Here is a 57,671-nt window from a genome sequence, read left to right as displayed (position 1 = left end):
GATGATTTAAAGTTGGCTTTTGATTTGGCATCAATCATAGATGCTCAAGTTGGATGTAGTAGGCCTATTGCTGCAGATCTTAAATGGTTGCCTGAGGATGTGTGGATTGGAATTTCTAGTAAGAAGATACGACCGAAACTTTATGTAGCAATAGGGATATCTGGTGCTCCCCAACATATCTCTGCAGTAGATGCGAAGGTAATAGTTTCTATAAATAAGGATAAAAATGCTCCAATATTTAAATATTCGGATTACAGTGTTATCGCTGATTTATACCAATTTCTCCCAGTATTTATTAAAAAGCTTAAAGAAAAAACAATCAAGTGAAAAAAAATGTACATGTTTTTTGTTCAAAATATTCTATATGTATTTGAAGGTATTAAACATTTTAACCTTGTTGAGGATCTAGAATCTCTTGTGTACATATATACTATAATTGTAGCTATAATATTACTTTACGGTGTTTACAGAAGTTTTAAATTATGGAGTTATGGAGGACAAAGGATAAGTTTTGATCATTTTGGAAAACGATTATCACGACTTATCAAATATGGCATACTCCAAGCAAAGGTTATAAGACAGAAACAAGGAGGCACAGTGCATGTGTTTATTTATATTGGTATGATCGGTCTTTTTATAGGTACGATACTTCGTGGAATAGAGTATGATGTATATTTACGATTTTTCGGTTCAAGATTTCTTGTTGACTCAGCGTATTTAATGTTTAAGCTTATGGTTAACATTTCAGGTGTTTTGGCTATTATAGGCATAGTATTAGCATTGATTAGACGAGTGTTTAAAACGTACAGAGATTTGCCTACGTCTCGAGAAGATTATCTAATTTTAATCGACTTATTAATAATAATAGTAACAGGTTTCATACTGGATGCTATCAATACTTTAAATTACAGATTACAATGGATTGACGATTGGGACGTAATAGGTTATCCTCTTGCTTTTTCTATTAGAAGTCTCTTTGGTAATAATTATATTGAGTTTTATAGAATACTTTGGGTGTTTCATTTAACACTAGCACTTGCTAGTATTGCCCTCATACCTTTTACAAAGTTCTATCATATGTTCGTTAGTGGTATTCTAAATACGTTCTTTTCTAGACTAGAAGAACCAGTTGTTGCAGCTAACAAACCAATAACTAACATGGACAAGCTGGTAGAGGAAGGTAAGCCTATAGGGGCTGTAATGCTTTCAGATTTGTCTTGGAAGCAACGAATGGATTTTGATGCGTGCACTCAATGTGCGAGATGCCATAATGCATGTCCAGCAAATCTCACTGGGAAGCCATTAAGTCCGATGATGGTAATGCTTGATACTAAAAAGGAAATGCATAAAAGGAATTTTAATAAAAAGTTAGTGCCAGATTCTATAAACCCAGATGTTATATGGTCTTGTGTAACATGCGGTGCATGTGTTGAAGTATGTCCCGTCTTAATAAATCAGGTTGAGACTATAATAGATCTTAGACGTGGAATATATTCCTCTGGAGAAAACACACCATCTGAATTACAGCAAGTCTCGTATAACATAATGAGAACTGGTAATCCTTATGGTTATAATCCTGCGGATAGAGAGGCATGGTTAAAATCTGTGACGTCAGAACTTAATGTTGAGATAGCTCGTGAAGAAATAGAGTATGATTATATATACTGGTTAGGTTGTAATGCAAGTTACGATCCAAACATTAGGAGTGTAGCCTATAATTTGATGAAGATTCTTAAAAAAGCTGATATAAATTTTGCAGTTTTGCTAGAAGAAGTTTGTTGTGGTGAGCCAGCAAGAAGAATAGGGGATGAGTACTTATTTAGGGACATCGTGCAAAAGAATTCAAACATACTTAAAAAATATAAATTCAAGAAATTATTAGTTAATTGTCCGCATGGTTATAATAATTTCAAGCATGAATATGTTCAGTATGGAGTAAAAATAGAGGTTGAACACCATACTATATTACTACAAAGGCTCATAAAAGAAGGTAAATTAAGCATTAATAAAACAAAAGAAAGTGTTACCTATCATGATCCATGCTACTTAGCAAGATGGAATAACATTTACAATGAACCAAGAGACATCATAAAAAATGTTGCTGAAATTAAAGAGATGAATAGAATCAAACGAAATACATTTTGCTGTGGCGGCGGAGGAGGACATGCATTTTTCGATATAAAGAAAGGTGAGAGAATAAGCAAAGTTAGAATGAGAGAAGCTTCATCAACTAATGTAAATAAGGTGGTAGTCGCGTGCCCGTTTTGTAATGTAATGTTGCGCAGCGAAGCCTCAGAATTCAATATGGAAGTAATGGATGTAGCAGAACTTTTAGGTAATTCGTTACAAGAAACAAAAAAGGAAACAAAATAATCTTCTAATTTTACATTAAGTATTTTATAGAGCTTATTGCAATCATAACCTCTAATAATTTATTAAATAATCCAGTTTGCGTTACTCTGCCTATGATTTTACCTTTTTCAACAACATATAAACGTCTAATATTTTTTTCTGTCATTAGTTTCCAAGCTTCAGCTAATGTTGCATCAGAACTAATTGTTATTAAAGGAGATGTCATTATTTCCTTTAATAATATTCTATTAATGTCAAAACCTTTAGCAATAACTCTTCTTAACAAATCACGCTCAGTCACCACGCCAGATGGCACATCATTAATAGAAATGACCACTGACCATACTTGATTTTCAAGCATGGCTTTTAAAGCTTCAATAGCAGGTAAATTGCCATCAAGTACTACAACTCCTCCTTCCATGATATCACGAACTTTTAATGCGACCGGCATATTATCATCAATAGATCTTCTTTTTTTAAAAATATAAAGATAGCTATTGTGAGCCACTCCACAGCTAAAGCAAGGACTTCCAGCGTTTAGGATGGACTTCACACTCATTTCTTTATTTGCTGGTTTGCAGTGCTCACAGCTCCGCTATCTCATAGATCTCGTTAACCTATGGGCTATGTTTTCACTCCAATTCAGATGTTATTCCATTGCATCTGGAACATCTAGAATTTAGTGAGCTAGCTTCGTGTCTAAACTTTTGCTCATTCATCCCAGCAAAGCTTTAAGCTTTCTTGACACCCATCTATATAAAAATATGAAGCCAATAAATAGATCAAATACCTAAATAACTTTCTTTTACTTTCGGATTAGCTAAAAGTTCTTTACCATTTCCGCTTAGGATGATTCGTCCATTTTCTATTATATAGGCTAGGTCAGCTATTCTTAAAGCATTTTCAACATGCTGCTCAATAAGCATTATAGTAACACCATATTCCTTGTTTAACTTCTGAATTAAATCCATGATCTGAAACACAATCTTTGGTGCTAATCCAGCTGATGGTTCATCTAACATGAGAAGTTTAGGTCGAGACATCAACCCTCTGGCAATTGCCAGCATTTGCTGCTCACCTCCACTTAAAGTACCTGCCAATTGATTCCTTCGCTCCTTTAATATTGGAAATAAATTATAAACAATCTCAATTGATTCAGAAATATGTTTACGTGATTCTTTAGTATATGCGCCAATTAATAAGTTTTCATATACGTTCATTTCAGGGAAAATTCTACGACCCTCTGGGATTAAAGATAAACCAATTTCAACCCTTTTATGCGATGGCATATATGTAATATCTTTCTTCTCAAACATTATAGTGCCAGAAATTACCTTTTGAAGTCCAGCAATACACTTAATCAAAGTTGTTTTGCCCATTCCATTCGAACCAAGAACTGCAGTTATGGTACCCTTATCAACTTTTAAATTAATATCCCATAATATTGTGATCTCCCCATAGCCTGCTCTTAAATTCTTAACTTCTAACATTAGCTCTCACCTTGAATGGGTTTTCCAAGATATGCTTCAATAACTTTAATATCATTTGCTACTTGAGATGGTGTTCCTTCAGCTATCTTTACACCATTACTAAATACTACAATACGATCTGAGATTTTCATTATAGCACGCATTATATGTTCAACAATTATTATAGTTAATCCCATCTCGCTTTTAACCTTTCTAATCATGTCTAATGCGTGATCAATTTCGGCTGGAGTGAGGCCAGCCAGAGTCTCATCAAGAAGAAGAACTTTTGGTTCTAATGCTAAAGCTCTTGCAATCTCTAAACGTCTTTTTTCAGGCAAATTTAAGGCTTTTGCAGGTAAATCAGCCTTAGATGACAGTTCAGTTAATTCTAATATCTTGTTCACTAATGTATCAGTATGTTCTGAATCTTCATGTTTTCTTCCGCTAAAGAAAGCCCCAACTAATATATTCTCACGAACAGTCATAGATGGGAATGGCCTAACTATTTGAAATGTTCTGGCTATTCCCATTCTAGCGATAATGTGAGGAGGTTTTCCAGTAATATCTTTGTCATTAAAAATAACTTTTCCTTCATCAGGCTTATATACTCCGCTAACTACATTAAAAAACGTAGTTTTACCCGAGCCGTTAGGTCCTATAATACCTAATATTTCATCTTCTGCAACACTTACGTCAACTTTATTAAGTGCTATAACACCGCCAAATCTTTTTACAATGCCCCTCGCCTCGAGTATCACTATTCTCACCTCACTTTTAATTGCTTAAATTTCCTTTTAATAATACCAATTAATCCTTCAGGTATAAAAAGTACTACAACAATTAGTATTGCACCGAATATTAATAAATGCAAAAATGGGTAACTAGTCACCAATGTATACTGAATAACATAATATAACAGAGTCCCAATCAAAGGACCTAAGATAGTACCCTGGCCTCCCAACATCATAGAAACTAGCATTTTTACGGAAATGTCGACTTTGAAATATTCAGTACTCACATAAACATAAAGTATCCCAGAAATTCCACCAACTATACCTGCAACTAATGCGCTTAACACATATGCTATTAATTTATAAAGGCTCGTATTAATACCCATTACATTAGCAGCAATCTCATCTTCTCTTATAGCTCTTAAACCATATCCAAACTTTGAGTTCGAAATCCATATTGTGAGAATCACAGCAAATAATAAAGTTAACCACATAGCTAAGTAAGCAGAGACTACATCATATGAGACATATCGTGCAAGTGGTATTCCATATGATCCACCTAAAGCACTGATATTACTTATAATAACTTTGACTGCTTCACTTACACTTAAAGTTGCAATTGCAAAATACGCACCTTTTAACCTGAGAACTGGAGCACCAATAAGTAGAGCGAAAAATGCAGCTGCTAAACCACCTATTAAAGAAAATAAATATGGTGTAATATTTGCAGTACCAACATTCACTATTAAAAATGCAGCAGTATATGCTCCTATGCCATAAAAGACTGCATGACCGAAATCAACATAACCAGTTAACCCAGTTATTATATTAATGCTATAGGTAAGAATAAGAAGTTCAAGTAATGTTAAGAAAAATGCAATTAAACTTTGCGATCCTGAGAAAAGTATTAACACTGAAATAACTAGAAATCCTATAGTTGATAAAAAGGTTAAATTCCTTAGATTATATGATATTTCTTTGATCATCCTTATCTTCTCCGTGAGAAAATACCTTCAGGTTTTACTATTAAAATTAAAATTAAGAGCACAAAAGCAACAGCTGGGCTTAAACCTGAAGACCAGTATGTTGCAGTGTAACTCTCTATGATACCTATTAATATACCACCAAACAAAGAACCTAAAGGATTTCCTAACCCTCCAAGTACAACAACTAAAAAAGAATAAAGAGTATAAATACCACTTTGATAAGGCGTAAATGGTGTGGTTAATGCTATAAGAATGCCCCCTAAAAATGTGAGTATAATACCAATGCTCATACTCATTGCATAAATGTAGTTTACATTCACACCCATTAACATGGCAGCATCAGTATCTTGTACTACAGCTCTTATAGCACGTCCAAAGTATGTATATTTGAGTAATACTAATAGAAAAACCGATAAAATGCCTGCGACACTTGACGCAATTAATCTATCTCCAACTAATGTTATTGATCCAATATTTATTGATGAATAGAGAATTGGTAACCCTCTTACGTCAGCTGTCCAATATGTAAGCATGAGATTTTGAATTATCATTGAAAGCCCAAAGAATACTAATAGTGACGAAAGCTCAGGACCATTAACAACCCTTTTAACTAAACCTATATAAATGGTCATTCCAATGACAAAACCTAATGGTATACCTATTAATAATGAAGCTAATGGTTGTAAATTATAAAGTGTAAACATCCAGAAAGCTGTGTATGCGCCCAGAATTATAAATTCTCCATGTGCTAAGTTTATTACACGCATAACTCCCCAAATCAACGTTAAACCTAAAGCGACCAAACCATATATAGCTCCTTGCAACAAACCATTAACTAAAGTCTGAAGGAAAACAACATCAATAACCATTATTTATCACCAAAAAAAGGTGTTAATTTTGTTTACCATGATGGTTTAGGATATATTGGTTCCTTTGAGGCTGCTTCAGTAGGCCATACTGTGTATTTCTTTCCACCTTGCCATTGTATGAGCACCATTTGATGAGCTATTTGAAGCCCTGTTGCAGGATCTATCTTAAATGCTCCAAAGAAAATCTTTAGATCTAATGAGTTAAATGCTTCACGCACCTTATCACTATCGAGACTTTGTGCCTTTTCAATAGCAGCTTGTAACACTAATGCAGCTGCAAATCCTCCTGCAGAATGGTATGTAGGTGTCTCATTAAATCTCTTTACATACATATTTATAAACTCACTAACAGAAGGACCATAATTTACTGTATATTTGACATCTGGTTCCCATTGAGATGGCCCCATAATATAGTTTGCATCTGCACCAAGCGCATCTCTAAACTTATCTTCGGGCGCAGCTACAACTATTGAAAAGAGCTTCGCATTGACATTCAACTGTTTAGCCTGTTTTATTAAGAGAACACCATCAGCAAAATGCCCTCCTCCTATTATAGCATCAGGATTTTTGCTTTTTATAACAGTTAACAGTGAAGATAAATCCGTTGGTTTTGATGGGTATTTGTCATAATACACAACATTAAGCCCTTTACTTTCAGCATATTTTTTAGCACCATCAGCTACTGAAGCAGCGAAAATTTCATCTTCATAAATTATTGCAATATTTTTAGCAGTAGGATCTTTTGCTAATAGTAGATCTATTGTAGATTTTAAGTATAGCGAACCTGGAGTGTAAAGCTGAACTGTATATTTATAACCCTGTTGGAAAATACTATCACTGGCAGCACCAGTAGCGACCATAACCTTATGATATTTCTCAGCTATAGCTGCTGCAGTAAAAGTTAATCCACTTGAGTATGGAGAAATTAGAAAATCAACCTTATCAGCAGTTATTAATCTTTCATAAAGTGCAACAACATTATCCTTAGAACTCTGATCATCATAGTACAATAACGATACATTATAGATTTTATTTCCTATTTTTATTCCTCCATGGCTATTTACCCATTCCTGCCATAGTTGTATGCCATGCAACTGGCGTGTCCCTTCTACAGAAAGTGAGCCTGTTACTGATGTAGTAAACCCAATTTTAATCGTCCCACCAGCAGTAGGAGTGGGAGCCATTGTAAAAATAAATAGTGCAGCTATTATTGCAATTATTACTATTATAATAATGGAGATTCCAGTCAAACGAGAAATTGCTCTATTCATAAAATTCACCAGAATTTTATAAGATTCGTAGCTTATAAATTTTACCATAGATTTTTATACACGAAAGTCTAAATATAAATAAAATATATGACAGCATCCTGATGTGCTGACCTTTATACGGATTAACCAAATATTTTGTAAGTACTTTTATCTTTTTGATATCGGTTACCCTTTAGTGGTGAACGGTATGCGTTCGTCAATGATTGTTTACTCAGCAATCTTTGGTAGCTTGGCAGCTGCCATTACTCTTCTTAAATTAGAAATTCCGTTTCCAATACTTCCATATTTGGAGTTTGATTTTGCAGAGATCATTGATGTTTCTGCGTTTTTGGTTTTTGGACCTGTTGTCGGTCTTGCTACAACTACGATACATTGGTTGTTACTTAATTTTGGTGCTGGATGGCCTATAATAGGTCCTTTGATGAAATATATTGCTGTTCTCTCCATGGTGTTGGGATTCTGGATTGGTTCTATATTATACAAGAGATTCAATGGCTCATCGATACATGGTCTTATTGTGTCAATGATCATTTTTGGCTCACTGATTCGTGTTGTGCTTATGACTTTGGCTAATATAATTGTCATATATCTTATCTATGGGACTAGCTTCTTTAGTTATGCTAAATACTTATTAAGTAAGTTTGGTTTATTGATACAAGGTGATTTCACAGTACTTTTTTGGGTTTTAGTATTTACAGGAATTTATAATGTAGTTCATGTTTTGATCTCAACTATACCTGCATACAGTGTATTAAAATATGTGAGGCCTATTTTCCCAACTAGAGTATCTGATGTGTGGATTTATAACTTTATTAAAGAGGATCAGAGATGAATCTGCTATCAGGAGTGTACTATAACTTATAGTTGAGGATCTTGCTTTTCAGGGAAGAGGATCATCTATTTTCTCGATTTTTCCAGTATTTTCTGTTGGATGTATCCCTGTTAGTGATTTTGTTAGTTTTTGTTTGAATGTTTGTGAGGATAGTAGTGCGAAAAATTTCTTTACTACTGGATTCTTAATTGATTGATTATTGGTTATAAAGTCAAATTCTTCCAGAGTTAGTGGTATAAAGTCTAAGCCATATTGGTCTGCGACTGTTCTTATTCCTAATCCTACGTCAGCATATCCTTTAAGTATTATTTGTGCTACTTCAGCGTGTGAGTTGACTTCATGAGGATAATAACGTATAGAATTTTTTGCATCTTCAAAATTAATTTGAAACTCTTTTGCTGTTTTGTAGAGTAATTTTTCAAAGAGTATTCTTGTTCCTGAGCCCATGTTTCTATTTACAAAGATTCCTTTTCTAGTGATAATGTCAGCCATGCCTCTTATTCCTTTGGGGTTGCCTTTTCTTACTATTAATCCCTGTTCTCTCTTGTATCCTTTTATAAGTATTACGTTTTTCAGATTAAGCTTCTTTATATATGGTTCATTGTACTTTTCACTTTCTGGATCTAGTAGGTGTATTCCTGCAATATCAGATTTCCCTTCCTCTATACTTATTAAACCATTTAAGGACCCTGTGTTTTCTACATGAAATCTCAATTCTGAGTTTTTAGATGCCATTGTTTTCAATGCTAATTCTATGCCTGGACAATGACTACCAACAATGTTTATATCACTATCAATAACATATTTTTTAAAAGTATTTTGCAATTCTATTGACGCATATTTTGTAAACAGTCCATATCTTCTTAACAATTCTTCACCTGTTATGGTCAATTCTGTCCTTCCACCAAATTTTCCTCCTCTTGTTGTTATTACTAATGGTGTTCCTAAAGCTCTACTAGTCTCATTGAGTTTTTTCCATGCATACTTATATGATACGCGTATTTTTTTAGCAGCTAAAATTAAAGAACTGCTTCTTTTTATTTCTTTAAGCAATTCAATAAGTTCTTCATCGATTAATGTATTGTTAGAAATGAAACTAAATCTAGTTTGAAGTTTAAACTGTAACATATTTTTACACTATTAAAACATTATCAAGCTCACTAATAACTTTTTAGATTGATTGAGTTCCCTAGCAATTCATAAACCTTGCGGTGCCACGAATTCCATACTTTTTCTATTCATGATTAATATCATTCTACAACTGAAAGCATCGTCTTCAGAGGGTTATAAAATATGATGGCGTATTGTTCTTTTTACGATTCTCCTTGATGTCAGTATTTTGTTGGGAGTAACGTTAACGAATATTATTGGATTCTCTTCACTGTTGACTGTTTATCATCAAGGTGGAATAAACACAGTCAAGTTTATATTCGATATGAACTGTTATACATATCGGTGATCTTTGTGGCGTTGTGGGATAAGTATGGAAAGCTCATTATGATAATATCTATGGTTATAATGCTTGTTGTCGGTTTTTATGTAGGTTACATATATGGATACAATGATGGATATAACATTGGTTTTTATGGAGCTTCTTTAAACGTTTTTAGAGTGGTTCATGCGGGTAGTCTTACAATACCCTTTCAACAAATTGAGGGAATGCTAAAAAATAAGTATCCTAATTTGGTTATCGATGATGAAGCTTTTGGAAGTGTTGATGCGGTTCGTCAAGTAACGGATTTAGGTCGCGAGTTTGATATTGTTGGTGTTGCTGATTATTATGTAATACGTGACCTCATGCTACCTAGGTTTACAAGCTGGTATATCGTTTTTGCAGGTAATGAAATGGTTGTTCTTTATACTAATAGGAGTAAGTATGCTTCAGAGATTGATGAGAATAATTGGTATAAAATAATTGCACGTCCGGGAGTTATCGTGGGAGTTTCGGATAAAGATAGAGATCCTAGTGGTTATAGGGCAGTATTGGTTACAAAGCTTGCCAGTATGTATTATTATCATGATAATCACACGCTATACGATATGCTTTATAAAAATAAGTATTCTAATGGTGAGCTTATAATAAAACCTAAAGAAGTTGATTTATTAGCACCATTAGAGTCTGGACAAGTTGATTATGTAATATCTTATTATTCACTAGCTGTACAGCATCATCTGAATTATGTAAGACTTCCCCCTCAGGTAAATCTAGGTGATCCAAGATATGCCGAAATATATTCTGAAGTGTCAGTTACAGTTAATGGTAAAGTTGTGAGTGGTCAACCAATAATGTATGCTTTAACAATACCTTATAATGCCCCCAATAAGAGGTTAGCAATAGAGTTCATTAAGATTCTTTTATCAGAAGAGGGTAGGAAAATTATTGAGAAAAACGGGCAGAAAAGTTTCTCTCCAGCTTATGTTTATGGTAGTGAGGGGTTGCCAAGTGAGTTGAAAGATCTTTTATATACTGGATTAATAACACCGATTAGTGGTTGAGGGAATCATGCACAATTTAAAACTCTTATTGATGTTTTTTTCATTGATTTCACTGTTTAGTGTTCTTTTTATTTTGTTGCCTATTTTTTCTCTTTTGATAAGTAGTTCTCCGTATACTTTAATGTATTATATTGTTGATGCACAAGTTACTTCCGCTATTTTAGTTACGATTTTGTCTGCTGCGTTTGCTGCTGTTCTTTCTTTTATTCTAGGTACACCGTTAGCTTATATTTTAGCTAGATATGATTTTCCAGGCAAATACATTATTGATTCTGTTGTTGATCTCCCCATGATAATTCCTCATTTGGTAGCAGGAATAGCATTATTAATAGTGTGGGGTCCAAGAGGGTTACTTGGAACAGTTTTATCATCTCAAGGCATTAGAGTTACTGATACGTTTTTGGGGATTGTAATTGCAGAGCTATTTGTTAGTTTTCCGCTTTATGTACGATCAGTTGAGAGTGCCATCAGACTTATTGACCCATCGTTAGAGAAGGTATCCAGAACATTAGGAGCTTCGCATGGTTTCACTTTCTATAAGGTTATATTGCCTCTCATAAAAAATGCTATCTTTACTGGTTTAATAGTATCATGGGCTCGTGGGATGAGTGAATTTGGTGCAGTGATAGTGTTAACTTATGTAATACTTTATGGACCTTTTTCTGGGAGTATGTCGGCACCAGTTCTTATTTATAATGAATTTACAACAAGGGGATTATATAATGCGTTGCCGATAACATCACTATTGGTACTGGTGAGTCTAATACTGTTTATAACACTTAAGATTATTCAACGGAGAGGTGGTGTGTACGGTTCTTACGGTTAAGGATTTGAGCGTTAAAGTGGGTTCTTTTATGTTGAGAAATATATCGTTCAAAATACCTAATGGTTCATGGATGGTGATACTAGGTCCTACTGGTTCTGGAAAAACTACATTGCTTGAAAGTATAGCTGGATTAAGACAAATTATTGGGGGTCAAGTGTTTATCGATGATACTGAAATAACTAACTTACCACCTGAGAAAAGGAATATCTCGATGGTATTTCAAAATCTTGCATTGTTCCCTCATTTAACAGTTTACGAGAATATCGAATATGGATTATTAGCCAGAGGTTTTCCTAGAAATGTTCGAGAAGAAAGAGTTAGTGAAATGCTTAAACTTTTTGGATTAGAACATTTGAAAAACCGTTATGTGACAAATTTAAGTGGTGGTGAGAAACAACGTGTGGCATTAGCCAGGGCTTTAGCTGTCAGACCAAAGGTTATCTTACTGGATGAACCATTTTCTTCCTTGGACCTGGTTACAAGGAAACAGTTTTGGAAAGAGATCAAAAAATTATTAAAATATTATGAAATACCAGTGCTGCATGTAACACACGACCAGGAAGAAGCTATGTATCTGGGTGAGATGCTTGCTGTAATGAAGAATGGAACTATTATTGAACAAGGATTAACTGGTCAGATATTTTCAAAGCCAAAGAGCAAATTTGTTGCAGAATTTCTCCAGTATCAGAACATATTTACTGGTATTGCAAAGAGTAGTAAAGATAATATGAGTACAATATTTATTGATAATGTTAAACTCACTATCCCTGGAAAACATGATGGCCGTATAATGATAGGTATTAAACCTGAAAATATACTAATAAGTAAAACCATGCCTGAACGCTCTACATCACGAAATGTGTTAAAAGGTTCAATTGAAGCTATTGAACCATCCGGTCCTACAATAATGATAACTGTTAATGTTAATAACTTACCTATTAAAATTATGATAACGCGAGGTTTTTTTGAAGAGCTTGAACTAAAACAAAATGATATAATTTATCTTATAATAAAAGCAGCTTCTATCATAGTTTTAAGTGAATAATTTTTCTCACAATGTTTGTATATTTGTTATTAATTCTTCCGATATCATATCCTGATTTCCCGATACTACTAACGAAGCAACATAATTTCCAAAGCGAAGACATAACCATAATGGCAAATTCTTTAAATATGCAGCATAGAAACCTGCTATAAATGCATCACCTGCGCCCTTCACTGATAATACTTTTACTTTGAACGCTTTCTCTTTAATAATGTTATTCTTAAGGATAGCAAGAGAACCACCTGAACCAAGTTTTATGACTTTTACAGAAGGCTTCATGCCAGCTAATTTATTAATTGCTTCCTTTATATTTCGTGAATTGGTTAGAGTTATGTATTCTTCAACGTTTCCAAATAAGAATGTTAATTTTTCCAACATGTTGTTAAGGTATTCTTGCCGTACATTTTTTATTCTTGGAAATAAATCTAAACCAATCTTGACATTCTTTTTAGATAGTACATCAAGTAGTGTTATAAATTCATCATAATCGATAAGTTCTAATGCGTATCCTGATATATGAAATATCTTTAGATTAATACTCTGTACCTTTCCAATATATCCATTAATTTTTGATCCAATATGATAAATCGCTCTCCGCACACCATTCTTACCAACAATATTTATCACCGTATACGCTTCATTATCATGATGAACTGCCAATAACAAGTTTTCTTTTCCCATAGCACTTTCTATGAAATACTTTAACAAATTACCTATCGGATTATCACTAAATGATGAGATCAACATAACAGATAAGCCAAGCCTTTTGGCAATTCGTGCAACATTGCTTCCTGACCCCCCAAGCAGTATATCAACTTTTTTGGCCTCTCTTTGATTACCTAAAATTTCAGTATTCTTAGAATAATACACATCAATATCTAAGCATAAATCTCCCATAACCACCAAATCATAACTAGATCCGATCATATTCTATAATTAAAATCAATACCTTAAATATTAATAGGTTACCACTCTTTCGGCGAGAAGGCTTCCGACTTCAGTCGTGGAGATGAATCGCCGTTAAGTTTATATTCATCCAAGTCCACCATCTCCTTGAGCGTGTCGCTCGGATGTGGATGGGACGTCCGAAAGCTGGAATAAGGCTCCCATCCAAGACGGGTGGGGGGGTTCCAGCGAGCGGGCTATGGGCTATATGCTCATGGCAGGGGCTGCCTTGGCACAGCCCGAACTCGGTAGGATGAGTGGAGGCCCCACGACAAACCGAGAATCTCCTGGCTTCAGCCACGGAGAATGTCAATGTAGCGAACCTCTCCACAGCTAAAGCAGGGACTCCCAGCGTTTAGGATGGACTTCACACTCATTTCTTTATTTGCTGGTTTGCGAGTCTCACAACTCAACTATCTCATAAAGCTTATTATCCTATGGACTATGTTTTCGCTCCAATTCAGACGAAATTCTTTCCATTCACATCTGGAACATTTAAATTAGTGGGTTAACATCATAAACTTTGCCCATTCATCCCAGCAAAGCTCTAAGCTTTCTGGGACTCATCATTATAAAAATGAAATTTTTAAGAAAATTTTATTTCCTATTTCCCCTTTACAGAAATTCAGCAAGAGACTAAACTTTAGTTCCGTGATAATATTGTTAGTATAATTGAGGTATTCAACTTGAGGTTATAGTTCCTTCCTTTAGTATAACAAGCTAGTAGTGTAATTCATTTTTGTAAAACTTGTGATGTTTGCTTTTAATGTTTTATTTGTTTTATTGTTTTTTCTTTTTGTTCTTAATGTAACAAAAATGTTTTATTTTGGAGTTATTTTTAGTATTTATGGTTAGAGTTTCCATAGTTGGTGGTTCGGGTTATAATGGAGGAGAGTTATTAAGGATCTTAGCTAGTCATTCGAAAGTCGAAGTGACTTATGTGACTTCTAAAGAATACGTTGGAAAACCTATAACTTTTGTGCATCCAAACTTAAGAGGATTTTATTCTTTGAAGTTTTCAGAATATGATATAAATAAGTTAACGAACCTATCGGATGTAGTGTTTTTGTCTGTACCACATGGTGTCTCGATGACTTTGGTTCCAAACCTTTTAAATGTTGGTTTGCGAGTGATTGATCTTAGTGCTGATTATAGGCTTAAAGATCCTGAGCTCTATAAGATTTGGTATGGAATCGAACATCCTCAACCTGATCTCCTGACTAAGGCTGTTTATGGGCTACCTGAATTACATTTTGATGAGTTGCGGAATGCTAGCTTGATAGCATCTCCGGGTTGTAATGCAACTGCCTCTATACTAGCCTTGGCACCTCTCGCAGCTAATAGTTTAATTTATGATAATGTTATTGTTGATATAAAAGCTGGCAGCAGCGAGAGTGGTTCTAAACCTACTATGGGTAGTCATCATCCGGAACGTGAACATGCTATTAGACCTTATGAAGCTGAGGGACATAGGCACGTAGCTGAGGTTGAACAAGAATTAAATCGATTTTCTAAGAATGTTGTGAAGGTAAGCCTTATTCCTCATGCTGTAGGCAGTGTGAGAGGTGTGTTGGCTTCTGCACATATTTGGGTTAAAAATGCATTGAGTAATTTGGATTTATTAAAAATTGTCTCAGGATTTTATAAAGATAAAAAGTTTATTCGTATTGTTAAAGGTTTTCCTCCGTATCCAGATCCAAAGTATGTGGTTGGGAGTAATTTTGCTGATATTGGGTTTGCCTTTGAGAAGCGTGTTAACAGAGTTACCATGTTTGCAGCGTTAGATAATCTAATTAAGGGTGGTGCCGGACAGGCGGTTCAAGCGTTTAACATATCTATGGGTTTTGATGAAGGGGAAGGTCTCATGATGCCTCCTTTAAGGCCGGTGTGAACAATGGTTATTGTTGTGAAAGTTGGCGGTAGGGTTATTAAAAATAATTTGGATAAGTTGGTTAAGAGTATTGTATCTTATCAGGGAAAACTAATTCTTGTTCATGGTGGTGGAGATCAAGTGACTGAGTATAGTAAAAGGATGAGTATTGAACCTAAATTTATTATGTCACCTGAAGGTGTTGTGAGTCGTTATACGTCTCGTGAGGAGTTAGATGTTTATGTTATGGTGATGAGTTTAATAAACAAAATGATTACGTCAATGTTAATTGGTTTTGGTAAAAAGGTTATAGGTGTTACTGGTGTTGATGGTCCTCTTTTCACTGCTGTTCGAAAGAAAAAGGTTATAATTATTGATGAGCGTGGGCGTAAGCGAGCCATCGATGGTGGCTATACTGGGAAGATCAATGATGTGAATTTCAGTTTACTTAATGCTTTACTTAGTCTTGTTGATGTTGTTGTGATCTCTCCAGTGGCTATAGATGTTTCTGAACGTGTTCCTCTTAACGTTGATGGTGATCAAGTAGCAAAAGTTATAGCTATAAGCGGTAAGGTTGAAAAGCTGATTTTTCTTACTGACGTTGATGGTGTGATTTTTAACAATAAAATAGTGAAGCACTTTTCTGCTAATGAAGCAATAGAAATGGCCTCTAAGATTAGTCCTGGCATGAATAGAAAACTTCTTATGGGGTCTGAAGCTGTTAATGCTGGGGTGCGTAAGGTGGTAATATCGTCTGGTTTAGTGGATGATCCTATAAATAATGCATTAAATGATGGGGGGACTGTTATTGAATAAGGTTGATGAGAAGGATTTGAGAATACTTAGTATTTTGAGAAAGAATGTGCGAACACCATATACTGTGATAGCAAGAGAGCTAAATGTGAGCGAAGCTGCTGTAAGAAAGAGAGTAGAAAAGTTAATACGAATGGGTGTAATAAAAAGATTTACGATCGATTATGAGCTAAAGAATGAGGTAAGGGCAGTTGTGATGGTGAAAACAACACCTCCAATAAGTACACCAGAGGTTTCGAAGAAGATCATAGCTATTGATGGTGTAGAGACAGTTTATGAAACTACTGGAGATTATGACATATTAGTTATAATAAGAGGAAACAACATTACAATGGTCAATAAAAGCATCGATGCTATAAGAAGTATTGAGGGAGTTTCTGGTACGAACAGTATAATTGTTTTAAGAACGTGGTTGTAACATGTACATGCGGGATTATTTTTATTTCGAACAATTTTTAATAAAAATCCTTTTATTTATCGTACCAAAATATATTAGAGCTCGGAGGTGACAACGGCAATGATCACTCGATGCCCATTATGTGGTGGAAATGTAAAAGTTCCAGATGATGCATTACCAGGAGAAATCATAGAACACAGTTGTGGTGCAGTATTAGAAGTGCATGTAAATGATGGTGGTCTTGTACTGAAGCTAGCAGAGATTGGAGAGGATTGGGGAGAGTGAAATTAGGAATAGCATACGACTTTTTACGATGGGAAGAAAATGATATAATCAATGAAGCAAAAAATCGGCAAATTAAGATCACACCAATTTATCTAAAAGATTTTTTTGTTAATATAAATGATGGATTAAACTTAGATATTAATGCTGTGATTCAAAGAGGAGTTAGCCATAGCAGAGCGTACACTTCTACTATTCTTTTTGAATCAAAATTATTGTTTGTTGTTAATCCATCCCGTGTACTAGAAGTATGTGAGAACAAAATATACACTACTGCAATATTAGCTAAAAATAATATACCTGTGCCTAGAACTGGAATAGCTTATAATAGGGATGAAGCTATAAAATTGGCTCAAAAGATTGGATATCCTGTTGTTATTAAGCCGGTTAATGGCAGTTGGGGTCGGATGGTTGCGAAAGCTGATGACGAGAATTCATTAAAAAGTCTTTTAGAATACCAGGAATATTCAAACGCATTGTTTAAAAATATCTTTTACATCCAAGAATATGTGAGAAAACCTAATAGGGATATAAGGATTTTTGTAATTGGTGATGAAGTTCCTGTGGGTATATACAGGGTTAATGAAAAGGATTGGAGAACAAATACTGCGCTGGGCGCAAGGGCAGAGCCATTAAAGATTGATGATAAATTAATCGATTTATCTTTGAAAGTTAAAGAAAGTGTGGGTGGTCTATTTTTGGGTATTGATATTTTCGAAGACCCATCACGAGGATATTTAGTTGATGAAGTTAATGGAATTCCCGAGTATAAAAATACTGTACGCGTAACCGGGTTCAACGTTTCTGGTAAACTGTTAGAAAAAATAGTAGAGGCTGTTAAACGTTGAAATTAATTAGTTTTTTTGGTAATAGAGGACTTAAAATTGTTAAGGGTAAGGATCAGTACGTATGGGATGAAAATGGTGTCAAATATCTTGATTTACATACTGGGCATGGTGTGGCTTTTCTTGGTCATAGGAATAAAGTTGTTATTGAATATTTAAGTAGACAAATGAACGAAATAATGACTTTGTCTACAGCTTTCTCATCATCAATACGTGATGAAATGTTAAATGAACTTGAATACGTGAAACCTGATGACCTTAATAATGTTTTTCTTTTAAATAGTGGTAGTGAAGCTATAGAATTGGCAGTGAAAATTGCTAAAAAGGTCACAAAAAGAAAGAAATTTGTTGCTTTTAAAAATTCTTTTCACGGCAGGACTTTTGCAGCTTTATCCCTTACATGGAATAAAAAGTATAGAGAACCTTTCGAACCCCTTATGAGTGATGTTATATTTGCTGAATTCAATAATATTGAATCATTAAAGGTTGTGAACGATACTGTTGCAGGAATAATAGTCGAACCAGTCCAAGGTGAAGGAGGCGTTATACCCGCACAGCCAGATTTTATGAAAGCTTTGAGGGATATTGCTGATGATACTGGTAGTATTCTTATAGTAGATGAAATTCAGAGTGGATTTGGAAGGACTGGAAAAATATGGGCGCATCAACATTTTAATACAAAACCAGATATAATGGCTGCTGGTAAGGCCATTGGCGGAGGTTTTCCAGTGAGTGCAGTATTCATGCCAGATTGGATTGCCAGTAAGCTGGATGAAGGTGATCACGGCAGTACATACGGTGGAAATCCTCTTGCTATGGCTGCTGTTACTGCATCAGTAAGAGTTTTAAAAAGCGATAATGTAACTAATAATGTTAGAGAGAAGGGAAAGGATTTTATTAATCTACTTAAGGTTAATTTAAAAGATTTTGATATTGTGCGTGATATTAGAGGAATTGGATTTATGATAGGAATCGATATGCGTACAAACCCATCAAGTATCATAAAGACACTTCAAGAGGAAAAGATCTTATCGCTTAAAGCTGGAGTAACTACTGTTAGATTTTTACCACCATACATGATAACATACGATGATATAAGAAACACCATCGACATACTAAGAAAAATACTGCAAAAAATTGAGGTGAAAGTTACATGATTATATTGCCATAGCGACTCCTTCACTTCTTGGATCAGATGTGGCAGCGTACATCCCTTGTGTATATTCGATTACGTTTGCTATCCCTACACTGCTACTGTAATATGGTAATGTTTCTATTTTTATCTCATTACTTTTTGGTAATGATAACCTTCCTTCAATAATTGCAGTAAAGTGTTTATTCCACTCAGTTAACATAAACCTTGGTGCGTCTACAGCTTTGGAAATTTTCATGTTATAGCTAATAATATTTTCAAGTATTTCAGAATGAATTTGAGGTCGTAAATCTCCACCTGCACATCCAATAATAAGTTTTCGTTCACCTTTTTCTGCTAGAAGTATTGAAAGTGTATGGAGGGGTCTTCTGCCTTTACCTGGTCTATTTGGAGATGAGAGGGATTTAGCGAATCCTACACCTCTATTTTGAAACGGTATTCCTTTAACTACTATTCCTGACCCAAATGGGTAAAAGAGACTTTGAATGAATCCTACCATGTTACCAAACCTATCAGCAACTGCAAAGAATGTTGTATCGGCATCTTTTAGTATATTACCTTGTTTCTTTTGTATTCTGTTTCTTAGATAATTTTTAGAGAGAAGTTTCTCGACAGGTATTTGGAAAAATCTTGGATCTCCTAAAAACGTATCGCGATCTTCATACGCTAATCCTGCGATTTTTAATTGCAATGCAATTCTTTGTGTATCGTTAAAATCTAACTTATCAACATTAGATTCTTCTATCATAGACAGAATTTCAAGTGTTGTAATGCCTTGGGTATTGGGTGGTAATTCATAAACGTCATAATTTCTATATTCTGATCTTAACGGTCTGACTTGTTCGCCTTTATAAACTCTCAAATCTCTAATGTCTATCGGCACATCCTGTGCTCTTAAACCACTAATTAATTCTCCTGCAAGTTCTCCTTTGTAAAATTCTTCAGGTCCAAATTTACCTATTTTTTTCAATACCTCACCTAGATCTTTTTGTATGAACCAATCACCAGATTTTAGATTTCCGTACAATCTATTCCAACCTTGATAAGCGGCAAGAGTATTTTTCGAAGCTTCCGTAGCGCGCGCCAATTCATCACTAACTGGGAATCCGTTAACTGCTAACGATATTGCTTGTGAAAGTAGTTCTTCAAGACCTTTTGTGCAATACTTGTCATAAATCCATCGCCATAAGTCTACTAAGCCTGGTATTGTAATGGTTAGTGGTCCACGTATTGGTTTAATGTTTATGTATTCCTTTTCATCGAACCCTGAAGGAGCAGGACCTGAACCATTATAACCTATAATACTATCCGGTGTTATTGCGAGTATAAAACCATCACCGCCTAATCCACCAGTGTGAGGAATTACTACTGAAAGAACTGAACTTATTGTAATTGCCGCATCGAATGCGTTTCCTCCGTTCTCAAGTATTTTAATCCCAGCCATTGATGCATGATAATTTTGTGACACAACAATTCCGTTCTTACCATAGACCGTAAAACCTGGCATTGAATATCATAGTATTATAGTTTTACTACATATTTAACTTATTGCATGTTAGTTATAACGACTTTTATTAGATTATTTTAACCTATATTTTTTATGATTTCTTCTTGTTGTTCGCTCTGTGTTTCATGTATGATTTTTCCTGGTCTCACTTTTATCATGCCTAGTCCCATTTCTTTTCCTTTACCAACACCGATAAATTCTGCATATGCTAAGAGTCTTGCTATAACGTTTCTTGTTTTGAGGTTGAGTCTTTCATCAACTTTATATACACACCAACCTATGAACCCTCGTATCACGTGTTTATGGCTGTTATCTCGTATCACAATTGTTACTGGGTTTAAATGATATCCAGCTTCATGTATGTAGCTGTATGATATTTTACTTATATTCTCCACATCGATTTTCATTTCATTTGGAACATGTTTATTCCAGTGTGATGTGATGCTTGATATTAGGGTATGAGAAAGCGGAAATAGTCTTAACCATGATTTTGTGGTGGGCATTGGTATTTTGATTACAAATTGCGTTGGTGTTATGAAGTCTACCCTGAAATCACCTGTAATATTTATTAACAATTCATTGATATTGACGCTTTTAACTTGCGATGCTGCCAAGAGGATGTCAGTATTATAAAGTGAAATGCGCCAACTGCTTGATATATTTTTTGCAAGAAAGTCTTGTAATTCGTTAATAGGATTTTTAGATAAAAATGATACATGAAAGACATATTTTTTATTCTCATATAGTGAAACTAACGATGATTTTTTTCGTGGATTCTGAAATTTATATATGGGCTTATTATTACTCATGATAGGTGATACTGTTAAGTTGCTTAATGCATTGTTAGTAATAATATCTAAAATTGTAGTTTCATAATTCTGTACATTTTTAAGTATGAGTTTCGATACTGTTGATGTAAAACCATCTATGGTAATAGTGGATTCGGGTATAAATTCTAATGTTATACGTGTCATATACATCTCATTATCACACCATGTATCATTAGATAATTATACATACAGAAATAAATAGCTGCCTATTTTTTATTTATTGAGAGAAATGGTTTTTAATAATTTAGATGATCTCATACATGAATCAATACAACGTTTTATGGATGAACCTAGTTTAATAGAGACTACTGCTAAATCTGCGCTCTTTGTAGGTGATACGCATGGCGCTGTAGATGTTACACAGAAAGTTCTTCGGGAGTATCGGGGTGTTGTTGATTTAATAGTATTTCTTGGCGATTATGTGGATAGAAGTGATACAGGACTTGATAATCTTGGACTTATACTGACAGCCAAACTAAGAGATCCAGAACACATTATAGTGTTGCGTGGTAATCATGAAAGCCCGATTACTAATTATTACTATGGATTTTATGAGGAAATTTTGGCAAAACTAGGTTCTGGATTTTATAATCAGTTTGTAGAATTATTCTCTGTGATGCCATATTCTATAAAGGTGAACGGTGTATTAGGATTACATGGTGGTATTCCTCGTGATGTAGAGGATCTTTCTAGAATTACAGAAATACAAAAAGGTGATGAAGAACCAAGGGATCCTATAGCATTTCAGATTCTCTGGAATGATCCTAGTCCAGATATTAGAGGCTTTGAGCCTAGTCCGCGAGGCTCAGGCATCTATCTCTTTGGAATGGATGTTGCTGAAAAGTTTTTAAAGAAAAATGAACTGTATATGCTAGTTAGAGGGCATGAAGTTTGTCCTGAGGGTTATAGAATTGATTTTAATGGATTAGTAATAACAGTATTTTCAAGTCGATATCATGGTGGATATGCAGGAGCATTATTAGTAAAGGATAATAATGAACTAAGATTTTTAACACTCTAATATAATTTCTATTAGCTAAACGTGACTAAGTGCGCTACTCCGCGACTGAAGTCATGAGTTTCCAGCGTTTAGGATGAGCTTCATGTTCATTCCCTCATCTGCTGATTTGCGTAGCTCATAACTTTATAATCCCAGGGTAATGAGCTCTATGGGTTATGTTTATACGTGTGTCATTCTCTTATGTATTGTTGTATATCATTCTTTATTTTTTCAAGTAATGTCTTTGCATATTCTCGTTCTTTTGCGTCAGCATATACTTTTATTATCGATTCATCTAACGATGGGACGATGAACACCCATCCGTTTTCAAATTTTATTCTTAATCCTCTCATGAGATCTGTCATATTGTTCATGTAATTGTAATATAGTTTCTCTAAAATTGAACCTCTTAAGTTTGCTGGACAATACAATTCATCACTGATTAATTGTATTGATGGTAACGAATCAACGATTTCTGACAATTTGATTCTGTGTTCAGCCATATAACTAATTATATGAAGAAGTGAGCTTATTGCATCAAAGCCTAGTATGGTATTACTAGTAATGTATCCGCCATCCTCATCACCAGCCCATTGTGCGTTGTTATTTTTTATTGCTAAGCCTAATGAGTAAGATGAAGTATCAGTTCTTATTAAAGAAATATTGTATTTGTCTGCAAACTCATCGATACCGCTAGATACACTCATTGGAATGGCAAATTTAGTTATATTAAAGTCGGGGGCAATCATTATCATTAACATAAGACTCTGTAACCCGCTTAAGGTTCTTCCTTTTTCATCGACAATCAATAACCTTTCACCGCTTTGATCAATTATAAATCCAGCCTTGGCTTCCGTTGATTGCACAACTTTATGCATAAAAGAACTTAGTTCACTTCTCTTCTCACTAATTCTATAACTGATTTCAGGTGCTAAGTTTATTAAAATTGTATCTATACCCGATTTGCTAAGAAGCTGCGGTAGGATAAGGGAAGCTGTGCCTTGGCCCAAATCAATAACTACTTTTTCATGCCATTTACGCAAGGATGAAGTATCGATAGATTTATAAATATAATCTTCATAAGGTTCATAAACTCGAGATGGATAATATATATCACCAACCATATTGTAATCTACTCTTCTGTAATCTTCTCTGTAAACCAGATTCTCTATCTTTCTTTCCACAGTTGGATTAATATTAAGTCCATTTGAATCATAGATCTCAATGCGCATGATATCTGGTAATGTGTTATGCATCCTAATATGAACACCATATTCTGATGAAGACTGTACAACGAAAAGTCTAGTAATCGGGGATGGCACAGCTCTTAAATTATATACATTAATGCCTGCGGATAGCAGACCTGCAATAAAAGCTCTTTTAAGCATTCTTGATGCTTTCATCATGTCCCTGCTTGTCGTGACCACAGAACCTGGTTTTACTATAGTAGCTAATGCGGCACCTATTTTTGATGCAAGCTCGGGTGTCATTTCTATGTTAGCCACACCATTAATACCATACATACCGAACAACTTTTTAACACTTTTAATGCCCGCAGTTATATCCGAACTAATAACAAGGCCTGATTCGACATTCTTCTTTGGCCAAATTTTAACACTAGACTTTATTATTACATCATTACCTATTACACACTCATCACCAATTACGGATCCTTCATAGGCATATACACCTGACTTCATAGTGACACGCTCTCCAACTATTGATCCGTTCAATTGAGAACGTGAACCAATAAAACTCCCATTCCATATAATACTGTGCTCTATCTTTGTACTTCTTTCTATGATCACGTCATCACCAATTACCACGTATGGTCCTATAACTGTGTTTTCTTTAATCGTTACGTTAGATCCTATTAGAACAGGTCCTATTATTGTTGCTGTTGAATCTATCGAACATTCACTTCCAATGTATATCTTATCATCAAAAGGCTTAGATACTACTCTAATTCCTTTTAAATTATCTAACAATTCTTCATGAGCTTTTCTATATTGCTCAGTGTTTCCAATATCCTTCCAGTATCCATTATGAATGTAACCATACACTGGATAATCTCTTTTAAGCAAAAGAGGTATCAAATCACGACTGAAATCAAACTCCGATCCTTTGGGAATTAGCTCTAATATTTCTGGCTCTATTATATATACACCTGCATTTACAGTATTAGAGAATACTTCACCCCATCCTGGTTTCTCAACAAATTTTTTTAACCTCCCTTCATGATCAAGCAATGCCACACCAAATTCTAATGGATTCTCGACAGTAATCAAAGCCATCGTAAAAACTGAACCCTTACTTCTATGAAAATTAAGCATGCTGCTCAAATCAATATCGGAAAGCAGATCACCACTAACCACTATTAACGTGTCATCTAATTCATCAAATATAACCCTCACACCACCAGCCGTACCCAAAGGTCTATCTTCAATCGAATATTTTAAACGTACATTCCACCTAGAACCATCATCAAAATATCCAGTAACAACAACAGGAAGATAATGTAAAGTAACATAAATGTCCCTCAAATTGGATTCATATAAACGCTCAATAGTATATTCCATTAAAGGCTTATTAAAGAATGGTACCATAGGTTTAGGCCTATTAATTGTCAATGGCCTAAGCCTGGTACCCTCACCACCAGCCATTATTACAGCTTTAGTCATATATATAAATTGTAATTAAAAGTTTAAATATTTATTTTCTGTCCTCCTTTACTCTAAAGAACTGGTTCTCTTTAAGCATTTTCACTGGTCAGTGTACCTTTCTCATTGCTTGAAGGGCTTTATGACACACTCTGCTCTTCTTGTCCAATAAATTTATTTATGTTTATTTTAATTTTTAGTATTGCCTGATGATGAGCCTGTCTCACGTGTCTGAGTTGATGACGTTTCCTGGGAGAGCTGAAGGTGCTGTCTTTTTTATTAATTCTTAATTAAATTTGTTAGTTGGTTTTTTGATGCTAGCCATTTGAGACCTTCTATAAATGCCTCTGCTGTAGCAATGTTCGTTATGACAGGTATTCCCAGTTCGATTGCGCGTCTTCTTATTATGTGTTCATCTTCTAGCATTACTGAGTATTTCTCAAGTGATAATGAGCTTGGTATATTGATTACTAAATCTATTAATCTCTCTTTGAGGTATTCGCTGATGTTAGGGTGTCTCGCTTTTTCGTGAAATTTGTAAACAATTTTTATGTTATCTATTCCATGCTCCATAAGGTATTCTGCAGTGTGTTCTGTTGCAATAATGTTATAACCCATTTTCTTTAATTCAAGAGCTATTTTAAGGATTTTTTCTTTTAATTCTTTATCACCTACAGATACAAATATGTTTCCTCCGAGTTTTGGCATCTTATATTCTGCTGCTATTAATGCTTTAGTCAGCGCTTCGTGGAAATCATCTCCGAAACATGCGACTTCTCCTGTGGATTGCATTTCTACACTAAGAATAGGATCAGTGCCATCTAGCTGCATAAACGAGAATTGTGGAACTTTCACGCTAAATCTTGTCTTTGTTTTCATATTGATGCTGTTGGGCAATTTTTTCTCAACTAATACATGTGCTGCCAGCTTCATGAGATTAATATCAGTGGTTTTTGATACGAACGGCATTGAGCGCGAGGCTCTTAGGTTGCATTCTATAACGTATACGTCATCGTTTTTGGCAAGATATTGAATGTTGAATGGCCCTTTTATATTTAAAGCTTTAGCTATTTTTATTGTGTATTCGATGATTTTCTCTCTTATTTTTTGTGTAATTCTTATTGGTGGTATGACCATTATTGCATCTCCTGAATGTACACCGGCTGGTTCAACGTGTTCTATTATTGATCCTATCACTATGTTCTCTCCGTCAGATACTCCGTCGACTTCAATTTCCATTGAATTTGTAAAGAATTTGCTGATAATTACTGGATGTTCATGACTTATTTTTGTTGCTTCTAGTATGTACTGTTTGAGTTGTGTTGGTGTCCATACAACTTTCATTGCAGCTCCGCTAAGTACGTAAGATGGTCTTACGAGTATTGGATAACCTACTTTCTGTGCGAAATATTGTGCTTCTTCTAGAGTTGTAAATTCTTTCCATGGTGGTTGTTTAATATTTAGTACGTCTAATAGTTGGCTAAATTTTGCTCTATCCTCAGCTTTATCAATATTGTTACTATCTGTTCCGAGGATTCTTGCTCCCCATTTTGCTAGTTTTGGTGCTAAATTGTTAGCTGTTTGTCCTCCAACATTTACCACAATTCCATCTGGTTTTTCTTTTTCGTAGATGTCGAAGACTCTTTCTAACGTTAGTTCTTCAAAATAAAGTTTGTCACTCATATCATAATCGGTTGATACTGTTTCAGGATTGCAATTTATGACTATAGTTTCATCAAATCCTTCAGCTTTTAATGCCCATACCATGTTCATTGTACACCAATCAAATTCTACAGAACTCCCTATTCTATAGGGTCCTGCACCAAGAACTATGACTTTGCGTTTGCTTGAAATAAAGTCAGTATCATCAAAGTCTCCATTATATGTGATGTATAAGTAATTTGTTTTTGCTGGCCATTCTGCAGCTAGAGTATCAATCTGTTTTACGACAGGATTGATATTAAGTTTTTTCCTAAGATTTCTGATACTTTCTTCGCTTGAACCTAGGCATTTTGCAATTTGTTTATCAGAAAAACCTAATTGTTTTGCTTTTTTAATTATGTGGTACAGTGTTTTTTCATCTACGTTGTTTATTTTTTCTTTTAAAGAAAGAAGTTCTTTTTCCATGTCTACTATGTTTTTTATTTTATTAATAAACCATGGATCAATTTCAGATAGCTTAGAGATTTCCTCTATACTTAACCCTTTTTTAAGTGCTCTGACAATGTAAAGGAGTATTTCATCTGTAGGGTTAGTAAGCATTTCTTTAATTCTTTCCAATGATGCTTCGTCATCATTATAGTTTGCCACTAATCCATCTAATCCTATATCGAGCATTCTTACAGCTTTTTGTAGCGCTTCTTCGAACCTTCTTCCGATAGCCATTACCTCACCTACTGATTTCATTTGTGTTCTCAATTTTCTATCAACTCTCGGAAATTTCTTAAAATCCCATCTAGGAATTTTTATGACAATATAGTCAAGTGCTGGTTCAAAAGCTGCTGTTGTAATTCCAGTTACATTGTTTATTAATTCCGGTAGTGTATAACCTAAGGCTAGTTTTGCTGCTATGTATGCTAAAGGATATCCAGTAGCTTTAGATGCTAATGCTGATGATCTGGACATTCTTGGGTTAACTTCGATCACATAATATTTGTTAGTGTTAGGGTCTAAGGCAAATTGTACATTACATTCTCCAACAACATTTAGTGCTCTGGCCGCTTTAATAGCTGCGCTACGCAAAATATGATATTCTCTATTGTTTAATGTTTGTGATGGAGCTACAACTATGTTATCACCTGTGTGAACGCGCATTCCTAATACATTTTCCATGTTACAAACTACTATACAGTTATCTTCATAATCCCTCATCACTTCGTATTCTATTTGTTTAAGTCCCCCTAAATATTCTTCTATTAGAACTTCTTTTATTAAACTATGAGCTAATCCTTTTTCAACAATGTTTATGAGCTCTTCTTCATTTTTGGCAACACCACCACCTTTTCCTCCGAGCGTGAAGGCAACTCTTATTATCACAGGATAACCAATTTCTTTTGCAGCAATTTTTGCCTCCTCTAGTGAGTGAGCACTTTTACTTCTTGGTACTGGTAATCCTGCTTCTATCATAACTTTCTTAAAACGTTCTCTATCACTAGCATTCTCAATAGTTTCTATGGAGGTGCCAAGTACTTTTACATTGTAATTATCTAAAATGCCCATTTTAGCGAGTTTAATACCACAATTTAAAGCTGTTTGACCACCAAACGTTAAAATTATACTGTCTGGACGTTCTTTTTTAATGGCTTCTTCTACATATTCTGGTGTTACTGGTAGGAAATAGATCTTGTCGGCCATGTTTTCATCAGTTTGTATGGTTGCTATGTTTGGATTTACTAGTATTGTCTTTATACCTTCCTCTCTTAATGCTTTGAGACATTGACTACCAGAATAATCAAATTCTCCTGCTTCACCGATTTTAATTGCTCCACTTCCGAGTACTAATACTTTTCTTATGTTTGTTTTTTTAGGCATACATTCTCACCATGTTATGTTTACGTATTTTTTCTCTGAAAATATCAAAGACAAAGAGTGTATCATACGGCCCTGGTGATGCCTCCGGATGGAATTGGACTGCTAGAATTGGTTTATTTTTATGTTTTATGCCCTCAACTGTCTTATCATCAGCGTTTATCCACCAAACTTCTAAGTCAGTATTTTTTAATGAATCGGGATCGACTGCAAAACCATGATTCTGACTAGTAACATAGCTTTTTCTAGTTGAGAGGTCTATTGAAGGTTTGTTTTGACCTCTGTGACCATACTTTAATTTAAAGGTATTAGCGCCCATTCCCAATGCGAGTATTTGGTTACCAAGGCATATACCTATGATGGGGACATTTGCATCTATAAGTTGACGAGTTAGTTCTATGGTTTCAGTAAAGTTTTTAGGATTACCCGGACCATTGCTCAAAACTATACCTCTTGGGTTATAAGCGAAAACTTCATCAACGCTGGCGTTGTAAGGTAATCTGATTATACGAAATCCCTTTTCTATTAAATTTCTTATTATACTGGCTTTGATTCCGCAATCAATAAGTACGATGTTTTCATTTCCATTGCCATAAATGATTGGTTTCTTAGTTGAGACTTCATGAGCAAAATTTATCTCATCATAACGCTTTGTATTCTTCAATTCATTAATTAAACTATCAATCGATATGTCGTCTTGTGAAACCTCTAATATTCCCATCATAACCCCTTTAGATCTTAATCTTTTTGTTAATTCTCTTGTATCAATACCTTGTATACCTGGCACTTTCTCTTCATACAACCATTCATGAAGTGATTTCTCAGATAAAACATGACTTGGAGTGTTGCACGCTTCATAAACAGCTAGTCCATTAACTTGAATCTTTTCTGACTCGAAATGTAACGGTAAACCCCACGAATCTTTTATATTATAAATAGGAACACCATAATTACCTATTAAAGGATAAGTCATAACGAGTATCTGTCCACGGTATGATGGATCAGTTAATGCTTCTGTATATCCAGTCATTCCTGTATTGAATACTACTTCACCGATAACACGTTTTGGATATCCGAAACCTTTACCTATCCATATACTACCATCTTCAAGTACTAGTACAGCATTTAGTGATTCTGCCATTAATCTCTATCCTTTAAAGGATATATTTTATTTAAACATATTCGAATATTTTAATAACTTTTCGAAACAAGAATAACATTGCTGCTGAACACAATAAAACTGGACAAAATGAGAATCGTGAAAATTCTGTTCTAATTATAACGTTTTTTACGAAAAGTTTAACGAATGTATCATAAAAATTATATTTGACAATATTTCATATACAAATACATAGGTGAATGACGTGGCGCTAAAAACAACATGCCAGGAGTGTGGAGGAGTAATTGAAGTACCTGACGATGTAATAATAGGAGAGATTGTATCGTGCCCAGATTGTGGAATTGATTATGAGGTTAGTCAAATTAATAATGGCAGTATTCAATTAAAAATAGCAGAGGATATAGGAGAAGATTGGGGAGAATAGGGAGCGATATACTAGTTGGCACGTTTAATAATATTGTACGACAGAGTTAGATGGGAAGAAAAGCAAATAGCAGAGGAAGCTAAGGCTCTAGGTGCTGCAGTAACTATGATAGATGTTAGGTCATTACCATTAGAAATCACATCCAATATTATTAAAGAGAAATTTGATGGTATTGTTCTACAAAGATGTATAAGTCACACACGTGGAATTTATTATACTGCAATACTTGAAGAACATAGTGTTAATGTTATTAATAGCTTTTTTACTACGATGATTACAAGCAATAAACTTTTTACAACATTAAAGTTAATTAAGAATAATGTACCTACACCCAGGACTGGTGTGGCTTTCTCATACGATGCAGCTTTAAGAATTGCAAGTGATATAGGATATCCTGTTGTTATAAAACCAATTTTAGGTAGTTGGGGAAGATTAGTAAATAAAGCGAGAGATCAGGATGAACTTTCGTCACTTCTTGAAGCAAGAGAGTTATTACCTGATCCTTTGTATCAAGTTTACTATCTTCAAGAATATATAAAAAGGCCTTCAAGAGATATAAGGAGCATAGTGGTTGGTGATGAGATTGTTGCAGTAACTTATAGGTATCAACCTGAAAATGATTGGAGAACAAATGTTGCAAGAGGAGGAACTGTTGAAAAAGCATATCTTTCTAAAGATGAACGTGAAATTATTCTTCGAGCAGCTATGGCAGTTGGCGGAGGCATTCTTGGTATTGACGCTATGGAAAGCAATAAAGGCATCCTAGTTCACGAAATTAATGGAACAGTAGAGTTTAGAGGTGCTGCATCAGTATGGGGAAATATAATACCCAGATCAATAGCTGAGTATGCCATAAAGATAGCTAAGAAGTAAAAAGACAAGATATATGAGATGCAAATATTTCTGTCTTGGTGTATATGGTAATGATCACCCCCATAGAATTGCTTATTAATATGATAAAAATTTATTCGCCAAGCAATAAGGAGGACAATATTAGAATATATATAAACAAATTACTTAGTGAGGAGTTCAAAGCTGATAAAATATATATCGATAAAGCTGGGAACATAATCGGAATCTATAATGGTACAGAGCCCACAATTTTACTTTCAAGTCACATGGATACAGTACCTGGTGAAATTGCTGTAAGAATTGATGAAGAGAAGATTTATGGAAGAGGAGCATCCGATGCAAAAGGACCTTTGGCAACTTTCCTCTATTCATCATACTTACTAAAAAGAGTAGAAAATTATCCATTAAAAATAATGGTAGTTGGCACGGTTGATGAAGAAGGAGGAAGTAAAGGAATAAAAGAGTTGCCTAACACTCTACAAAAATTAAATGTTAAACCCTCATACGCAATTTTTGGTGAACCGGGAGGTGCTAATGTTATAACAATAGGATACAGAGGAAGAATACAACTGCGTATAAAACTATTTGCTGAAAGTTATCACGCATCATTACCAAATATACCAAATGCAATAGAAGATATGGCGATAGTGCTCAGTGCTCTAAAAAATTATGAAAGAAAATTTAAAACATTCAGTAATTTTACTTCCATAACAATAACACCCACGATTATAACTGGTGGTCACGCAATAAACGTAACACCTCGCGAATGCGAAGTAATATTGGATATAAGAGTCCCACCGACAAGATCAACAAACGAATTCCTATCAGACATAATTAACATAGTTAAATCTACTACTAATTTGAAAAACGAATGTATTGTCGAGGATTTTACTGAACCCTATGAATTGAACATTTCAACTCCTTTAATTGCTGCATTTCGTGAAGCTATATTGCAAATAGCCAACGCTAATGCAAAGCTTATAAGAAAAAGTGGAACTGGTGAGATGAATATTTTTGCTCAAAAGTGCAATATTCCAATCATAACATACGGACCTGGAGACCCAAAAATATCTCACACAGACAATGAGTACATTCTTTTGCACGATTATGAATTGGCAATTAGGATTGTAAAACAAGCACTCTGGGTAATAAACAGTTATGTAAGTAAATTAAGATAGAAGTGATCCTACTAGACAAGGGTTCTGAATTAAGTATGGGTATGTGTAGAATACATACTTAGTCCTTTCCTCTCTGCGTTAAACGTTTCATAGAGGGCTTTCTAGTGAATCCATGAATCCACATATTTGAAAGTTCAAAATTAAACCACATTCCACTAACCTATCCCTATAGGAAGTTAAGCCTCCAGAGCAGAGAGATAGATTTCAAGCATTATACAAAATATATGCAATCAACCTATAAATATATCTATTTTGAAACCACTGACAACAGCTCTAAAGATAATGAGAGTTAGAATATATGTGTCTTCTTCGTTTTTCACTTCTTAATTCTTCTCATGTTTTTCAACACCTTCACCATAAATAAGACAGAGAAAGATTATGTGATGAAAGGAAAAAGTTAATATGTGCATTGCGTGATATGTTGTGAGGGCTCAGTGAAAAACAAGTTGAGTATTGCGAGAATTGTGCGTAGTGTGGTTGATACACATCCTTCGTTAATAGATTGTCTTAGGAATGGATCTTTAAATTATACTGCGACTTCTAAAATGTTGAGAAGTGAAGTTTCAAAATTAATGGGTACTGATGTTGAGATTGATGCTATTAAGATGGCGTTAATACGTTATGGTGAGGAACTTAAAGAGGATCTAGAGCGTATTGAAAATAATATTAGGAAGGTCTTAGCTGAAAGTACGCTTCAAATGCGTAATGATGTTGTTGTGATTACAACTAAGTGGGGAAATGTTACGGGGAAGCTAGATGAAATAATTCGTGTATCAGGGGATTCTAGATTTTTCCAGATTACGCAGGGCATTACTACGTTTACTATTGTTATTGAAAAAAAGATAGAAAGGGATCTGGTATCTATTATTGGTGAACACAATGTGAATAATATTATCAGAAATCAAAGTGCAATAATACTTTTGAGTCCTGAAGAAATAATATCAACACCTGGAGTCATAGCTTATATCACATGGCTTCTTTCTAAAGAGGGAATCAATATAACTCAGATCATTTCATGTCATCTAGACACAATTTTTATAGTAAGCCAGGAGCAGGCTTTAAAAGCGTATAAAGTACTTGAGGATTCAATAAATCATATAAGGCGATTTATAGATAGATAGTTTTAACGAGATAAACATGTTCTAATTGAAACATGATCGTTTTTTAATTGTTATTTTCATCACGTAATTTATATTTAATACTATTAGATAAAGTAATTTATGAAAAAAGTAGTACTGGCATATTCAGGGGGATTAGATACTTCAGTATCGATAAAATGGTTGCAAGAAAAATATGGATACGATGTTGTTACTGTCGCACTAGATGTTGGTCAGGGTGAAGACTTTAAGGAAATAGAAAGGAAAGCTTATGAAATAGGAGCTGTTAAACATTATACTATAAATGCATTGGATGAATTTGTGAAAGATTACATTAATCCAGCAATAAAATCTAATGCTCTCTATCAGGGTAAATATCCATTAAGTAGTGCTTTGTCTAGACCTTTGATATCAAAATATTTAGTTGAGATTGCGGAAAGGGAGAATGCTGATGCTGTTGCTCATGGTTCTACTGGCAAGGGTAATGATCAAGTTAGATTTGAAGTAACAATTAAAGCATTGAATCCTAATTTAAAAGTCATAGCACCCGTGAGGGAGTGGAATTTGAATAGAGAAGAGGAAATAGAGTACGCGAAGAAACATGGAATTCCTGTAAAGGCTACTAAGAAAAGCCCATACAGCATTGATCAGAACTTATGGGGTAGGTCAATTGAAGGTGGTGTTTTAGAGTATCCTGAAAAGGAACCACCATCAGATGTATTTGAATGGACTGTGGATCCTATAGAAGCACCCAATACTCCAGGTTATGTAACCATTGGTTTCCGGAATGGTGTGCCAGTAAGTCTAAATGGTGAAGAAATCAATGAGGTCACTTTGATCTCTGAACTTAATCGTATTGTAGGTATGCATGGTGTGGGAAGAATTGATCACATGGAAGATAGACTAATCGGTATAAAGTCAAGAGAAGTTTATGAGTGCCCGGCGGCTTTGGCTATTATTGAGGCGCATAAGGATTTAGAGAAATTCGTTCTCACGCGGCACGAGAATAATTTAAAAGAGTTAATAGATCAAACATGGATCCAGCTTGTATATAATGGATTATGGATGGAACCATTAAGACTTGATCTTCAGGCTTTTATAGATTCGACACAAATACCTAGAGTTAGTGGACAGGTTACACTCAAATTGTTTAAGGGCGGTATGTATGTAGTTAGTAGGAAGAGCGATTATGCATTATATGATTTAAAATTATCAACATACGACACTTCATCAACATTTAATCAAGAGTTTGCTGCCGGATTTATAGAACTCTGGGGTCTTCAAACTGTTACTGCTCACAGAATATTAAGGATGGTTAATGAAAATGCACAAAAACCCGTGGGAGTCGAGGTTAAGTAATAGAAAGAAAGCTTTAATACTTATTAAAGAAGCTGAAAATGATCTAAAAAATGATAAAACTTTAATACCTTATGAAATACTTGTTAACGAAGCTCATACGATAATGCTTTACAGAGTTGGAATTTTAGAAAAAAGCGAGGCATCAGCAATACTCAAAACTCTCGAGAAACTTTATGATGAGTGGATAAGTGGTAACATGCAGTTTAATACTGAACTCGAAGACATACATTTTCATGTTGAATCATACTTAATAAATAAATTAGGAATACGCACTGGTGGTAAGCTTCATACAGGAAGAAGCCGTAATGACTTAATAGCCACAGATATCAGATTATACCTTAGGGATGCTATAAATCAATTCTCGCAAGAATTATTAAATGCTATGAAAAAGCTGCTTGATATTGCTGAATCTAATATAATGACCATCATACCAGGATACACCCACATGCAACAAGCTCAACCAATAACACTGAGCCATTATTTAATAGCACATGTAAATCAACTTATGCGCACATATCAAAGATTGCGCGAAGCGTACAAGAGAGTTAATCTTTCACCTCTGGGGTCTGGAGCATTAGCGGGAGTTAATTGGTCTGTAGATAGAGAAATGGCTGCTCAATATTTAGGTTTTTCTGGCATTATCGAAAACTCATTGGATGCAATAACATCTAGAGGTGAGATTGAAGCAGAAATATTATCTGATTTAGCAATATTATCTACTCAACTTAGTAGGATTGCAGAAGATATTATATTTTGGGCATCTCAAGAGAGTAGGTTAATAGAACTAGATGACTCTTATGCAGGTATTAGCAGTATCATGCCTCAAAAGAAGAATCCTGAAGCAGCAGAGATCGTAAGAGCTAAATCATCAGAACTCTATGGAAACTTAGTTAAGGCATTAACAGTAATGAAAGGATTACCAACTGGATATAATAAAGATATGCAGGAGCTTAAGGGAGTTTTAGAAGAAAGTTTTGAGATAACAAAATTAAGCTTACAATCTATCGTTGGTATGATAGAAACTATGAGAATTAACAGTGATGTATTCATAAATTCTCCTTCAATGACGTATACCCTTGCTACTGATATAGCCGATATACTAGTAAAAAAATTGGGGATATCATTTAGAGAAGCCCATCAAGTTGTAGCTTCAGCTGTTAAACGTTCTCAAGACAAAGGTCTCACTATCGAACATGTAATTTCATCATTAAATGAGGAACTGGGTATTAAGATTTATGAGTTACCTGGGTTAAAACTAGATCCAAAAATGAGTATAAACATGAAAATCAGTAGAGGAAGTACTAGTCCTAGTGAAAACATGAAAATGCTAAACAGACTTAAAAAAACAATAATAAAGGAGAGAGATAAATTAAACAGCGAGATCATGCGAATCAATGAATCACTAAAAATGTTAATGGAGGATATTAAAAAAATAATGACATTATCCTGACATTCTTTTAATAACCTAAATATAAACGTTTCTCTGATATGACTAGCAACATGCTTATATAAATGTAATTACTAAAAGTATGTCAAGTGGGGTGTTATGAGCCGCCAATATCTGGAGGAGCGAATCACGCTCCAATGGTTAAGCACCCACTAACTTCATTAGATGACCTTCTCTTACCGAAAAGTATAAACAGCAAACTTAATAGTGAAAATGTTCATTCACGGTTCCTTGAAATCACTAAAAAATTAAACAACTGGCATGTAGAGTCTGCGCGCTCATCACTTAACATACTCATATCATTATACAGTGATTGGATAAACGAAAACAGATTCATAATACTGAGTAAAGGTCACGCATCACTAGCACTTTATACAATATACCTTGAAATAGGAATAATTGATGAGGTTGATATAAAAACATTTGGGCAACCTGGGTCCAAGTTACAGCCACATCCGGAAGGTAAAAGTTTGCCAGGAATCTTAGTTTCAACTGGTTCATTAGGTCAAGGTCTTTCGATAGCTGCAGGCTTAGCATTTTCGGCAAGAATTGATAGACACAGTGTTGAGATTGCTGTAGTAATCGGTGATGGTGAGCTTGATGAAGGACAAGTCTGGGAGGCTGCCGCAACAATTTCGTCAAATAAGCTCGATAATATTATTGTTTTAATAGATAGAAACCATAAACAGTTAAGTGGTGATACTGAGAGTATAAAGAATAAAGAGCCTTTAGACATGAAATGGGAAGCTTTTGGATGGTATGTTTTGAAAGTTGATGGTAGTAATAAAGACGCAATAACCGATGCACTGATGAAAGTTTCAGAAGTTAAAGGAAAACCAAAAGTTATCATCGTTAAATCGCACAATAAAGAATTGTTTAGGTATTAAAAGGAAAGGGGTTTTTCCTGATGATATTATCAGGCCAGAGTATGTTTAGTTTTAGGGAAGCTTTTGGGCAGACTCTTCTAGAATTGGGAGAACATGTCCCCAATCTAGTGGTAGTTGATGCTGATGTTTTTAAGTCTACTCGAACACAATATTTTGCAGAGAAGTTTAGTGAACGTTTCATTACTGTAGGGATAAGCGAACAAGATTTGGTGGGTGTGGTAGCTGGTTTAGCGCTTGGAGGAAAAATACCTATTGCATCAACCTATGCAATGTTTATGATGCGCGGATGGGAACAAATAAGAAATACTATAGCTAGAGATCATCTAAACGTAAAATTCATAGCAACACATGGAGGACTTTCAGACTATTTAGATGGTGCATCACACCAATGTTTAGAAGATATCGCAGTAATGCGTGTTATTCCGGGAATGACAGTTCTAGTCCCTGCTGACGATATAGCCACCAAACAATTGCTCTTTCAATCAGTAGTAGAGCATAAGGGGCCTCTTTATATGCGATTAGGGCGTGATAATGCTTACCGTATATATAATAATGATACAGAGCTTAAAATAGGACGTGCAGAGCTAGTTAGAGAAGGATCTGATATAACTATTGTAGCAAATGGAACTATGGTTGCAATAGCTTTAGAGGTGGCTACATTACTAAAAGAGAAAAACGTAAGCGCTGATGTTATTGATATGCATACTGTAAAACCTCTTGATACGAATATACTTATACGTAGTGCTTCAAAAACCGGCAGGGTTGTTACTATAGAGGAGCACAATATCATTGGTGGTTTGGGTAGTGCTGTTAGTGAAGAACTGAGCGAGTATAAACCTGTAATGATAAAGAGGATTGGCGTAATGGATGTTTTTGGAACTGCTGGAAGAAGTTATGAAGAACTTTTAGAGTATTTTGGTCTGGTTCCAGAACATATTGTAAGGAATCTGGAGGTGTTTATTAATCAATGAAACTTAAGTTCGTAACTAAAGATTTTAAAGATAAGACTGTTATTGATATACATGGTGTAAAGATTGGTGAAAAACCTATTGTAATAGCAGGTCCATGTTCTGTAGAATCTGAAGAGCAAGTTATACAGATTGCTAAATTTGTAAAAGAGCATGGTGCTTCAATGTTGCGTGGAGGAGCATTTAAGCCGAGAACGTCTCCGTACAGTTTTCAGGGACTTGGTGAAAAAGGCTTGGTATACTTAAAAAAGGTATCTGAAATTACTGGATTACCTGTTGTTACTGAAGTTCTTGATCCTAGGGATGTGAAGTTAGTGGAAAAATATGCTGATGTGTTACAGATTGGAGCTCGCAATATGCAAAATTTTCCATTACTCAAAGAAGTAGGGAGGTCTTTCAAACCTATTCTTCTTAAGAGAGGTTTTGGTGCTACAATAGAAGAATTGCTTTCAGCAGCAGAGTATATTATGAAAGAGGGTAACATGAATGTAGTATTGTGTGAGAGAGGTATAAGAACTTTTGAAACCTCAACAAGGTTCACGTTAGATATTGCAGCTGTTCCAGTCCTTAAAGAATTAACGCATCTGCCAATAATTGTCGATCCTAGTCATGCAGCTGGTAGAAGATCATTGGTCCCTTCTTTAGCAAAAGCAGCGCTAGCGGCTGGTGCTGATGGTATAATAGTGGAGGTTCATCAAGATCCAGATCGTGCTCTTTCAGATGGTCAACAGAGTCTCACGTTAGATGGTTTTAAAGACATGATGGAGGAGTTGAAAAGATGGAAATTTATATGAGAATTTCAGATGGTATAAACACAAAAATAATAATAGATCGTAACTTGCTCAATCAATTGGATAATCTAATAGAAGATTTAAGGCCTCATAAGGTTGCAATAATTACTGATCCACTTATTGCAGAACTCTGGCTTCCAGTCGTAAAAATTGCATTAAATAAACTAGGGATTGTCTCAAAAATAATAATGGTTCAGAGAGGAGAAAGAGCAAAAACTTTCGGTACCTATAGAAGAATATTAAGGGAGCTTATCAATTTTGGTTTTACCAGAAAATCTTTAATCATAGGGTTTGGCGGGGGATCAGTTTGTGATCTCTCCGGTTTTGTTGCTTCAACTTATATGAGAGGAGTGCCATTAATCTTGATACCTACGACGTTATTAGCTCAGGTTGATGCTGCAATAGGTGGTAAAAATGGCATAGATTTCATAGGAAAAAATATGATAGGTACATTTTATCATCCGCTAAGGATAGTTGTTGATCCAAACGTCCTCGCTACATTAGATAGGAGAGACTTTCGAAGCGGCTTAGCAGAAATAGTAAAAAGTGCAGTAATAATGGATAGTGAATTCTTTAATGAATTAGAGGTAAATGTGAACAATTTAAAGGATTCTAGCTCAAGCTTACTTGCACACGTTATAGCTAAAAGTATTCAGTTAAAGGTTAAAGTTGTTGAATCTGATTATAAAGAAAATAATCTTCGTATGATATTAAATTATGGTCACACTATAGGCCATGCATTGGAGAAAAGTTTAAAGTTTAGGATCAGACATGGTTATGCCATATCAATAGGTATGGTTGTGGAGGCTTTCATTGCAACTAGGATATTAGGATTTGCAGAAAATGATGTGTTTCGTATTATTAGTTTATTGAGTTTCTTAGGGTTACCGACAAAGATTCCATCAAATCCCGAAATGCTGATAAAAAACATGGAGTTAGATAAAAAGTTCTGGTATAATAAACCTTTGATGGCTTTACCTAAAAGTATTGGTCATGCCGAACTTGTTAATGTTGATTATGGGGTGATTAAAGAATGTCTAGAAAAATGTGTTTATCAATAAATGGCAATAATATAAATGAAATAGCTGAAAAGCTTGTAAAACTAAATGCCCAATTGATTGAAGTACGATTGGATAAAATACAGAATTTACATGAGATTATAGATGAGGCTGTTAAACTGGTACATGAATTCTCATTTAAACATGATTTAATAGTTACCGTGAGAAGTAGTATTGAGGGAGGATCTTTCTCAAATGGTGAGAAAGCGCGTTTACGCATTATTTCTGAACTTATTAGAGCAAAACCAAAATACGTTGATATAGAACTGCGTTCACCTATAGCTAAAGATGTTATAAAACTAGCTAAGGAGAATGATGTTAATGTTATTTTGTCATATCACAACTTCTTGGAAACTCCGAACCTTAAAGAGCTGCGTTTGATTGCAGAACGAGGACTCAGATTTAACTCCTCATTGGTAAAAATTGTTACAATGGCACGTAGTTATCATGATAATATTACTATGTTAAGGCTTGTGTCAGAAACTCCAGGCAGAGTTATAGGGTTTTGCATGGGAGAGCTAGGCATACCTTCGCGTGTTCTCGCACCGTTCTTTGGAGCACCGTTCACTTATGTATCATTTGGTGAAGAAACAATAGCGCCAGGACAGATTAACATATCTACGGTGAGAGAAATATGGAGACTGATGAAGCTCATTTAGTTAATGAAGAAAAACCATTGAATTATTATATAATAGGATATCCAATAAACCACTCGATCAGCCCAAAAGTCTACAATAAGATATTTAAAATTTGGAATATTAATGCAAAGTACAGCGCGTTATCAGTAAAACCTGATGAATTATCAACAAAGATAGTACTATTAAAAAGTCAGAATGCAAAGGGATTTAATGTTACAATACCTCATAAAGTGGCTATCATGGATTTTTTGCATGAAATTACTTACGATGCAGAACTGATTGGTGCTGTAAATACTGTAATTAATAAGAATGGAAAACTTATTGGTTTTAATACTGATGCAATTGGATTTCTCAATGCATTAAAGCATCATGTAAGTTTATCATTTTCTAAAAGTGCTATAATAGGTGCTGGTGGTGCAGCGAGAGCGGCCATTTATGAATTATCAAAGTACTCTGATGAGATACATGTATTTAGTTTGAGCGGAGACTCTGCAATAAACACTGCAAATTATTTTAGAAGAATAGGTTTTAATGTAATAGGACATAAGGCAAATACGAAATGTTATTCAGAAATTTTACCTAGTGTAGATTTGATTGTAAATGCATCACCTGTTGGAATGCTAAATCAGAATGAAATACCTATTCCACCAGAATTTTTAAAAGAAGGGATGATAGTGATGGATATGGTTTATAATCCATTGGTGACTAAACTTATTAGGACTGCATTAGAAAAGAATTGCAAAGTTATTGATGGACTATGGATGTTAGTCTACCAAGTGATTGAAAATTTGAACTTGTGGTTTGGTTTTAAACCATCTGAAATTCTAGTTAGAGTTATAGGTGAGCGATATCTCACTGGGGATTACCATGAGAGGTGAAAGTATAGCATATGGTGCAATAAGTGTGGTAAATGCTCTACCAACTGGAATAGGAGCTTCAGCAGGTGTAAAATTAAGAGTTCACGTTAAAGCAGAGATTATTGATGAAGATTCATTAAAATCGTCTGTAAAAGTAAATGATGAGAACATTGTTGTTGATAATAAACTAGTTAATGCATTATTTAATTTACTTAAACAAGAATTCAAAATTCAAAGTGGGTTATATTTAGATATAAATTCTGAGATACCTATTTCAAGAGGACTTAAAAGCAGTAGCGCTGTTGCCAATGCCATTATAGATGCATCTCTTAAAGCACTGGGTATTAATTTGAGAAAACACGATATTATAAAACTTGGCATAAAGACTGCTATGAACGCGGGTGTCACGATCACAGGAGCATTTGATGATGCATGTGCCTCGATGTTTGGGGGCATTCATGTAACTGATAATAGATCATTCGAGATCTTGTCTTCATATGATATAGAAGAGATGAAAGTTGTGATATTAGTTCCGCCTTACCATACGACTAAATCTCTAGTAGATAAAGATGCCTTTAGAAGAATAGGAAATTTAATGCAAATACCTATTGATCTTGCATTAAAAAAACAGTGGTTGAATGCTCTAACATTTAATGGTCTTTTAGTTTCCTTACCTTTAAAGATAGATTTAGCACCAGTATGGGATGCTCTAAAATCAGGTGCTAAAGCTGCGGGAGTAACTGGTACAGGACCTGGAATAGTAGCAGTGACTGATGAACCAGAATTGATTATAGATGTTTGGAAGAAATATGAAAGAAGGATAATAGTAACAGAGACAAGGAGGCTAGAGTATGATGATGTATTGTAAAGAATCTGTCTGGTGGTTGAAATGAGAATTAAAGTATATCCTGCAAAGTATTTAGAAGGCATAATATCTGCTCCACCTTCAAAAAGTTATACTCATAGAGCACTTTTTATAGCACTTTTAACTGATGGAGAAACAAGGATACTTAATATGCTGAATTCAGCAGACACTAATGCCAGTATGCGAGCTATAAGAGCTTTTGGTGGAAAAATAAAAAATGCAGTGGTTATGGGTGTAGAGAAACCTGTAGAACCTGATAATGTGATAAATTGCAGAGATTCAGGGACTACGATAAGATTTGCTGCATCGGTAGCATCTTTAGTGCATGGGTTAACAATACTCACTGGTAGTAATTCTCTAAGAAAAAGACCAATGGAATCGCTTGAAAATGCATTAAGACAGCTAGGTGCGCTCGTTGTAACAAGGAAGGGGAGACCGCCATTAGCAGTAATGGGTGGAAAAAACGTTTCCGATAATATTGAGATTGATGGCTCAGTATCATCTCAGTTCATTTCTGGGTTACTGATAATATCGCCTAAAATAGGATTAACTATTAATGTGGTAGGCAAAATGGTTTCTAAACCATACATAGACATGACAATACGAACGATGAAATCTTTTGGTGTAACTGTTAAACAGCATGGAACGATGTTTAATGTTGAGCGTCAGTCGTACAAACCTATTACATTTACTGTTCCGGGGGATTATTCATCGGCGGCCTTTCTGTTTGCAATTGGTAATCTCTTGGGACGCGTACGTGTTTTAAATTTAAAACCAGATGATGTGCAACCTGATAAAGCATTTATTAACATAATTAAAGAAATGGGGGCTAAAGTGACGATTGGATCAGACTATGTTGATGTTGAAAAGAACGTCTTAGAAGGTATTGAGGTTGATTGTTCTGATATGCCTGATATAGTACCTATTCTTTCAGTGCTTGGTGCTTATGCTAAAGGTAGGACTATTATTAGAGGTATTTCACACTTGAGGTTTAAGGAGAGTGATAGAATAAAAACAACTAGTGAGAATCTTAGGCGAATGGGTGTTGATGTTACAAATGGTGTAGATTATATTGAAATTAAAGGTCGTGAGAAGTTGAAAGGAGCAACGTTGAATTCGTTTGGTGATCATAGAATCGCCATGGCTTTTACTGTTGCTGCACTAGCTGCAGAAGGATGTAGTATAATTAAAGGTGTTGAAAGTATTGTTGATTCATATCCGTTATTTTTAGATCATATAAAAATATTGGGTGGAAATATCGAGGTGATGTAAATTCTTGGCGTAATGTTCAGGGTATCACTCTTTGGTGAGAGTCATGGTAAACTTGTAGGTGTATTAATTGAAGGTTGTCCACCAGGTTTAAGAATTTCAGAGGATGATATACAAAAAGAGTTGGATAAAAGGAAACCTGGTTTGAGTCTTTATGTTAGTCAAAGAAAGGAAGAGGATAAAGTTGAGATTCTTTCAGGAGTATTTAATGGTTATACTACAGGAGCTCCAATTACTATGGTAGTTTGGAATAAGGATGTTATTTCTAATACTTACGAGATGATACGATATATTCCGAGACCAGGTCACGCCGATTACGTCTCTTACATTAAATATAAGGGATTTAATGATTACAGAGGTGGTGGTATTTTTTCTGGGAGGATAACTGCAGGTTTAGTGATGGCTGGTGCTATAGCTAAGAAGCTTCTTTCTTTATATAATATAGAAGTGTATTCTTACATTATAAATATTGGACCTATAGAATCCCCTGTAGTAACATTGAGTGAGATCAGAGAAAATGTGTACAAAAGTCAAGTTCGATGTCCTCACATTGAAACTAGCAATAAAATGGAGGATTACATTAAAATAATAATGAAAGAGGGAGATAGTGTTGGTGGTGTTATAGAAACTATAGTATTAAATGTTCCTGTTGGTTTAGGTGAGCCTCCTATTGATACACTTGATGGAGATTTGGCAAAAGCTATGTTTACAATACCGGCAATAAAGGGGATAGAGTTTGGTGCAGGTTTTAAGTTGTCTAAGATGAAAGGAAGTGAGGCGAATGATCCTTATATCATTAATAATGTCAAGATTATCACGTCAACTAATAACGCTGGTGGTATTAATGGGGGTATTAGTAATGGTATGCCTATTATTTTTAGAGTTGTTGTTAAGCCTACATCATCAATAAGAAAAAAGCAGAGAACTGTTGATCTTTCAAAGATGGAAGAAACCGAAATAATCGTCGAAGGACGGCATGATCCATGTATAGCAATTCGTGCTGTCCCTGTTGTTGAATCGGTTACATCAATAGTTATTGCTGATCATTTACTTAGGTGGTTGTCATGGAGTGGGAAAATAACATCTTAAAGATAAGAAAACAAATAGATACTATAGACGATGAAATAATAAGACTTCTAAATAAAAGAATGCAACTTTGTAAAGAAATAGGAGAATTAAAAAAGAGAATGAATATGCCGATAGAAGATTGCAAAAGAGAGATTGAAGTACTACAAAAAGCTGGTATTTATAAATTAGTTTTTAAAGAAATAATAAATTTATGTAAGGGTTTCGAAAAATAGATAATGTTAAACATTCATGAGGGTGTTCAAATTATGTTGTATATAGGAATAATTGGTGGAGCGGGCAGGATGGGTTCATGGCTGGCTTCTCAACTTAAAGAAATGTACCATATTACAATATATGATATAAATACAGATCAGATGTATAAAGTTGCAGCACAATTAAACATAGATTATGAAGAGAAATTAGAATCTCTAGTCAAGAAAAATGACATGATAATAATAGCTGTCACACTCAGTAAAGTTTCAGATGTGCTTTTAGAGTTATTATCATTCACCTTAGATAATAAAATAATATTTGATATCGCATCTTTTAAGAGAAGTATTATATCAATGTATTTAAAGTATCCTAGAACTGTATCTGTATGTTCTGTACATCCTCTTTTTGGTCCAGGAGCTAAAACAATCAAAAATACTCCAATAGCTATCATTCCAGTACCAGGTAGAGAAAATGATGCTAACAGTGTGAAACGATTTTTTGAAGAGCTTAATGCAAATATAATAATGATAGATTGGGAAACACATGATAATATGATGGGAATAGTGTTAGGAATACCATACATAACGGGTCTCTCAATTGCTATGATGATAAAAGATCATGAAGAGTTAATTAAAAAACTTTCTGGAACATCCTTCAAGTTCTTCTCCATGTATGTAAACGCTATGTTAAGTGAGGATGCGAATCTAATATCAGAAGTTATAATGAATGAATCATCGAAGAAAGCTATAGTGAACTACATAAACATTATGAAAGAAATTTTTAGATTAAAGGATGGTGAGCTTCAAAATCTTATTTTAAACTTAAAAAATCAACTAAAGATTGACCGCAACTCATATAAAAAGATTTATAGTGTTATTTATTCTCAAGATCTTTCATAATGCCATTTCTATTCCTAAATCTTTCTTTTTAGCTTCATTATAAACCCAAATCGCTGTAGCCACATCAAATATTGCTGCTCCAACGGATTTAAAAAATGTGATCTCTGTAGAACTTTGTCTTCCTTGTACTTTGCCGACTAGAAGATCAGATAATTCATAGACAGAGCTCAGTTTAATGAGACCTTTGTCAAGAGGTATTTTTAGATCACCAGATTTTATTGCATCATCCTTAAAATCAACAAATATTTTACTAGCACGCATCACGACATTTTCATCAATTTCCCTAGTCTCAGGTGAAAATGAACCAATACCATTAATGTGAGTTCCATCCTTTACTAACCTTCCATCAAAAACAGGTTCACGTGAAGTAGTTGTAGTAATAATTATGTCAGCATCAGTAACACGTTCATTAGGATTATTCATAGGTCTAACTTCAATACCAAGTCTTTCGGACATTTCTTTAATATAATTATCTAAACTTGGTTTGTGGGAATCATAAGCGTAAACAGTTTCGATTTTCCTAACTACTTGGAGTACAATAACCTGGGCTCTACCCTGAACACCACAACCATAAACAGCAACTACATGAGAATCTTGTCTTGAAAGTTTATCAGCCGCAACAGCACCAATACCGCCAGTACGCATTGCAGTTATATAGTCACCATCCATTAATGCAATTAAACTACCGTCTTCTGGATCTATAAGCCCAATAAACGCTCTAATTGTTGGTTTTCTGATTGGGTTAAAGAATACACCCTTAAAACCAAGAGCGTTCTCACCCGCCATATAAGAAGGCATTAATCCAAAAGAACCTACTTTAGAATCAACCCAAATTCTGGAAGGAAGTGTTACCTTACCTAAACCGCGATCCACGAAAACTTTTTCAACAATTTTTACAACGTCCGTAGGTTTAAGTAATTCTTCAACCATACTACGTGGTATTATAAGAACCATGTTTAATCAAAAATAATTTTGGAACTAGAAACAAATAAATCTAACTTAATTAAATGCATAACTTGTTCTAAATTGAAAAAGAGATCTCAGCTCTTAAAGTTTTATGCCCTTGTTCGTAGCTTTTCCAGATTCTTACACGAGAAATTTGACAAGAAAGTCCTATTGGTTCTAGATTGTTAGTAAGCTTAATATGTGTTAGATAAGTCGAGGAGAACATCAGCCTATATTAACGTTATACTCTTGAAATTACTTTCTTTAACAAGGACTGGGCCTGCATCTGGCAATCTTATCCAATAATATCCTGCTTCTACTGCGTTGTATTTTTTAGTTTGTGGGATTTTTTCATTGAATGCTAACTTGACATAAATCCATGGCATATTACAACTTAAATGTACATAAAAGTTGTTTGTTGTGTAGAATCTTCCTGCGTTTATTTCTGTTATTGATGGTATGCCGTTCTTATTAACTTTCATATCAACACCAAATACTCCATTAGGTTTATCATCAATTGCTTTTATTGCTTCTGTTCCTATTTTATTCACTAGCTCATTATGAACTGTTACTGCGACTGATGGTGTTGATGTTTGCCCGCTTGGCGTAATGTTTCCAAATAGATATTCTATTCTTTTTCTTGCTTGTGAGACTATTAACTCTCCATCTTTCCAAATACTTTGAAAAGCGAATTCTTCACCAGGAAGATATTCAGATATCATAAAATCTTCATATGTTAATCCTTCTTTTTTATTCCAATAATTTATCCATTCTATAATCTGTTCTGGAGAATAGGCGGGCAGTGAAGCTCTCGACCCCGCTCCTTTTAGCGCTCTAACCCAAACTCTACCTGTTTCATCCTTTAATTCATTGTAATATTTTTTTATAGAATCAACATCCTCAATTTTATAAGAGGTTGGCACTGGCACATTCTTACTTTTAAGCGTTTGGTTTGTCTTGATCTTATTTTGAGCTATTTCGATTGTTTCATGTTTTGGTAAAAATGTTTTCGCATTGATTTTATCCCTGTTCTTAGATATAATGTATACCTCAATATCAGGTTGTGCATGTACGAAATCTATTTTCTCCATATGGATTAATTTGTTTACTATGTCTAGATATCTTGGGTCCGTTGCTTTTGGTATTATGTAAGATTTATCAGCATCAACCAGTTCTAAGTGATATTTATTAACATCTGTTGCTACAATGTAAAACTTTTCAGTAGCCATTCTCAATGATTTTATAAAGTTAATTCCAGCAGATCCTCCTGCACCTAATACAAGGATGTGTTTTTCCATGCTATGATCTCCCTACATTTATGAAATGGACCTCAAATAAAAACAGATCTCCTTTATAATGATGTTTTAACTAAGATTGTGTAAAGATTGAATTTGATACTACTCTGTCTTTAGAAATAAAGTCTTTAGTTACGATTAAGGCCATTTTGTTTATTCTAGTGCGAACTTTGCTATAGCAGTTCTCTCCTGCATCTTAAAGCTTTGTTTTGCACCATTTATCGTAATGTTTTCTATGCCAGATCCATTTAAAATGTGTAGTTCGATATTCCTAAAGGAGTGTTTATAGTTTCTGTTTAAAATTTCAGTGTTGACTATGATTTCATTGTTGTTCCGAACGATCTCCACCTCAGTCTCAAAATACTCTCCTTTTTGATATTTTAAGGTTTCACCGTCATCATCGTATATTCGTGTTTTCACTTTCTTAGTAATGAATGTTTCAATCTTAATTGGATCCCAAGATTCGTATGCATTCTCTTTAGGATCAGTTGTAAGTATTGCCGTGTTTTCTCTAATAAAGACTGGTATTATTTCAAGGGGAGCTTTAACTAAAATCCAACCTGGGTTAAGTATCTCTCCGTTCCAATAATTATACCATTTAACTTCTGGCAGATATACAGCTCTAGCTCTGGCACCTGGTGCTAGTATTGGCGCTATCAGAAGGGCTTCTCCTAGCATGAACTCGTCATCTATATCATAGCAATTTTCATCGGAAGGAAATTCAGTTGAAAGTGTTCTCATTATAGGAAGTCCTGTTCTGTGAGACTCTACAAAAAGTTTGTAAATATAAGGAAGGAGCTTATACCTGAGTTTAATAGTATTTTTAATTATTGTCTCAAATGGTTCTTCAAAGACCCATGGTTCATGTCTTCTAGCGTTAATTTCACTGTGATTTCGATAAAAAGGATAAAAAGTTCCTAGTTGATGCCATCTGACTAGAAGCTCTGGTTCAGTGTCATCGCTGTATCCTCCAACATCAGCTCCCACAAAAGGTATGCCCGAAAGGCTTAAGTTGAGAAGTTGAGGAATACTAATCTCCATGTGTCCCCAATCTGCTTGATTGTCTCCTGTCCAGATTGCTGCAAATCTTTGAATGCCTGCAAACCCTGACCTAGAAAGGATGAATGCTCTTTTATCTTCATATGCTTTTTTAAACCCTTCATATGTAGCTAAGTTTTCTAAAAGTGGATATGCATTATGTATTTCATCGTGATGAACCTCATTCCCCTCATCATCTCTATGTATGGCATCTATTTTTGCGTATCCAACACTTTTATTAACCATAGCTGTTGATATTTTTGAAATTTGCGAAATAACATTTAAACCCATGTTTTCATTGCTACTAATGATACTTGGTAATTGTTCGATCACATCTTTTAATGGGTCTAACATTAGAAATATTGAGGGTTCATTCATATCAAGCCAGATTCCATCAACACCTTGTTTAACCCATTTAGCTATGTATGATGACCATAAATTTCTTACTTCTGATCTGAGAAAGTCTGGGAATGTGCATAAACCAGGCCATACAACTCCTAAAAAGAGTTCTTTGTTTGGTGTTTTCAGAAAACCATCAATCTTATTGAAATCATCAAAAACTTCATAACCATCCAGAGCTTTGACACCAACATCTATTATAGTTACGAGTCTCATGTTGATTGAATGGAGTCTATCAATCATTTTCTCTGGTAATGGAAAGTTTTTCGGATTCCATGTAAATATTTTAAATCCATCCATATGGTGTATATCTAAGTATATTGCATCGCATGGTATTCCTCTTTTTCTAAATTCATTGGCAACATCTAAAACTTCATCTTGAGACATATAACTATATCTGCTTTGGTGATAACCGATAGCCCATTTAGGTGGCATGAAAGGTTTCCCAGTAAGTTCTGAATAATTTCTTAAAATATCATAAATATTATTACCTACTATTAAGTACATTCTAAATGAATTTGATTTGATGTTCAAGAAAATTCCATCGGAATATTTAACACCAGTATCAATATAAATATATCCAGGATAATCTATAAAAACTCCAGCAGACCGCTTAGGATTGGTAGCAATATAAAAGGGGATAGACACATACATTGGATCGCCTAAAGGAAGATGAACAGGTTGATCAATATTCCATATGTGGAATCTCTTGAATCTTCTATTAAGCCTAGCATACTTTTCTCCTAATCCATAAATTCTATCATTCTGATCAATATATTGGAGAAGCTCAACGTGAGTTTCATCAGAATTAAGAATTTTAAACCTTAATATGAAAGTATTCTTCCATATAACAGTAATTTCATTATCTTTTACTTGATAATTCCATATTCCTATAGCTTCCTCACTCAAAGGTTCTTGAACCACACCAAAACTCTTTTTAAATCCTCTATCACCGTTTATTATTATTTTTGCAATGTAAGTACTTAAAGGCTTAAAAGAAATCTGAGCCGAAGTTTTCATAATATTTCTCCCTTTAATCATTCTGGTCATTAAAATATAAATGTTTTGTTTAATATCTATAAAACGTTACCTATAATAGTTAATATTTCATCGTTGTGTTTCAAAAACAAAAACACTATATAGTACATAGTTCAAAATAATTGTAGGGGTTAATAAATGGACATGACAATTTTTAACGATCTTAAAGATATTATTGAAAAACATACTTATGAGGATGCTGTGAAAATGCTTGTTCGGACACTGCTTGCTCCTGATATAGAGAAAATTTTTAATCAACCTAGAAAGATTTTATGCGTTCAACCTCATCCTGATGATTGTGATCTCAGTGCAGGGGGCACGTTAATCAAATCTATTAAAAATGGTGCAGAAGCTATATACTTAACATTAACTGATGGGTTAATGGGAACTATTGATCCCAAAATACTTCCAGAAGAACTGTCCATAATAAGGAAAAAAGAACAAGAAGATGCTGCAGGAATTATTGGTGTGAAGAAATTTATATGGCTAAATTATAGAGATACTGAACTACCCTATTCATCAAATATTAGAAAACTTCTCGTTAATATAATTAGGAAAGAAAGACCAAGCATTATTTTAGCGCCAGATCCATGGCTTCCTTATGAAGGACACCCAGATCACAGAGTAGCAGGAATGCTTAGTATTGAGGCAGCCATTTTTGCTGGTCTAGTTCATTATGCGAAGCTACCTTATGATGAGGACAGTAAACCACATAACATAGAATACATGGTTTTTTACAATACACATAGACCAAACTTATATTATAATATAGATGACGTGATTGAGATCAAATTAAAAGCTTTAAAACAACATAAGAGCCAATTCCTAAACAACTGGGATAGTGTAGAATTATTCATAAGAACTCTCAACATGCTCTATGGAAAAATGATTAACACAAAATATGCGGAGGCATTTAAAGTAATACCAAAAGATTTGCTTCATGTAGCAACAGTAGCAGAGCATGTTTAATTATTTTATACCTTTAATCAAGAAAGATCAGATCTCTTGCTGCTCCGTAGCTGAAGTTGGATGTTTCCAGTATTTGGAGTAGATTTTTCACTCATCCTTCATCTGCTTAGTAGGGAGTTCACTAGCTCTCATTTCATAACTCTCATTACTCTGTAGACTATGTACATATGCATTCAAGTTTCATCCTCTCCTAAGGGAACATTCTGTTTTCTTAAGGTTTGACATGCTTAAATTCTGTCGTTTATCACAAACTAATCTAGGTTTTTGAGCACTTACTTTTATAATCTATTATGTGATGAAGTATTTTATAAATAAATTTTTAAGCTGGAAAGACTTAATATTTTTATGAAACATCATTTTCCGAATAATTTTCTTTTTGGTTTTTCAGAGTCAGGGTTTCAGTTTGAGATGGGCATTCCAGGCTCTGAGAATCCAAACAGTGATTGGTGGGTATGGGTTCATAACGAAGAAAACATTTTTTCAAAAATTGTAAGTGGGGATTTTCCTGAGAATGGACCTGCTTATTGGCATTTTTATGAACAAGATCATAAGATAGCACAAAATTTGGGAATGAATGCTGCACGATTGGGTATTGAGTGGAGTAGAATATTTCCTAAACCAACATTCGATGTGAGGGTGGATGTTGAAAAGGATAGCAAAGGAAATATATTAAGAGTTGATGTCAATGAAAAAGCTCTTGACGCACTTGATAAAATGGCAAATAAAGAGGCGCTAAATCATTATAAAGAAATTTTTAATGATTGGAAAAGTGGAAATAATATGTTGATAGTTAATCTTTATCATTGGCCTTTACCTCTCTGGCTTCATGAACCTATAATGGTTAGAAAATTTGGGCCTGACAGAGCTCCATCTGGTTGGTTAGATGAAAAATCTGTTGTGGAATTCACGAAATTTGTTGCATATATAGCTTGGAAGTTAGAGGATCTCCCAGACATGTGGAGTACTATGACCGAACCTAACGTTGTTTATGGTTCAGGTTATGTTGATATTAAATCAGGTTTTCCACCGGGATATTTAAGTATTGATTCTGCCATAAATGCGGCTAAACATCTTGCAGAAGCGCATGCTAGAGCTTATGACGTATTGAAAGAGATATCTAAAAAACCTGTGGGAATGATACATGCAGTATTTGCTGTAGAACCTTTCAAATCTGGCAATGATTACGTCGATGCTGCTGAACGAGCTAAAAAAGTAGAAATTTACGATTTCTTAGATTTGATCACATCAGGAGTATCTCTTTTTATAGGTGAACGAAAAGATTTAGGTGATCACCTTGATTGGATTGGTGTTAATTATTATAGTAGGGTTGTTGTTAAGCCGGCGAAATACGGATTGGGTTTTGAGGTAGTTGATGATTATGGTCTCTATTGTTCTCCAAATAGCGTTTCAAGAGATGGGAGGCCTTGTAGTGATAGTGGTTGGGAGATTTATCCAGAAGGTCTTTATAATGTTCTCATAGATTTTTGGAGAAGATACAAGAGACCATTAATTGTCACCGAAAACGGCATAGCGGATGCAGAAGATAAATTTAGACCAAAATTTCTAATATCGCACATACTACAACTTAAAAAAGCTATAAATAGTGGTATAGACTTGAGAGGTTATTTTCATTGGGCACTTACAGACAATTATGAATGGGCCAAAGGATTTAAAATGAGGTTTGGGTTGATTCATGTTGATTATGAAACAAAAAAGAGGTATTTCAGACCAAGTGCTCTAATTTTCAGAGACTTGATAAAGTACGGAGAAACCGATAAATTTATTGTGGAAGATGAGAAATGACTATGAACCTCTCCACGGCTGAAGTCGGTGAGTTTTCAGCATTTAGGATGAGCTTTATGTTCATTCCCTTATCTGTTGGTTCAGAGGGGCTCACAACTTCTCCATCCCATAGATCTCATTATCCTATAAGCTATGTTTTCACTCCAATTCAGATGTTATTCCATTTCATCGAGAACATTCAAAATTTAGTGGGCTAACATCATACTTAAACTTTGTCCATTCATCCCAACAAAGCTCTAGGTTTTCTGGGCACCAATCTTATAATGTGTCTGTGGGGATTTTGATGATTTTTGCGAGTTTTGTTATGTTGATCTCAAATGCTACTGTTGGCATTCTTAATCGAAAATTAAGCAGGACGTTTGGGTGTATTTCGCCAATTATTCCTATTTCTGTATTATTAATTTTTATTGTTGCTGCTCGTCCGTTTAAAAAGCTTGGATGTTGTAGTGGTTGGAATTGTGGGTTTAGTTTGAACGTTTTAATGAGTGAGTATGCTATTGCTTGGATTTGCTCGTAACTTACTGAGTATTCCGTGTGTGCTGCTGCTATTTTCATTTCTTGTATAGTTAGATTTGGTGATTGTGGATTGCGTTGGACTGTGTAACCAATCTCGAATATTTTTTGAGGATATTGAGTATCGATGTTGAACGAGAGAAGGTTGAGTAAGTTTGGTATTAACCATATTCTGAGTGCTGTGTATTCGTCACTTACTGGGTTTTCAACCTCAATCATGTTTTTTGTTTCTGTGATTGGGAGGAGCATGTTTTCTATTTGTATTTTGGGAGATGTCATCATGTATGTTGATATTTCTTGATATCCAAACCCTATCATGATTTCGCGAATATCCTTTTCTAGTTTTCGTATTGGTAGTTCTTGACCTTTAGTGTTAATGAGAGGATATGTGGGGTTTAATTTCATGTAACCGTAAGTTATTGCTACATCTTCGACTAAATCTATTGGATGCAGTACATCGATCCTGTATGGTGGTACCTTTACTATCATTTCGTCTTTTTCAACTGTGACTATATGGTTCATTTTTCTGAGTAACTTTGCTATGCTTGTGATGCGTAAGCGTAATCCTAATGCGTGGTTTATTAGGTCTTTAGTTATTCTGACTTGTTGATATTCTAATGATGGTATGTACACTATGTCTGGATATTCTATTTTTATGCTTTCTATGTGGGAGGCGTTGCGTTCTGCTAAGTTATAGGCTATAATGCGTGCCACTATTGTCGTGAATTCCTTATCAAATCCAGTAACGTCGATGAGTACATCTTTTGTGTTTGTAGTCACTCGTGTATCTTCACTATTTATTATTGGTGGCATTGACAATACTGTACCTTTTTCATCGACTAATAATGGTGCAATTTCTGTGATTAAAGATCCATATTTTATTCCTTTTTCCGTAGTTTTCAGTATTTCTTCACCATTCATAACAGTTTGATAATCTAATGGTCTGAATTTGATCTCTTTAAGGGGTAATGCTGTATATTTAATTGTTTTACTAATGCGTGATATATCGTAGAGTCCTATTGAACCCTTTTTTCTATTTCTGCAAACAGTCTCGTGAATTTTTTCTTGGAATTGGAATATTTGTGATAATGCTGTTTCATTGAGTTTAACGTTTCTGACTATAAATGCTGAGATTGCTGGCCTTACTCTTAATACTTGTGGTTCTACATGGATTTTATAGTCGCTTTGACCCACATTTATCGGTTTGTTTTTCTTTCCTATGAAAGGTCTTAATGCTCTTGCTAGACCTTCTGTTGAGAAGAGATCAGGTCTATCGGCGTTTACTTCTAGTGTCATAGTTGTTCCTTCTATTTCTTTGATTTCGCATTTTGTATACTCCAATAGTTCTTTTAGTTGTTCTTCGTTAATTCTGGTTCCTAGCAGATTAAATAGGTCTACTATATCAATGCTAATAGTTGGCATGGCTTCTCAACCACGGGAATTCACGTAAATATGAAAGATCTTTGGTGAATAATTCTCTTATATCATTTATTCCAAGAACTGCCATTGCTAATCTATCAATTCCTATACCCCATGCCAGTACTGGGTATTTTATGCCCAATGGTGCTAAAACTTCCGGTCTAAACATTCCTCCAGGTAATGCTTCTATCCAGCCTAATTTTTCATGATAAATATAACCTTCTACGCTAGGTTCTGTGAAGGGAAAATAAGATGGTTTAAATTTAATCTTAGTGATGCCTAATCTGTTACTGAATTCCTTTAAGAAACCAAGGAGGTCTCTGAATGTAAGATTTTTATCCATTACTATTCCTTCGCATTGGTTGAATTCCATTGAGTGTGTTGGATCGAGCACATCTGGACGAAATACTCTTGAAAGTGCAAACATCTTGATTGGTGGTTCTTTATGCTTGTGAAGGTATCGAACAGATACCGATGTTGTTTGTGTTCTTAGTATGAGTCTTCTTGCTATATCTGCGCTCCATTGATATCGCCATCCACGCGATCCTGTATTCCAACCTGTTTCATGAACCTGACGAACCTTCTCTACAAGGTCTGGATCTTCAAGAACTCCTAGTGCCGGTTGTTTTACTCTGTAACTATCATGTATTTCTCTCGCTGGATGGTCTTGCGCCTGAAATAGTACATCAAAATTCCAGAATTCTTGTTCTACGAAGAAACCCTCAGCTTCAGTGAAACCCATCTCTAGTAATATCTCTCTTACTTCCTCAAGAAAAGAAACGTATGGATGTTTTCGTCCTGGATAAATTACTGGCGGTAGTGCGGATACATTGTATGGCTTTAACGATATTGTTGACCATTTTCCGTAAAGTATGTCATCAGATGTTAGTGTGCTTTTTTCATTACTTAATGTAATCAATCCTTGATCAAGCAGTAGCCTGCCAACTTCAGTCAATGATATTTTATAAATCTTTATTATTTTGCGTTCGGCTAGTTTTCTCCTTACTAATTCTTGAAAAACCTCGTTTTCATTAGGCTTTACTGTAAATGGTCCTTTTGACAATTTCTGTAAGAGTTGTTCTATGTTACTTTCAGGTGCAACTGATGATGCCTTCATTAAATTTCTTCCTGATTTTTGTTCTATTGTAATCCATCCCATTTTGCGTGCATGTCCAATGCCAAGTTCTATTAAGCTTTTTGGTAGCTTAATAATGTCAAATAGTTGTTCTGTACGTGCTGAACCTAATTTTACAATAGTATTATAGACTTGCCTTTCTGGAAGTCCTTTTTCTGCATATAATAATCCTTCCTGAGTTAATCTGTATACATGAAGCTCTTCAATATCAATTTTTATTAGGTTTTTTTCTTTTAATGATTCCAGTGTAGACATTAATGTGCTAATCGATGACCCTGTTTCTTTTGCTAATAATTGGGAATCTACAGGTTCGGTTGATCTCCTTAATACGTATAAAATTGAGTATTCAGTATCACTAACTGTTATTCTATCCAATTTGATGACCTCCTCTCCACACTGATAAGCAAGGTTTTCTTGAGATCTCGAAGGTTGTACTCCTTTCATAATCACTACTATTATGTGCTTCAATACGATTATCAGTCTTGGTTCTCAGGGATAACGAGATTCTCATAATCACTTTAGCATTAGAAACATTAGGCATAAAAGCTTTATTCTGCCTTAAGATTAGAGAACCGTTGTGGGATTCATGGACTTTCGTCCCTTCCCCCTCACCTCTATTTCTAGGGGTTCATTGAGGGCCTTCGCCGCCAACGGTAAAGGACGGCACATGGAGAGTCTCATGGCGATGTTCCAAGCTGCAACTAAATGTCTATCCGCTTGGAAGCCGCATTTTCTACACTTGAATGCATGCCCATTCGGCTTACTCAATTCGCCACACATCGGGCATGTTCTGGAAGTGCTCTTAGCATTAACCATTTCAGGATTAAAGCCTAGCTCCATCGACTTATAGGAAATGTAAGACTGAATTTTTCTGAACGGCATGGCGTGAAGCCTCCTATTCATCTTCCTACCATACCGTATTCTTTCCCTAATGCCTTTCAGCTTCTCCATTACCGGTTTAACGTTTTCTTCGGCGATTACGCCAGCTATAATCTTCGTTGCTCTATGGAGTATGTCGTTTATCCTCCGCTTTTCCCTCCCAGAATACTTCGCTAGCAGCTCAGCTTTCGTTTCCCCTGAAGTCTTATTCTGGATGCTCCTCCTCTTCCTGAAGTATCTGCCTCTAATGTATTTCGCCTCGCTTATATCTATCTTGATGAACTTAACCTTGTTTGGCTTCACAACAGCTAGGTCTATACTACTTTCGTTAACATCGATGCCCAGCACGCCTTAAAAGACAGTTTCAAAATAGATAGACTTAAATAGGCATAAGTCGTAATATCTTCTTGATGAAGAAGCTTTACACTCTCAAAGAGGCAGCGTTTAGCTGCCTTTGTCAGTATTTTCAGAGCAGATAGGTTTAAATATGGTTTGCTCATACGTTTTAGTGTCCCCTCTGCTCTGGAAGCATGACTTCCTA

The 57,671-nt window shown here is 34.8% G+C and carries 52 protein-coding genes (1 of these 52 running past the window's edge); 32 read left to right on the top strand and 20 right to left on the bottom strand.

The features are described from left to right. Positions 1–327: the final stretch of an electron transfer flavoprotein subunit alpha/FixB family protein gene (locus QW128_07765; protein MEM3833463.1), read on the top strand. It extends 609 nt beyond the left edge of the window; 327 of the gene's 936 nt are visible here — the last part of the coding sequence; its start codon lies beyond the left edge, outside the window; the stop codon is at positions 325–327. Between the two features lie 6 nt (positions 328–333). Further along, a complete protein-coding gene (locus QW128_07760) occupies positions 334–2,373 on the top strand; it encodes a heterodisulfide reductase-related iron-sulfur binding cluster (protein MEM3833462.1) in 2,040 nt (679 codons plus the stop codon). Between the two features lie 10 nt (positions 2,374–2,383). Here QW128_07760 and QW128_07755 read toward each other — a convergent pair whose 3' ends face one another. The 6 genes from QW128_07755 to QW128_07730 all read right to left on the bottom strand — a co-directional run bounded on the left by QW128_07755 (position 2,384) and on the right by QW128_07730 (position 7,678). Beyond that, positions 2,384–2,803, bottom strand: coding sequence for a CBS domain-containing protein (locus QW128_07755; protein ID MEM3833461.1), 420 nt, complete (start codon positions 2,801–2,803; stop codon positions 2,384–2,386). 331 nt (positions 2,804–3,134) lie between these two features. Continuing rightward, complete coding sequence (locus QW128_07750; protein MEM3833460.1) at positions 3,135–3,842, bottom strand: ABC transporter ATP-binding protein; 708 nt, start codon at positions 3,840–3,842, stop codon at positions 3,135–3,137. Continuing rightward, positions 3,842–4,579 carry an ABC transporter ATP-binding protein gene (locus QW128_07745; GenBank protein ID MEM3833459.1) on the bottom strand — a complete coding sequence of 246 codons (738 nt, stop codon included), beginning with the start codon at positions 4,577–4,579 and terminating at the stop codon, positions 3,842–3,844. The genes QW128_07750 and QW128_07745 overlap by 1 nt, the downstream gene beginning before the upstream one ends. A 5-nt stretch (positions 4,580–4,584) precedes the next feature. Further along, positions 4,585–5,538, bottom strand: a complete 954-nt coding sequence (locus QW128_07740; GenBank protein ID MEM3833458.1) for a branched-chain amino acid ABC transporter permease — start codon at positions 5,536–5,538, stop codon at positions 4,585–4,587. Between the two features lie 2 nt (positions 5,539–5,540). Beyond that, positions 5,541–6,407, bottom strand: coding sequence for a branched-chain amino acid ABC transporter permease (locus QW128_07735; protein ID MEM3833457.1), 867 nt, complete (start codon positions 6,405–6,407; stop codon positions 5,541–5,543). Positions 6,408–6,439: 32 nt separating this feature from the next. Further along, the gene (locus tag QW128_07730; protein ID MEM3833456.1) at positions 6,440–7,678 is read right to left on the bottom strand and encodes an amino acid ABC transporter substrate-binding protein; all 1,239 of its coding nucleotides are present in this window, start codon (positions 7,676–7,678) and stop codon (positions 6,440–6,442) included. A 187-nt stretch (positions 7,679–7,865) separates the two neighbouring features. Between QW128_07730 and QW128_07725 the strand changes: the two genes are divergently transcribed. Beyond that, complete coding sequence (locus QW128_07725) at positions 7,866–8,510, top strand: hypothetical protein (GenBank protein MEM3833455.1); 645 nt, start codon at positions 7,866–7,868, stop codon at positions 8,508–8,510. Positions 8,511–8,558: 48 nt separating this feature from the next. Here the strand turns inward: QW128_07725 and QW128_07720 are convergent, their stop codons facing one another. Beyond that, entirely contained in the window at positions 8,559–9,638 is a 1,080-nt protein-coding gene (locus tag QW128_07720) for a substrate-binding domain-containing protein (protein MEM3833454.1), read from the bottom strand. Between the two features lie 327 nt (positions 9,639–9,965). Here QW128_07720 and wtpA point away from each other — a divergent pair, with 327 nt between their 5' ends. From wtpA to QW128_07705, 3 genes are all read left to right on the top strand, one after another. Continuing rightward, on the top strand, positions 9,966–11,006 hold the full coding sequence (wtpA, locus tag QW128_07715; GenBank protein ID MEM3833453.1) for a tungstate ABC transporter substrate-binding protein WtpA: 1,041 nt from the start codon (positions 9,966–9,968) through the stop codon (positions 11,004–11,006). Between the two features lie 94 nt (positions 11,007–11,100). Next, positions 11,101–11,832, top strand: a complete 732-nt coding sequence (locus QW128_07710; GenBank protein MEM3833452.1) for an ABC transporter permease — start codon at positions 11,101–11,103, stop codon at positions 11,830–11,832. A gap of 4 nt (positions 11,833–11,836) precedes the next feature. Next, positions 11,837–12,877, top strand: coding sequence for an ABC transporter ATP-binding protein (locus tag QW128_07705; GenBank protein MEM3833451.1), 1,041 nt, complete (start codon positions 11,837–11,839; stop codon positions 12,875–12,877). 6 nt (positions 12,878–12,883) lie between these two features. Here QW128_07705 and QW128_07700 read toward each other — a convergent pair whose 3' ends face one another. After that, positions 12,884–13,774: a carbohydrate kinase family protein gene (locus QW128_07700; protein ID MEM3833450.1), complete on the bottom strand. Its 891-nt coding sequence runs from the start codon at positions 13,772–13,774 to the stop codon at positions 12,884–12,886. An 895-nt stretch (positions 13,775–14,669) separates the two neighbouring features. Between QW128_07700 and argC the strand changes: the two genes are divergently transcribed. From argC to QW128_07670, 6 genes are all read left to right on the top strand, one after another. Then, positions 14,670–15,713: an N-acetyl-gamma-glutamyl-phosphate reductase gene (gene argC, locus QW128_07695; GenBank protein ID MEM3833449.1), complete on the top strand. Its 1,044-nt coding sequence runs from the start codon at positions 14,670–14,672 to the stop codon at positions 15,711–15,713. 3 nt (positions 15,714–15,716) lie between these two features. Continuing rightward, positions 15,717–16,508 carry a [LysW]-aminoadipate/[LysW]-glutamate kinase gene (locus QW128_07690; GenBank protein MEM3833448.1) on the top strand — a complete coding sequence of 264 codons (792 nt, stop codon included), beginning with the start codon at positions 15,717–15,719 and terminating at the stop codon, positions 16,506–16,508. Continuing rightward, positions 16,486–16,923: an HTH-type transcriptional regulator LysM gene (gene lysM / locus QW128_07685; protein MEM3833447.1), complete on the top strand. Its 438-nt coding sequence runs from the start codon at positions 16,486–16,488 to the stop codon at positions 16,921–16,923. The genes QW128_07690 and lysM overlap by 23 nt, the downstream gene beginning before the upstream one ends. 99 nt (positions 16,924–17,022) lie before the next feature. Further along, the gene (locus tag QW128_07680; GenBank protein MEM3833446.1) at positions 17,023–17,187 is read left to right on the top strand and encodes a sulfonate ABC transporter; all 165 of its coding nucleotides are present in this window, start codon (positions 17,023–17,025) and stop codon (positions 17,185–17,187) included. Then, positions 17,184–18,032 (top strand): lysine biosynthesis protein LysX, encoded by an 849-nt coding sequence (lysX, locus tag QW128_07675; GenBank protein MEM3833445.1) that lies wholly within the window; start codon positions 17,184–17,186, stop codon positions 18,030–18,032. Before QW128_07680 ends, lysX (QW128_07675) begins: the two co-directional genes overlap by 4 nt. Next, on the top strand, positions 18,029–19,186 hold the full coding sequence (locus QW128_07670) for an aspartate aminotransferase family protein (protein ID MEM3833444.1): 1,158 nt from the start codon (positions 18,029–18,031) through the stop codon (positions 19,184–19,186). Before lysX (QW128_07675) ends, QW128_07670 begins: the two co-directional genes overlap by 4 nt. Here QW128_07670 and QW128_07665 read toward each other — a convergent pair whose 3' ends face one another. Both QW128_07665 and cas6 read right to left on the bottom strand, forming a co-directional pair. After that, positions 19,187–20,689 carry a gamma-glutamyltransferase family protein gene (locus QW128_07665; protein MEM3833443.1) on the bottom strand — a complete coding sequence of 501 codons (1,503 nt, stop codon included), beginning with the start codon at positions 20,687–20,689 and terminating at the stop codon, positions 19,187–19,189. A gap of 77 nt (positions 20,690–20,766) precedes the next feature. Then, the gene (cas6, locus tag QW128_07660) at positions 20,767–21,669 is read right to left on the bottom strand and encodes a CRISPR-associated endoribonuclease Cas6 (GenBank protein ID MEM3833442.1); all 903 of its coding nucleotides are present in this window, start codon (positions 21,667–21,669) and stop codon (positions 20,767–20,769) included. Between the two features lie 79 nt (positions 21,670–21,748). Here cas6 and QW128_07655 point away from each other — a divergent pair, with 79 nt between their 5' ends. Continuing rightward, complete coding sequence (locus QW128_07655; GenBank protein ID MEM3833441.1) at positions 21,749–22,540, top strand: metallophosphoesterase; 792 nt, start codon at positions 21,749–21,751, stop codon at positions 22,538–22,540. Positions 22,541–22,710: 170 nt separating this feature from the next. Here the strand turns inward: QW128_07655 and QW128_07650 are convergent, their stop codons facing one another. The 3 genes from QW128_07650 to carA all read right to left on the bottom strand — a co-directional run bounded on the left by QW128_07650 (position 22,711) and on the right by carA (position 29,848). Next, the gene (locus tag QW128_07650; GenBank protein ID MEM3833440.1) at positions 22,711–25,200 is read right to left on the bottom strand and encodes a sugar phosphate nucleotidyltransferase; all 2,490 of its coding nucleotides are present in this window, start codon (positions 25,198–25,200) and stop codon (positions 22,711–22,713) included. A gap of 258 nt (positions 25,201–25,458) precedes the next feature. Beyond that, positions 25,459–28,710, bottom strand: a complete 3,252-nt coding sequence (gene carB / locus QW128_07645; GenBank protein MEM3833439.1) for a carbamoyl-phosphate synthase (glutamine-hydrolyzing) large subunit — start codon at positions 28,708–28,710, stop codon at positions 25,459–25,461. Further along, a complete protein-coding gene (carA, locus tag QW128_07640) occupies positions 28,703–29,848 on the bottom strand; it encodes a glutamine-hydrolyzing carbamoyl-phosphate synthase small subunit (GenBank protein ID MEM3833438.1) in 1,146 nt (381 codons plus the stop codon). The genes carB and carA overlap by 8 nt, the downstream gene beginning before the upstream one ends. A 223-nt stretch (positions 29,849–30,071) precedes the next feature. Here carA and lysW/argW point away from each other — a divergent pair, with 223 nt between their 5' ends. The 17 genes from lysW/argW (at position 30,072) to QW128_07555 (ending at position 45,697) form a co-directional block, all read left to right on the top strand. Continuing rightward, on the top strand, positions 30,072–30,251 hold the full coding sequence (lysW/argW, locus tag QW128_07635) for an alpha-aminoadipate/glutamate carrier protein LysW/ArgW (protein ID MEM3833437.1): 180 nt from the start codon (positions 30,072–30,074) through the stop codon (positions 30,249–30,251). A gap of 15 nt (positions 30,252–30,266) precedes the next feature. Next, complete coding sequence (lysX, locus tag QW128_07630) at positions 30,267–31,124, top strand: lysine biosynthesis protein LysX (GenBank protein MEM3833436.1); 858 nt, start codon at positions 30,267–30,269, stop codon at positions 31,122–31,124. A 44-nt stretch (positions 31,125–31,168) separates the two neighbouring features. Then, positions 31,169–32,281, top strand: coding sequence for a M20/M25/M40 family metallo-hydrolase (locus QW128_07625; protein ID MEM3833435.1), 1,113 nt, complete (start codon positions 31,169–31,171; stop codon positions 32,279–32,281). Between the two features lie 434 nt (positions 32,282–32,715). After that, complete coding sequence (locus QW128_07620) at positions 32,716–33,402, top strand: ACT domain-containing protein (protein ID MEM3833434.1); 687 nt, start codon at positions 32,716–32,718, stop codon at positions 33,400–33,402. A gap of 99 nt (positions 33,403–33,501) precedes the next feature. Beyond that, entirely contained in the window at positions 33,502–34,737 is a 1,236-nt protein-coding gene (locus QW128_07615) for an argininosuccinate synthase (protein ID MEM3833433.1), read from the top strand. Then, positions 34,703–36,187, top strand: coding sequence for an argininosuccinate lyase (argH, locus tag QW128_07610; GenBank protein ID MEM3833432.1), 1,485 nt, complete (start codon positions 34,703–34,705; stop codon positions 36,185–36,187). The genes QW128_07615 and argH overlap by 35 nt, the downstream gene beginning before the upstream one ends. A gap of 86 nt (positions 36,188–36,273) precedes the next feature. Beyond that, positions 36,274–37,071, top strand: a complete 798-nt coding sequence (locus tag QW128_07605) for a 1-deoxy-D-xylulose-5-phosphate synthase N-terminal domain-containing protein (GenBank protein ID MEM3833431.1) — start codon at positions 36,274–36,276, stop codon at positions 37,069–37,071. A 20-nt stretch (positions 37,072–37,091) separates the two neighbouring features. Continuing rightward, a complete protein-coding gene (locus QW128_07600; GenBank protein ID MEM3833430.1) occupies positions 37,092–38,042 on the top strand; it encodes a transketolase family protein in 951 nt (316 codons plus the stop codon). Further along, positions 38,039–38,833: a 3-deoxy-7-phosphoheptulonate synthase gene (aroF, locus tag QW128_07595; protein ID MEM3833429.1), complete on the top strand. Its 795-nt coding sequence runs from the start codon at positions 38,039–38,041 to the stop codon at positions 38,831–38,833. The genes QW128_07600 and aroF overlap by 4 nt, the downstream gene beginning before the upstream one ends. Then, positions 38,818–39,891 carry a 3-dehydroquinate synthase gene (gene aroB, locus QW128_07590; GenBank protein MEM3833428.1) on the top strand — a complete coding sequence of 358 codons (1,074 nt, stop codon included), beginning with the start codon at positions 38,818–38,820 and terminating at the stop codon, positions 39,889–39,891. The genes aroF and aroB overlap by 16 nt, the downstream gene beginning before the upstream one ends. Next, the gene (aroD, locus tag QW128_07585; protein MEM3833427.1) at positions 39,864–40,547 is read left to right on the top strand and encodes a type I 3-dehydroquinate dehydratase; all 684 of its coding nucleotides are present in this window, start codon (positions 39,864–39,866) and stop codon (positions 40,545–40,547) included. Before aroB ends, aroD begins: the two co-directional genes overlap by 28 nt. Next, entirely contained in the window at positions 40,523–41,404 is an 882-nt protein-coding gene (gene aroE, locus QW128_07580; protein MEM3833426.1) for a shikimate dehydrogenase, read from the top strand. Before aroD ends, aroE begins: the two co-directional genes overlap by 25 nt. Continuing rightward, the gene (locus tag QW128_07575; GenBank protein MEM3833425.1) at positions 41,394–42,251 is read left to right on the top strand and encodes a shikimate kinase; all 858 of its coding nucleotides are present in this window, start codon (positions 41,394–41,396) and stop codon (positions 42,249–42,251) included. The genes aroE and QW128_07575 overlap by 11 nt, the downstream gene beginning before the upstream one ends. Positions 42,252–42,272: 21 nt before the next feature. Beyond that, complete coding sequence (gene aroA, locus QW128_07570; GenBank protein ID MEM3833424.1) at positions 42,273–43,520, top strand: 3-phosphoshikimate 1-carboxyvinyltransferase; 1,248 nt, start codon at positions 42,273–42,275, stop codon at positions 43,518–43,520. A gap of 12 nt (positions 43,521–43,532) precedes the next feature. Then, on the top strand, positions 43,533–44,606 hold the full coding sequence (gene aroC / locus QW128_07565; protein ID MEM3833423.1) for a chorismate synthase: 1,074 nt from the start codon (positions 43,533–43,535) through the stop codon (positions 44,604–44,606). Continuing rightward, a complete protein-coding gene (locus QW128_07560; GenBank protein MEM3833422.1) occupies positions 44,582–44,818 on the top strand; it encodes a chorismate mutase in 237 nt (78 codons plus the stop codon). The genes aroC and QW128_07560 overlap by 25 nt, the downstream gene beginning before the upstream one ends. Positions 44,819–44,851: 33 nt before the next feature. Continuing rightward, positions 44,852–45,697, top strand: coding sequence for a prephenate dehydrogenase (locus tag QW128_07555; protein ID MEM3833421.1), 846 nt, complete (start codon positions 44,852–44,854; stop codon positions 45,695–45,697). On the opposite strand, the gene QW128_07550 is transcribed toward QW128_07555, so the two are convergent. The 3 genes from QW128_07550 to QW128_07540 form a co-directional block, all read right to left on the bottom strand. Further along, positions 45,692–46,651, bottom strand: a complete 960-nt coding sequence (locus tag QW128_07550; protein ID MEM3833420.1) for an ornithine cyclodeaminase family protein — start codon at positions 46,649–46,651, stop codon at positions 45,692–45,694. The genes QW128_07555 and QW128_07550 overlap by 6 nt on opposite strands. A 221-nt stretch (positions 46,652–46,872) precedes the next feature. Then, positions 46,873–47,940: an ATP-grasp domain-containing protein gene (locus QW128_07545; protein ID MEM3833419.1), complete on the bottom strand. Its 1,068-nt coding sequence runs from the start codon at positions 47,938–47,940 to the stop codon at positions 46,873–46,875. A 150-nt stretch (positions 47,941–48,090) separates the two neighbouring features. Further along, positions 48,091–50,394 carry a glycoside hydrolase family 31 protein gene (locus QW128_07540; GenBank protein MEM3833418.1) on the bottom strand — a complete coding sequence of 768 codons (2,304 nt, stop codon included), beginning with the start codon at positions 50,392–50,394 and terminating at the stop codon, positions 48,091–48,093. A gap of 156 nt (positions 50,395–50,550) precedes the next feature. On the opposite strand from QW128_07540, the gene QW128_07535 reads away from it, so the two are divergent. Then, positions 50,551–51,381 (top strand): PIG-L deacetylase family protein, encoded by an 831-nt coding sequence (locus QW128_07535; protein MEM3833417.1) that lies wholly within the window; start codon positions 50,551–50,553, stop codon positions 51,379–51,381. A gap of 345 nt (positions 51,382–51,726) precedes the next feature. Then, a complete protein-coding gene (bgaS, locus tag QW128_07530; GenBank protein MEM3833416.1) occupies positions 51,727–53,184 on the top strand; it encodes a beta-galactosidase BgaS in 1,458 nt (485 codons plus the stop codon). Between the two features lie 258 nt (positions 53,185–53,442). Here the strand turns inward: bgaS and pheT are convergent, their stop codons facing one another. From pheT to QW128_07510, 4 genes are all read right to left on the bottom strand, one after another. Further along, the gene (pheT, locus tag QW128_07525) at positions 53,443–55,119 is read right to left on the bottom strand and encodes a phenylalanine--tRNA ligase subunit beta (GenBank protein ID MEM3833415.1); all 1,677 of its coding nucleotides are present in this window, start codon (positions 55,117–55,119) and stop codon (positions 53,443–53,445) included. Beyond that, complete coding sequence (locus QW128_07520) at positions 55,106–56,695, bottom strand: phenylalanine--tRNA ligase subunit alpha (protein ID MEM3833414.1); 1,590 nt, start codon at positions 56,693–56,695, stop codon at positions 55,106–55,108. Before QW128_07520 ends, pheT begins: the two co-directional genes overlap by 14 nt. A 120-nt stretch (positions 56,696–56,815) precedes the next feature. Continuing rightward, positions 56,816–57,478 (bottom strand): transposase, encoded by a 663-nt coding sequence (locus QW128_07515; protein ID MEM3833413.1) that lies wholly within the window; start codon positions 57,476–57,478, stop codon positions 56,816–56,818. Further along, the coding region (locus tag QW128_07510) for a hypothetical protein (protein MEM3833412.1) at positions 57,445–57,671 on the bottom strand (227 nt) is incomplete at its 5' end. The genes QW128_07515 and QW128_07510, both read right to left, overlap by 34 nt.

The organism is Thermoprotei archaeon, assembly GCA_038881895.1.
In the GTDB taxonomy this organism is placed as follows: domain Archaea; phylum Thermoproteota; class Thermoprotei; order Gearchaeales; family WAQG01; genus JAVZOV01.
This window is presented reverse-complemented; position numbering and strand designations above follow the sequence as displayed.

Excerpts from the sequence above, each read along its gene's own strand:
- QW128_07545 (MEM3833419.1), bottom strand. The coding sequence starts at position 47,940 with ATGGAAAAACACATCCTTGTATTAGGTGCAGGAGGATCTGCTGGAATT.
- QW128_07755 (MEM3833461.1), bottom strand. The coding sequence starts at position 2,803 with ATGCCGGTCGCATTAAAAGTTCGTGATATCATGGAAGGAGGAGTTGTA.
- QW128_07680 (MEM3833446.1), top strand. The coding sequence starts at position 17,023 with ATGATCACTCGATGCCCATTATGTGGTGGAAATGTAAAAGTTCCAGAT.
- QW128_07615 (MEM3833433.1), top strand. The coding sequence starts at position 33,502 with ATGAAAAAAGTAGTACTGGCATATTCAGGGGGATTAGATACTTCAGTA.
- QW128_07725 (MEM3833455.1), top strand. The coding sequence starts at position 7,866 with ATGCGTTCGTCAATGATTGTTTACTCAGCAATCTTTGGTAGCTTGGCA.
- QW128_07535 (MEM3833417.1), top strand. The coding sequence starts at position 50,551 with ATGGACATGACAATTTTTAACGATCTTAAAGATATTATTGAAAAACAT.
- QW128_07720 (MEM3833454.1), bottom strand. The coding sequence starts at position 9,638 with ATGTTACAGTTTAAACTTCAAACTAGATTTAGTTTCATTTCTAACAAT.
- carB (MEM3833439.1), bottom strand. The coding sequence starts at position 28,710 with ATGCCTAAAAAAACAAACATAAGAAAAGTATTAGTACTCGGAAGTGGA.
- QW128_07600 (MEM3833430.1), top strand. The coding sequence starts at position 37,092 with ATGATATTATCAGGCCAGAGTATGTTTAGTTTTAGGGAAGCTTTTGGG.
- QW128_07650 (MEM3833440.1), bottom strand. The coding sequence starts at position 25,200 with ATGACTAAAGCTGTAATAATGGCTGGTGGTGAGGGTACCAGGCTTAGG.
- QW128_07690 (MEM3833448.1), top strand. The coding sequence starts at position 15,717 with ATGGTTATTGTTGTGAAAGTTGGCGGTAGGGTTATTAAAAATAATTTG.
- aroB (MEM3833428.1), top strand. The coding sequence starts at position 38,818 with ATGGAAATTTATATGAGAATTTCAGATGGTATAAACACAAAAATAATA.
- pheT (MEM3833415.1), bottom strand. The coding sequence starts at position 55,119 with ATGCCAACTATTAGCATTGATATAGTAGACCTATTTAATCTGCTAGGA.
- aroC (MEM3833423.1), top strand. The coding sequence starts at position 43,533 with ATGTTCAGGGTATCACTCTTTGGTGAGAGTCATGGTAAACTTGTAGGT.
- QW128_07735 (MEM3833457.1), bottom strand. The coding sequence starts at position 6,407 with ATGGTTATTGATGTTGTTTTCCTTCAGACTTTAGTTAATGGTTTGTTG.
- QW128_07560 (MEM3833422.1), top strand. The coding sequence starts at position 44,582 with ATGGAGTGGGAAAATAACATCTTAAAGATAAGAAAACAAATAGATACT.
- carA (MEM3833438.1), bottom strand. The coding sequence starts at position 29,848 with ATGGCAGAATCACTAAATGCTGTACTAGTACTTGAAGATGGTAGTATA.
- QW128_07550 (MEM3833420.1), bottom strand. The coding sequence starts at position 46,651 with ATGGTTCTTATAATACCACGTAGTATGGTTGAAGAATTACTTAAACCT.
- QW128_07740 (MEM3833458.1), bottom strand. The coding sequence starts at position 5,538 with ATGATCAAAGAAATATCATATAATCTAAGGAATTTAACCTTTTTATCA.
- QW128_07665 (MEM3833443.1), bottom strand. The coding sequence starts at position 20,689 with ATGCCAGGTTTTACGGTCTATGGTAAGAACGGAATTGTTGTGTCACAA.
- QW128_07540 (MEM3833418.1), bottom strand. The coding sequence starts at position 50,394 with ATGAAAACTTCGGCTCAGATTTCTTTTAAGCCTTTAAGTACTTACATT.
- QW128_07760 (MEM3833462.1), top strand. The coding sequence starts at position 334 with ATGTACATGTTTTTTGTTCAAAATATTCTATATGTATTTGAAGGTATT.
- aroD (MEM3833427.1), top strand. The coding sequence starts at position 39,864 with ATGTCTAGAAAAATGTGTTTATCAATAAATGGCAATAATATAAATGAA.
- cas6 (MEM3833442.1), bottom strand. The coding sequence starts at position 21,669 with ATGTATATGACACGTATAACATTAGAATTTATACCCGAATCCACTATT.
- aroE (MEM3833426.1), top strand. The coding sequence starts at position 40,523 with ATGGAGACTGATGAAGCTCATTTAGTTAATGAAGAAAAACCATTGAAT.
- aroA (MEM3833424.1), top strand. The coding sequence starts at position 42,273 with ATGAGAATTAAAGTATATCCTGCAAAGTATTTAGAAGGCATAATATCT.
- QW128_07750 (MEM3833460.1), bottom strand. The coding sequence starts at position 3,842 with ATGTTAGAAGTTAAGAATTTAAGAGCAGGCTATGGGGAGATCACAATA.
- QW128_07655 (MEM3833441.1), top strand. The coding sequence starts at position 21,749 with ATGGTTTTTAATAATTTAGATGATCTCATACATGAATCAATACAACGT.
- argC (MEM3833449.1), top strand. The coding sequence starts at position 14,670 with ATGGTTAGAGTTTCCATAGTTGGTGGTTCGGGTTATAATGGAGGAGAG.
- aroF (MEM3833429.1), top strand. The coding sequence starts at position 38,039 with ATGAAACTTAAGTTCGTAACTAAAGATTTTAAAGATAAGACTGTTATT.
- QW128_07625 (MEM3833435.1), top strand. The coding sequence starts at position 31,169 with ATGGTAATGATCACCCCCATAGAATTGCTTATTAATATGATAAAAATT.
- QW128_07730 (MEM3833456.1), bottom strand. The coding sequence starts at position 7,678 with ATGAATAGAGCAATTTCTCGTTTGACTGGAATCTCCATTATTATAATA.
- QW128_07700 (MEM3833450.1), bottom strand. The coding sequence starts at position 13,774 with ATGGGAGATTTATGCTTAGATATTGATGTGTATTATTCTAAGAATACT.
- lysM (MEM3833447.1), top strand. The coding sequence starts at position 16,486 with ATGGGGGGACTGTTATTGAATAAGGTTGATGAGAAGGATTTGAGAATA.
- argH (MEM3833432.1), top strand. The coding sequence starts at position 34,703 with ATGCACAAAAACCCGTGGGAGTCGAGGTTAAGTAATAGAAAGAAAGCT.
- QW128_07575 (MEM3833425.1), top strand. The coding sequence starts at position 41,394 with ATGAGAGGTGAAAGTATAGCATATGGTGCAATAAGTGTGGTAAATGCT.
- QW128_07520 (MEM3833414.1), bottom strand. The coding sequence starts at position 56,695 with ATGAAAGGAGTACAACCTTCGAGATCTCAAGAAAACCTTGCTTATCAG.
- bgaS (MEM3833416.1), top strand. The coding sequence starts at position 51,727 with ATGAAACATCATTTTCCGAATAATTTTCTTTTTGGTTTTTCAGAGTCA.
- QW128_07555 (MEM3833421.1), top strand. The coding sequence starts at position 44,852 with ATGTTGTATATAGGAATAATTGGTGGAGCGGGCAGGATGGGTTCATGG.